Raw genomic sequence first — 48,484 nt, 5'->3', positions numbered from 1 at the left:
GGCTGAAAAAACTCAGCCCCTCCGGCGTTTGAGGAGCGGGGGTCCAGGGGGCAGAGCCCCCTGGCGGGGTCGAAGGGGCGGAGCCCCTTCAAGGACGGGACGGGGAGGGGCGGCGGGGGCGAGGGAATCGGGGCTCACCCCGGCGCCGGGCGCCCTCGTAGAATCGCCGGGTGAACGCCCCCGTATCCCCGGCAGACGCCCTACGCAGCAGTCTCGCCACCCTCCTCGACGGCCTCCCACCCCGCCAGGCCGCCCAGGCCGTAGACCGGCTGATCGCCAACTACCGGGGCGCCACCCCCACCGACTCCCCGATCCTCCGCGACCGCGCCGACGTGGCCGCCTACGCCGCCTACCGAATGCCCGCCACCTTCGAGGCGGTCCACTCCGCGCTGGAGGCGTTCGCGGCGGCCGTACCGACATGGACCCCCACCAGCCACACCGACGTCGGCGGCGGCACCGGCGCCGCGACCTGGGCCGTCACCGCGACCTGGCCCGGCGAGCGCAGCGTCACCGTGCTGGACTGGGCCGAGCCCGCCCTGGCGACCGGCAAGGAGATCGCCGCCGCCAACCCGGCGTTGAAGGACGCCCGTTGGCAGCGCGCCCGGATCGGCAGCACCCTCACCCTCGACCCCACCGACCTCGTCACCGTCTCCTACGTCCTCAACGAACTCACCGCCCCCGACCGCACCGCCCTCCTCGACACCGTCGCGTCCGCCGCCCAGGCCGTCGTGATCGTCGAACCCGGCACCCCCGACGGCTACACCCGCGTCATCGAGGCCCGCGACCGTCTGATCGCCGCCGGCTTCCACGTCGCCGCCCCCTGCCCGCACAGCGCCGCCTGCCCCATCGTCCCCGGCACGGACTGGTGCCACTTCTCGGCCCGGGTCAGCCGTTCCTCCCTGCACCGCCAGATCAAGGGCGGCTCCCTCGCCTACGAGGACGAGAAGTTCAGCTACGTCGCCGCAACCCGCCTCCCGGTCACCCCGGCCCCCGCCCGCGTCGTACGCAAACCCCAGATCCGCAAGGGCCAGGTACTCCTCGACCTGTGCGAAACCGAGCCCTCCCTGCACCGCACCACGGTCACCAAACGACACGGTGACCTCTACAAGGCGGCCCGCGACGCAGCCTGGGGCGACCCCTGGCCGCCGGAGCTCGACTAGGACGGACCCTCGTCCTCCACTCCTTCATCGGCTTCCCCGAATTCCTCGGCCCCTTCGGCCCCCTCGGCCTGCTTCTGCTGGAACCTGCGCAGCAGCTCCCGTTTCTGGGTCGTGGGGTCCGTTCCTCCGCCGATCGGGCCGGTTCGACCGCCGCCGCGCAGGGCCTTGCGGCTGAGATTCCGGCGCGCTCCGCCGACTCCCAGCATGTTTCCGGCACCACTTCGAGCCATGGTCGGGCTCCTTTCCAGTCGGTCGTGAAACGATACGTATCGTCTCGACATCGTCAACCCGCTCAGGATCCGGCGAGACGTTGCGTCTTGTCAACCTGATAAATTCGAACCATGGCAGCCCAGAAGTCCGCCCAGCCCGCCCAGCCCGCACCCAACTCCACCCGCCGCAGCGAGCGCTCCCGTCGAGCCATCTACGACGCCGCCCTCGCTCTCGTCGCGGAGGTCGGCTACCCCAGGACCACCATCGAGGGCATCGCCGCCCGTGCAGGCGTCGGCAAGCAGACGATCTACCGGTGGTGGCCGTCGAAGGCCGAGGTGCTGATGGAAGCGTTCCTCGACCTCGGGGAACAGGCCGCGCAGGCCGCGGGGCAGGAGCCGTACGCCATCCCGGACACCGGAGACCTCGCCGCCGACCTCAAGGCCGTACTGCGCGCCACCGTCGACGAGTTGACGGACCCCCGCTTCGACGCCCCGTCCCGCGCCCTCGCCGCCGAGGGCCTGGTCAACGAGCAGCTCGGCCGGGAGTACGTGGCCAAGCTCCTCCTGCCCTCGCTCCAGCTCTACGTCGACCGGCTGCGCTCGGCACAGGAGGCCGGCCAGGTGCGCCCCGACCTCGACCCGCGCATCGCGCTCGAACTCTTCGTCTCGCCGCTGGCCCAGCGCTGGCTCCAGCACACGGGCCCGATCTCGTACGAGTACACCGACACCCTCGTCGACTACGCCCTGCACGGCCTCGCCCCGCGCTGAGCTCCCTGCGCCGGGCATGCTCCGCGAGGCGCGTAAATACCGCTAAAGCACCCCATGACCCTTGATCCAGGTGCCGTGTACGCCTCGCCCCACCTACCCCGGTTGTCCGCTACGGCCCCCCGGAGCGCAGGATGGTGGGACCATAGGGCATGCTGTTCCGCACGACAGCGAGGCGAGGGGATAGATGAGCGCGGAGTTGGGCGGCCGGACCGGCCTGCAGGGCAAACTCTCCCAGTGGCTGCGGGGACGCCGTCCGAAGGAGGCCGCCGACGACGGTGGCCGGGAGGCCCTGCTGCTCGCCGCCGCCGCGACAGGACTGCCTCTCTCGCCCGCCGCGCACCCGGCCGGCTACCGATGTTCCTGTGACCGGGTCGGATGTCCCACCCCCGCCCGGCACCCCGTGTCCTTCGCCTGGCAGACGCAGTCCACCACCGACCGCGCCCAGATCGAGCGCTGGGCCCGCCACCAGCCCGAGGCCAACTTCATCACCGCGACCGGCATGGTGCACGACGTCCTCGACGTACCGGTCGAGGCCGGGCGCGAGGCGCTGGAGCGGCTGCTCGCCGCCGGTGTCGAGGTCGGCCCCGTCGCCGAGAGCGACGACGGCCGCCTGCTGTTCTTCACCCTCACCCGCGGCACCCCCGAGGACGAGGACGAGTGGTGGCCCTGCGAGCTGGACTGCCACCCCGAGACCATGGACGAACATCCCGGACTGCGCTGGCACTGCCGCGGGTCCTATGTCCTCGTACCGCCCGCGAGGCTGCCCGGCGACGGCCAGAGCGTGCACTGGGTGCGCGGGCTCGAACACCCGCTGCCCGACCCGCTGACCCTGCTGGAAACCCTCACCGACGCCTGCGCCCGCCACGCCGGCCAGGAGCCCGACCACGTCTCCGCGGCCTGGCCCCTGCGCCGCTGAGGCACCGCAGCGCGGCGCGCTACTCGCCCTTCGCCGACGTCAGGCCCTGGGTCCGGCCGATGACCTGCACCTTGCCCGAGCCCTTCGGGTCCAGGGCGAGTTCGTTGGAGATGATCTCCATCGTCAGCGACTGCTTTATCTCGCCCTTCGTCAGCGCCTCCACCGCCTTGCCCGGCGAGGGGACGTTGGTGCCCGCATACGCCGTCCGCTTCTCGTAGTAGCGCGTGGTGAAGAACACCAGCGCGCTGCCGTCCACGGTGCGCAGCGCCAGCGGGGCGTAGTCGCCGCTCGTCAGCGGCTCGTCGATGAACTGGCTGACCAGGCCCGGCCGCTTGGCGGCCTTCTCCCGGTCGGCACGCCACGCGCTGGTGTGGCGGCCGGGCGCGAAGACGCCCTTGCCGTCCTTGAGATAGGCGGCGTACGACTTGCTCAAGTCCCCGGGCGGCACGGCCAGTTCGGTCGAGTTCGCGGGGACGGCCTCGGCCCAGCCGTCCTTGTCGGTCTTGAACTTCGGCAGGTCGCCGGGCGCCACCAGCGTCAGATACGTCCCCTCCCACGGCTCGTCCAGGCCGCCGCGGGTGAACACGAAGATCCAGCGCGCGTTGCCGAACTTGTTGCCGGCCGCGTCGGCCAGGAACCAGCGTGGCCAGCCTGCCTTCTTCGGGATCGTGTAGTTGACGTCCGACAACTCCAGCGGGGTGTGCGCCGCGTTGCCGCCGGGACTGACCGCCTTGCCCGCCTTCAGCCGGGCACTGTCGATGTCGCTCAGGGCGCCGGTGACGTAATCGGCGTCGAGCGAACTGTCGTACGCCTTGTCCGCCTTGTTGTACGCGGCTGTGAACTGCTGGAGGGCCTTGGCGGCCTCCGCCTTGGTGGCCGAGGGGAGTACTTCCTTCTCCCCGTGGACGACCACGCATCCGCTCGCCGTCAACGACAAAGCGGTCACGGAAGCCGCTATCAGTGCGCTCCGGTCAAGCCTGCGGAGCCTTCGAGGGCCGCGATCCCTGCTCATCAGGTGCCTTCACCTTCCCCTTCCCGGAGGCGAACCCTACCGGGGCCAGGAACAGCGCGAGCGTCGGGATCAGGTACAGCAGCCACACTGTGACCTGGAGGACGGTCGGGTCCGGCTGGAAGTTGAAGATGCCCTTCAGCAGGGTGCCGTACCAACTGGACGGATCGATGGTGTCGCTGATGTCGAAGGCGCGGTTTGTCAGGCCGGGCAGCCAGCGCGCCTCCTGCAGGTCGTGGAAGCCGTACGCCAGCACACCCGCCGCCACGACGACCAGCATGCCGCCGGTCCAGGTGAAGAACTTGGCGAGGTTGATGCGCAGCGCGCCGCGGTAGAACAGCCAGCCCAGCACGATGGCCGTGGCGATGCCGAGGGCGACGCCGATCAGCGGGCGCGGCGTGCCGTCGCCGGCCGCGCGCACCGACGCCCACACGAACAGGGCCGTCTCCAGGCCCTCCCGGCCGACCGCCAGGAACGCGGTCGCGACCAGCGCGCCCGTGCCCATCTGGAGCGCTGTGTCCAGCTTGCCGTGCAGCTCCGCCTTGAGGTGCCGGGCGGTGCGGCGCATCCAGAACACCATCCACGTCACCAGGCCGACCGCCAGCAGCGACAGGGAGCCGCCGAGCGCCTCCTGTGCCTCGAACGTCAGCTCCTGGGAGCCGAATTCGAGCGCGCAGCCGAAGCCGAGCGCGAGGGCGACCGCGACGCCGATGCCGATCCAGATGGGCTTCAGCGCGTCCCGGCGGTCCGTCTTGACCAGGTAGGCGATGAGGATGCAGACGACGAGGCTGGCTTCCAGCCCTTCGCGCAGGCCGATCAGATAGTTGGAGAACACGTGCTCACGCCTCCTTGGAGAACAGCGTCCGGCCCCACCAGTCGTCCTTGTCGCGGACGCCGGGCGGGACCGCGTAGATCGCCGAACCCACATGTTGGATGTACTCGTTGAGCACGTCGATGGCCAGGCTGCGCTGGATCGGGATGAAGCCCTTGCGGACGTCCTTCTGGTACGCCAGGAAGAACAGGCCCGCGTCCAGGCGGCCCAGGCCGTCGGTGCCGTCGGTGAAGGAGTAGCCGCGGCGCAGGATCGTCGCCCCGTCGTTGGAGTCGGGGTGCGCGAGCCGCACGTGCGCCTCGGGCTTCATCGCCTTCAGGAACGGCTCGTCGCGCTCCTTGGCCTTGCCGACCGGGGCGCCCTCGCCCTTGTCGCGGCCGATGATGTCCTCCTGCTCCTGCAGGGAGGTGCGATCCCAGGTCTCGATGTGCATACGGATGCGGCGGGCGACCAGATAGGAGCCGCCGACCATCCAGTCCGGGCCGGCCTTCTCGTCCACCCACACGAACTTCTTCAGCCGGTCCGTCTCCGTCCCGGCGATGTTGCGGGTGCCGTCCTTGAAGCCCATGAGGTTGCGCGGGGTCTGCTCCTCGGGCGTCGTGGACGAGGTCTTCCCGAAGCCGAGTTGGGACCACTTGATGACGACCTTGCCGAAGCCGATCCGGGCCAGGTTGCGGATCGCGTGCACGGCGACCTGCGGGTCGTCGGCGCACGCCTGGACGCACAGGTCGCCGCCGCTGCGGTTCTTGTCGAGGTTGTCGCCGGCGAACTGAGGCAGGTCGACGAGCGCCTCCGGCCGCTGGTCCGCCAGCCCGAACTTCTCGAACAGCGACGGACCGAATCCGATGGTGAGCGTCAGCCGCGACGGCTTCAGCCCCAGCGCCTCACCGGTGTCGTCCGGTGGTGCCTCGGGCAGACCGCCGAACCCGCCCTCGCCGACGGCCTGCCCCGCGGTCATCCGGCGCGCGGCCGCCGTCCAGTCCTTCAGCATCTGCACGAACTCGGCGCGGTCGTCGGTCTTCACGTCGAACGCGGCGAAGTGCAGCCGGTCCTGCACCGGGGTGGCGATGCCGGCCTGCTGTGCGCCATGGAAGGGAATCGCGGCGCCCGTCTCGGAGGCGGCCGGATCCAGGTCGTCGCCCGTGCGGGTCATCGCCACGGCACCGCCGGCCGCGACGGCACCGAGCGCGAGCCCGGCACCGCCCCAGCCGATCAGCGAACGGCGCGAGGGCGCGGGCGTGGTGGCCTCCGGCGTAGGGGCCGCCTCCGGTGTGGTGGCCTCGGAGGAGTTCGTGTCCGTCATGGTTGCGTCCCCTACTTCACGACGGCGGCAGCAAGCTTGGAGAGCGGCTCGGCGAGCGAGTTCACCGCGTCCGAGAGCTCCTTGCGGTCGGCCTCGCCGACCTTGTCGTACGAGGTGAAGTCATACGACGACTTGTCGGCGCGGTACTTGTCGAGCAGCGTGTTCAGTGCGGCGAACTGCTTGTCCAGCTCGGTGGTCAGCGCCTTGTCGTTCTCCTGCGCCACCGGCTTGAGCAGTTCGTACGACTTCTGCGCGCCCTCGACGTTGGCCTTGAAGTCGACCAGGTCGGTGTGCGAGTAGCGCTCCTCCTCGCCGGTGACCTTGCCGGTGGCGACCTCGTCGAGGAGTTCCTTGGCGCCGTTGCCCATGGAGGTCGGGGTGATCTCGGCCTTGCCGACCCGCTTCTGCCAGTCCTTCAGGTCGGTGATGAGCTGGTCGGCGAGGGTCTTGTCCTCAGCGGTGATCTTCTTGTCCTGCCAGAGGGACTTCTCCAGCCGGTGCCAGCCGGTCCACTTCTGGCCGCCCTTCAGACCGTCCGCGCGCAGGTCGACCTTCGGGTCGATGTCGCCGAAGGACTCGGCGACCGGCTCGGTGCGCTCCCAGCCGATGCGGGAGGGGGCGTAGGCCTTCTTGGCGGCCTCGATGTCGCCGTCCTTCACCGCCTTGGCGAACGCCTCGGCGAGCGGCAGGGTCTCGTCGGCCTGCTGCTGCGCGTAGGCACGGTACGCGGCAACGGCCTTGTCCAGCCGCGGATCGCGCTTGGCGGTCGTGCCCTTGCCGGTGGCCTTGACGGCCTGCCGGATGCCGTCGCCCTTCATGCCGGGCTTGCAGGCGATGGTGTAGTCGCCCGCCTTCACCTCGGCGGTGACGGTCTGCTTGGTGCCGGGGCCTATGTTCTCCCGCTCGGTGACGATGCGGTCGTCCGGGAAGAGGACGTAGACCTCGGTGACCTTGGAGCCCTTGTTCTCGATGGCGAGCTCGATGTGCCCAGCCGGGAACTCCTTCTTCGACACCTCACACTTGTCGTCGGTCGCGGTCACGTTGATGACCCCGTCACCGCCGTCCGAACTGCCTTTCTCGGTGCAGCCGGTGACGGCGGTCAGAGCCGCCGCGGTGGCTATGGCGGTGATGACGGACAGTCTGACGGCTCGCATGAAGGCTCCAGGAGATGGCCGAAAAGGTGCGTGACAGACCTCACATTGAACCAAGGTGAGGCTTGCCTAACGCAGATAAGGATCGCCTAAGTGGCCAAAAACAATCCCATAGAAGAGTCAAAGGAACGTCAAAGATTCCGTAGTGGCGTCACCAGTAGCCCTCCCGTTCGAGGGTGCGAAAGCACTTCGACGGGCTGGTCGTACACCTCCGACAGCAGCCGCTCGGAGAAGACCTCGGCGGGCGGCCCCTCCGCCGCGACCCGCCCGCCGCGCAGGACGGCGACCCGATGCGCGTAGGCCGCCGCGAGCCCCAGATCGTGGAGTACGACCACCACCGCGTCCCCGGCCCGCGCCCGCTCCCGGCACACCCGCAGCACCAACTCCTGGTGCTTGAGGTCGAGGGCCGCGGTCGGCTCGTCGAGCAGCAGCAGCGGCGCCCGCTGGGCCAGCACCCGGGCGAGCGCGACCCGGGCCCGCTCGCCACCGCTGAGCGCGGAGAACGGCCGCAGCGCGAAGTCGGTCACCTCGGTGGCGGCCATGGCTTCGGCGACGGCCGCGTCGTCGTCCTCCATGCCGAGGGAGGCCCAGGGCGCACGGCCCATCCGGACGACCTCCTCGACCGTGAAGGGAAAAGAGAGGGCCGCCGACTGCGGCAGCACCGCACGGCGAAGGGCGAGTTCGGGGGCGGACCAGTCGCTCGCCGGGCGGCCGTGGATCCGTACGGCCCCCTCGGCGGCCGGTAGGTCGGCGGCCAGCGCGCTCAACAGGGTGGACTTTCCAGCACCGTTGGGCCCGACGAGAGCGAGTACTTCACCGGCCCGGACGGTGACGGAGACGCCGGTCAGCACCTCGCGCACACCGAGACGAACGTGCAGCGACTCGGCGGCGGCGAGGATGTCGCCGGGTTCGGAGGGGGCTGGGGCAGTGGGGCGAGGGCGGAGCAGTCTCACGGAGGGTCCTTGTCGAGAAGGGGACTGGAGAACCAAAGGGGCGCGGGGCTGTGGTCGATTTGCGGCTCCGCCGCGTGGGCGCTACCAGCCCCCACTCACCCGCACCCGGCATACGACCCTCAGGCCCACCCCCCTTGCCGCCGCCGAGTCCGACGCAGCAGCCAGAAAAAGAACGGGCTGCCCAGCAGAGCCGTAAGCACACCGAGCGGCAACTCCGCGGGCGCCGCCACGGTCCGCGCAGCGAGATCCGCCGCGAGCAACACCACCGCCCCACCCAGTGCGCTGCCGGGAATGAGGAACCGGTGCCCGGGCCCCGCGGCCATCCGCAGCAGGTGCGGCACGACGAGGCCGATGAACCCGATGACGCCGGAGACGCTGACCGCGGCCGCCGTCAGCAGGGCGACGACCAGGATCAGCGCGATCCGCATCCGCTCCACGTCCACCCCCAGATGCCGGGCGGGCCGGTCGCCGAGCGCGAGCAGGTCCAGGCGGCGCGCGTACAGAGGGGCCACCACCAGGCCCAGGGCCGCGCAGGGCAGGACCGCCGTCACCTTGGGCCAGGTGGACTGGGCGAGGGAGCCGAGCTGCCAGAAGGTGATCTGGTTCACCGCGGCGGTGTCGGCGAGGAAGATGAACAGGCCGATGAGCGCCCCGGCGAAGGCGTTGACCGCGATGCCCATGAGGATCAGGGTCACGACCTCCGTACGGCCGCCCGAGCGGGACATCACGTACACCAGCAGCACCGTGCCGAGACCGGCGACGAAGGCCATCGCGGGGAGGGTCCAGTTGCCGAGGAAGGTCAGCCCGAGCGAGATGGCGGCCACCGCTCCGACCGCCGCGCCCAGGGAGACGCCGATGGTGCTCGGTTCGGCCAGCGGATTGCCGAACACGCCCTGCATCAGCGCGCCGGCACAGCCCAGCGAGGCCCCGATGAGCAGCGCGAGCACGATCCGAGGGAGGCGGACGTTCCACAACACGGACTCGGCGACCCGGTCCAACTCCCCGCCGCCGAGCCCGACTCGGTGCTGCACGGAGGCGAGGACGTCCCCGACCGGGGTCGGGTAGGCGCCGATGCCGGCGGCGACCGGGACGAGGGCGAGGAGGGCGACGCTCATGCCGACGGTCAGCAGCCAGGCGGCGGTGTGCCGTCTGCGGGGCGGCGGCGCCGCGGCCACGGCTTCGGGCGCGGCCTTCTCCAGCACGGTCATGCCGTATCCCCCTCTTACGCTTTCCGGTGGGCAAAGCTTAGGTTAGCCTTACCTTCACTCGCCACCGTCCGCTGGTGACCGTCAGGCACCGGCGGGGTGCGCAGGCGTAAGACTGTCCCCATGGACAGGGGGCACAGGGAACTGCTGGGGCCGACAAGGCTCGTGCTGAACGTAGAGGGCCGTACCGGCCCGCCGGTGTTGCGCTTCGAGACGGTGGGCGACGGCCGGATGCTGCTGCGGCAGGGAGAGCGGCCTCTCTTGCTGGGCCGGTCGGTGGGCGAGGGCTGTTGCCCGGAGCTGTATCTGCACCGCCTCGACGGCTACCGCTCGCCTTTGCCGCCGGTGCGTTCGGCGGCCATGCGCTCGTCCGTCAACTGGCCGCATCAGTACGCCCGTTGGCTGGAGGGGGCGGACGGGACCCCCTTGGCGGACGGCCGCTGGGAGCTGGCCCGGCGGACCGTCTTCGAACCGGGCGTCTGGAGCGAGGACTTCGTACGGGACTGGCCGACCGGTCGGCTGGAGCTGTACTGCGGTGGCGGCTGGCACGGAGTCCTCCCGCTGCGCCCGCTCTCCCCACCGGATGCCGGGCGGGTGAAGGCGTACCGCAAGCACGCCCGCGAGGGCACCCTCGCGCCCGTCCTGCTGTGGCGGGTGGCCTTCCTGGACGGCTGGCTGATCCTCGACGGCCACGACCGGGCGGTGGCGGCGCTGGCGGAGGAGCGGACGCCGGAGTGCGTGGAGTTGAGCCGGGTGGCCGACGAGGACAGCTGGCGGCGGGTGGCCGAAGAGGTGACCGAAGGACACCAGCACCGCATGCGACAGCTGGCGGCACGCCCCGATGATCCGGCTACGCAACGCCAACGGGCCACCCTGGAACGGGCGTACGCCGACACGATCGCCTCGTTGCCCTACGACGGACTCCGCACCCCCTTCCTCCCCCTCCCCGGCGGAGCCGCCACCTGGGACGACCTCGCCGCCCGCGTGATGTTTCAATTCCCCCGTGACTGACTACGACGTCCTCCGCGTCTTCTGCGGGCCGAGGGGCGGATACGGCAACGAACTCGGCGTCGTCCGCGAAGGCTCGGTGATCCCCGAGCGGGGCGAGCGGCAGGCGTTCGCCGCGAAGCTAGGCTTCAGTGAGACCGTGTTCGTGGACGACCCCGAGCGCGGGGGCATCGACATCTACACGCCGACCCTGCGCCTGCCCTTCGCCGGTCACCCCTGCGTCGGTACGGCCTGGCTGCTCGACGTGCCCGAACTGGTCACACCCGCGGGCGTGGTGGGCGCGCGGCTGGACGGGGAGTTCAGCTGGATCGAGGCGCGGGCGCAGTGGGCCCCGCCGCGCACCCTGCGGCAGTACGCGACGCCGGCCGAAGTGGATGACCTGGACGTACCGCCACCGGGTGAGTGGATCTACGCCTGGGCGTGGGAGGACGAGGCGGCCGGACGCATCCGGGCCCGCGGCTTCCCCGGCCGGGACGACGGCATCGAGGAGGACGAGGCGACCGGCGCGGCGGCGCTGCTGCTCACCGACCGCCTGGGGCGCGCCCTCAACATCACACAGGGAGCCGGGTCCCAGATCCTCACGGCACCGCAGCCGGGAGGGTGGGTCGAGGTCGGCGGGCGCGTGGTGCTGGAGCGCTGACACCTGGTGCGGACCGCCGGATGCCGCCACACTGGGCCCGTTGTCGGGGCGGGCGCTGGGGGGAACCGGTGGACGGCTGGGTCGCGCTGCTGTTGGTCGTCGTCGTGGGCGGATTCCTCGCGTGGTACGCCCACTATCCGTTTCTCCCGAGCAAGTGGCGGTACGCCTGGCCCGACTCCAAGCACCGCCCGCAGCGGCAGGCGCTGGCCAAGGCGCGCCGAGCTCGGCGGACGGGGAGGGACACGGCCGACCGCATCGTCGCGGATGCCGAACGCGGCTTCGCGGACGGCATCGAACCCCTCCAACGGCGTGTTCAGGAGCTGGGCAGGGCGCGGGAGGAGCTGCACCGGCAGGGCCCGGACCAAGAGGTGAAGCCGGAGCTGTGGCTGTGGCCGCTGGGACTCCTCGAGCACGAGCTGCTGTTTCTGAAGGAGGAGGCCGCCGAGGGGCAGGCCGAGCCCCGGAAAGTGGTCGGTGAGCGGTTGCCGCTGGACGGCCTCACCGTAAAACTCGAGCACTCCCAGGACTACGTCTACATCCGGGTGACCGTGCCGGACGGCACCAGGCGGAGTCAGCCGTACCCACGGCACCAGGAGGTCGCCGCGGACGCCCTGGTCGAGGCGATCCACAACCAGGTGGTGCGGCACGAGGAGTCCCGCCGGGACCTGCAGCGCCGCGACGCCGACCTCGTCGCCGAGATCGGGCGGGCCGAGGCCGCCCTGGCGAAGGCCGAGGAGGCGGGCCGTCCCGAGCTCGACGAGGCCAAGGAGCGCGCTCGTACCGAACGAGCGCGCGCCGATGCCGTCCTGCGTGCCGCGCGGGACACCTGGAAGACGGACGCCGGTGGCCTTCGGCCCTGGCGGTGAGAGAGGCGTCGCCGGGCTTCACGCCGACAGCGGGAACTCCTCGCCCAACGCCCGGAACACCGCCGTGTTCAGTGCGAACGCCCTCTTGCACTCCGCCACGATCCGCTGCTTCTCCAGGTCGTCCGCGTGCACCGCGTCCAGCAGTTCGCGGTAACTCCGCTTGAACGCCGCCGGGTTGGAGATCTCCTCGAAGACGTAGAAGCGGACCCCGTCGCCCTTGCGTGCGAAACCCCAGGTCTTCTCCGCCTTGGCGCGGATGATCTGGCCGCCGGAGAGGTCGCCGAGGTAGCGGGTGTAGTGGTGGGCGACATAGCCGGCCGGCCAGCCCTGGGCGCACTCCCGTACCCGGTCCGCGTAGGCCCGCGTCGCCGGCAGCGCCGACACTCCCGCCCGCCAGTTCGGGCCCCGCAGATGCGCCAGGTCCCGCTCCAGTGACGCCAGCCGGAACAGCTCCGGCTGGATGAACGGACCGGTCACCGGATCCGACGCCAGCCGCTCGGTGCCGGTCTCCAGCGCCTCGTACACGAACCACAGCTGCTCGGTGTAGCGGGCGTACGCGTCGACGCCGAGCCGTCCGCCGAGCAGGTCGCTCATGAACGTCGAGGTCTCGGCCTCGACGTGCTGCTCATGGGACGCGGTGCGGATGAGTGTCGAGAAGGACTCCATGGGGCACATCCTCTAAGGTAAGGCTTACCTAAGTCAATGGGTTGCCGACACCCTGTCGGTAAAAGCGTACAAGAGAAAGCCCGCCCTGGCAGGGCGGGCTCGGTGATCGGCGAGCGGTGATCGGCGACCAGTGATCAGGGCAACGTCAGGATCTCCGCCCCCGTCTCCGTCACCACCAGCGTGTGCTCGAACTGTGCGGTGCGCTTGCGGTCCTTCGTGACGACCGTCCAGCCGTCGTCCCACATGTCGTACTCGTGCGTGCCCAGCGTCAGCATCGGCTCGATGGTGAAGGTCATGCCGGGCTGGATGACCGTCGTCGCGTGCGGGCTGTCGTAGTGCGGGATGATCAGGCCCGAGTGGAAGGACGAGTTGATGCCGTGGCCCGTGAAGTCGCGGACCACGCCGTAGCCGAAGCGCTTGGCGTACGACTCGATCACCCGGCCGATGATGTTGATCTGCCGGCCCGGCTTGACCGCCTTGATCGCGCGGTTCAGGGATTCACGGGTGCGCTCGACGAGCAGGCGGCTCTCCTCGTCCACGTCGCCGACCAGGTACGTGGCGTTGTTGTCGCCGTGCACCCCGCCGATGTACGCCGTCACGTCGAGGTTGATGATGTCGCCGTCGCGCAGGACCGTGGAGTCGGGGATCCCGTGGCAGATCACCTCGTTGACGCTCGTGCACAGGGACTTGGGGAAGTTGCGGTAGCCGAGCGTGGAGGGGTAGGCCCCGTGGTCGCACATGTACTCGTGCGCCACCTTGTCCAGCTCGTCCGTCGTGACGCCGGGCGCGATCAGCTTCGCCGCCTCGGCCATCGCCCGCGCGGCGATACGGCCGGCGACGCGCATCGCCTCGACGGTCTCCGGGGTCTGCACCTCCGGACCCGTGTACGGCGTCGGCGCGGGCTTGCCGACGTACTCGGGGCGACGGATGTTTCCGGGCACGGAACGGGTGGGAGAGAGCTCCCCTGGTACGAGCAGCGACTGGCCAGACATGCCAGCGAGTCTAAGACAGCCGCCATGGGGGACCATGTCCGTGGCGATCCCAGGCGAGAGGAGCCGGTCATGGCCCTGTTCAAGAAGCGCACGGTCGGGAAGCCCGGCGAGTGGTACTACTGCCTCGTGCACAAGAAGGTCGAGGAGGGGCCGGAGTGCCCGGCCAAGGACCGCTTCGGGCCGTACACCAGCCGGCAGGAGGCCCAGCAGGCCATGGACCTCGCGCGCGAACGCAACCTCGAGTGGGAGAACGACCCCCGGTGGCACGACGCCCCGACGGGTCCGGCGGACGACGACTGATCAGGCCTGCGTCGCCCGCGCCGGTGCGGCTGCTGCCGCCGCCCGCTGCTCCCGCAGCCGTACCGCGTGCTCGTTCGTCCGCGCGTCGTACGTCATCAGCTTCGGCAGGCACAGCGCCAGCAGCCCCACCGCGCCCACGCACAGCAGCCCGCCCGACCAGATGGACGCCCGCACGCCCTTCCAGGCCGCGACACCGCCCCCGTAGGTCTGGCCGAGTTGCGGGCCGACCGAGTACGACAGCAGCTCGATCCCGGCGAGCCGGCCGCGCAGCTCGTCCGGGATCGTCTGGTTCCACATCACCCCGCGGAAGATGCCGCTGACCATGTCGGCAGCGCCGCCGACGGTCAGGAACAGCAGCACCAGCCATACGTTCCCCGAGACACCGGCGGCCGCGATGGCCAGGCCCCACAGCGCGGCCGACAGGACCACGACCCGCCCGTGCCGGTGCACCCGCGAGGTCCAGCCGCTGGTCAGGCTCACCAGCATCGCGCCGGCGGGGACGGCGGCATACATCAGGCCGAGCGCCCAGGGGGCGTGCAACTCGTCCGCGAGGAACGGCAGTACGGCGAGCGGCATCGCGAAGAGCATCGCCGCGATGTCGATGACGTACGTGCCGAGGAGCTCCTTGCGGCTCCAGGCGTACCGGGCGCCCTCGACGATCGCCTTGAGGGACGGCTGCGCGGCCTCGTGGGAGGCGGGGGAGGCGGCGATGCCGAGCGTGAGCAGGACGGAGACGACGAAGGTCAGCAGATCCGCGCCGTACGCCCAGCCGAGCCCCGCGTACGCGACGACCACGCCGGCCAGGGCCGGGCCCGCGACACCGCCGACCTGCCAGCGCAGCGCGTTCAGCGAGGCCGCGGCCGGGAGGTGGTCGTGGGCCACGATCCGGGGCAACAGGGCGTCCAGAGCCGGGCGTTGCACCGAGACGAGGGCGGAGGAGAGAGCGGCGACGACGTACAGCGGCCAGACGGTGGGGCTCGGCAGCAGCGCGTTGACCAGCAGTGCCGCGCTGAGCACCGCCTGCCCGGCCTCCGTCCACACGATCAGCTTCCGCTTGTCGAGCGCGTCGGCGAGCGCACCGCCGTACAGCCCGAACACGATCAACGGCACCAGCTCGACGGCCCCGATCGCCCCGACCGCCGCTGCGGACCCGGTCAGCTCCTTGATCTGCACCGGCAGCGCGACGAACGTCAGGAAGCTGCCGAAGGAGGAGATCAGGCCCGCCAGCCACAACCTCCGGAAGTCGGCGGAGGCCCGCCAGGGGGCGAGGTCGGGGAGTACGGCACGGAGGCGGGAGGGTGGGGGAGGGGAAGGGGGAGCTGGGGAAGCGGTGGGGGAGTCGTCCGTCACGAGGGGTCATGCTCGGGTGGCGTGGGGGCGGGGGCAAGCGGTTTTGCGAGCGGCCCGCCGGGGCGGGAGGGTCCGGGTCCCGGCCAGGTCACCAGCGAGCAGGGGGCGGTGCCGTCAGTGACTCCGCCAGCCGTGCCAGTCGGTCCCGGAACCGTCCGCGTCCCCTCGCGGAGGGCACCGCGTTCTCGCCGGCCGCCGCGCTCACCAGGTGCTGCACGGTGTCCAGGTCCAGCTCCGCACCCTCCGGCACGGCCAGCGTCTCGTGGGACATGGCCGTCAGCTCTCCCTCGTCGGCGCCGAGCGCCAGCACCGTCGTACCGGCCCGCCGGGCGTCGTGCACCCGTTCCAGGAGCGGCGCGCCGGGCTCGTGCGGCGACACCACCAGCAGCGTCTCTCCGCGCCGCGCCGCCGCCAATCGCCCCAGGCCGACCGCCAGATGCGCCGGATCCGAGGCGCGCGCGTCATGCCGTACGAGGGTCGGGGCGAGCTCCGGCGTCCCCGACCACGCGGCCTCGTCCACCAGATGGGCCGCCAGATGCCACGGCTCGTACTCCGGTGTGCCGACCAGCAGCAGCCCGCCCCCGTGCGAGACCGCCGACGACCGCAGCGCCCCCGCGAACCGCCGTGTGGCACCCAACCACTCGGTTCCGGCGAGCACTTCGCGCAACAAGGCGACACGTACGGCGTCCATGCGACCGCATCCTGCCGCAATCGGCCACTCGTGACCCGGAGTTCACCACGAATTCGCCCAACCTGGGCATAGGGATCCGTCATCCCACGGGTCACCGGCCATTCGAGGAGCCGCCATGACAGAGACCAGCGTCCCCTTCCGCGCCGGCCGCGAGGGCTACGCGAGTTTCCGCATCCCGGCCGTCGTCGCCACCGCCACCGGCACGCTCCTCGCGTTCTGCGAGGGTCGGGTCGAGTCCGCCGCCGACCACGGGCAGATCGACATCGTGCTGAAGCGGTCCACGGACGGCGGCCGCACCTGGGGCCCCCTCCAGGTGGCCGCCGACAACAACTGGCACCTCGCCGGCAACCCCGCCCCCGTCGTCCTCGACACCGGCCGCATCCTGCTCGTCTACATCCGCAACCACGCCACCGCCACCGAGGCCGCCATCCTGCGCGGCGAGATCAGCGACGCCGACGGCCGCCGGATCTGGGTGCGCCACAGCGACGACGACGGCGCCACCTGGTCCAGCTCGAAGGAGATCACCGCGCAGGTGAAGCGGCCGGGCTGGCGCTGGTACGCCACCACGCCCGGCCACGCGATCCAGCTCAGCACCGGCCGGGTCGTCGTCCCCGCCAACCACACGATCCCGCCCACCGGCGACGACATCGGCACGGAGGCCAGGTACAACAGCGGCCACTGTCTGCTCAGCGACGACCGGGGCGCCACCTGGCGCATCGGCTACGTCGACGAGAACACCGACGGCTACGTCAACGTCAACGAGACCACCGCCGCCGAACTCCCCGACGGCCGTGTCTACTTCAACACCCGCAACGACTCCCCGTCCCCCGGCAATCGCGCCGACGCCTACTCCGAGGACGGCGGCACGACCCTGGTGAAGCCCTTCCGCCCGCAGGCCGGCCTGCCCGCCCCCATCTGCGAGGGCAGCGTCCTGCAGCTCCGCGACCCCGACGTGCTCCTCTTCTCGGGCCCCGCCGACCCCGCCGCCCGCGCCCTGATGACCATCCGCGCCTCCACCGACGGCGGCCTCACCTGGCGGTCCGCGCACACGGTGGACGGTCTGCCCGCCGCGTACTCGGACCTCGTACGCATCGACGACGCGACGGTCGGACTCCTCTACGAGACCGGAGACTTCGGCCCGTACGAGAGCATCACCTTCCGGCGGGTGCCCGTGACGCACCTCACCTGAGCCGTGGGGGCGGGCGGGGGAGCCGTCAAGTCGGCCGACGTAAAGTCGGCCCATGACCTCTACCGACAGTGCACAGCAGCCCACCGACGCTCCCGCGAAGGCCCCGGCCAAGGACCCCTGGGACCTGCCCGACGTCTCCGGGCTCGTCGTCGGCGTGCTCGGCGGGACCGGGCCGCAGGGCAAGGGCCTCGCCTACCGGCTCGCCAAGGCCGGGCAGAAGGTGATCATCGGTTCGAGGGCGGCCGACCGCGCCCAGTCCGCCGCCGACGAGCTCGGGCACGGTGTCGAGGGCGCCGACAACGCCGAGTGCGCGCGGCGCAGCGACATCGTGATCGTCGCCGTGCCGTGGGAGGGCCACGGCAAGACGTTGGAGTCCCTGCGCGAGGAGCTGGCCGGCAAGCTGGTCGTCGACTGCGTCAACCCGCTCGGCTTCGACAAGAAGGGCGCCTACGCCCTGAAGCCGGAGGAGGGCAGCGCCGCCGAGCAGGCCGCCGCCCTGCTGCCGGAGTCCCGGGTGACGGCCGCCTTCCACCATCTGTCGGCGGTGCTGCTCCAGGACCCGGAGATCGACGAGATCGACACCGATGTGATGGTGCTCGGGGAGGTGCGGGCGGACGTGGAGATCGTCCAGGCGCTGGCCGGCCGTATCCCCGGCATGCGCGGGATCTTCGCGGGGCGGCTGCGCAATGCCCACCAGGTGGAGTCGCTGGTCGCGAACCTGATCTCGGTGAACCGGCGCTACAAGGCACACGCGGGGCTCCGCGTCACGGACGTGTGAGGGATGGGGGACACTGGTCGCCGTAGCAGTGTCCCCCGAAGGAGCCGACCGAAATGCCCCGCCTTGGTGTCTATACCCTGATCGTCTGTCTGCTGGCCGTGGCCGCGGCCGTGGTCTCCTTCGCGCAGGGCAGCTGGCTGGGGATCGTGTGGGTGCTGCTGGCCGGGCTGTCGTCGAACATGACCTGGTACTACATCAAGCGCGCCAAGGACGAGCGGCGGGGCTCCGTCACGAGCTGATCGAGCAGTACTCGCTCGTGCCCTGCCAGAAGCGGTAGAGGTCCTGGCCGCAGTAGCGCTCCAGGCCATGGACGCCCAGGCTGTCCAGCAGCGTGTTGATCAGCTGGAAGAACTCTTGGTTCACGGCGGGGAGCATGAGCAGCGCGAACACGAGCAGCAGGCCGAAGGGGGCCAACGGCTCCACCTGGCGCTTGATGTTGTGCGACAGCCAGGGCTCGATCACGCCGTAGCCGTCCAGGCCCGGGACCGGCATGAAGTTCAGGATCGCGGCCGTGACCTGGAGCAGCGCGAGGAAGGCGAGCGCGAACCGGAAGTCCCGGGGGACGCCGTCGAGCGCGTCCAGCCAGAACGGGGCGGTGCACACGACGGCGAAGAGGACGTTCGTCAGCGGGCCTGCCGCGGAGATCAGGCTGTGCCGCCAGCGCCCCCGGATCCGGCCGCGCTCGATGAAGACGGCACCGCCGGGGAGCCCGATGCCGCCCATGATCACGAAGATGACCGGGAGCACGATGCTGAGCAGCGCGTGCGTGTACTTCAGCGGGTTGAGGGTGAGATAGCCCTTCGCGCCGACCGAGGTGTCGCCGCTGTGCAGGGCGGTACGCGCGTGTGCGTACTCGTGCAGACACAGGGACACGATCCAGGCGGCGGTCACGAACAGGAACACGGCGAGGCCGGGCTGCTCGGCGAAGCCGGTCCAGGTGGCCCAGCCCGTCACCGCCGTGACGGCCAGGATCCCGACGAAGACGGGGCTGATCCGCCGGTCGCCGGAGCGGGTGATCGCGGTGGTCATGAGGGCGGGCTCCTGTGGGACGACGGGAGTACGGGGCGTCGGGCCTGCCCGACCGTACCGGGCGTACGGGGAAAACGTCTCGCGGTGGGGTGGTGGTTCCGGGGAGGGTGGGGGCATGGGGCTTTGGCATGTGTTCTACGCGGACTGGCAGATGGGGTGTTGCGGTACGCCGTTCGAGGTGGGGGACGAGGTGAGCTGGCCGCTGCTCCTCAATGACGCCGACGGCGTGCTGGGCGGCGGCTGGCACGACCAGCTCACCAAGATCGCCGGACCGGTGGCGGACCTGCCGGGGGACGACGCGGACCCGGTGCGGATCCTGCGGGAGGAGAGCGGGCTCGTGGTGGCTCTGTACGAGCATCCGGTCGACATCCTCGCGGAGGAGGAGCTGGGCGACGAGCGGCCGGGGGACTGGCTCCGCCTGGTCGGCCTCCTCACGGCCGAGTTCCACGGCGACCCGTGCCTGCCCGAGACGCGCGGCCGGATCCGGGCGATCCAGATCCTGACGCAGGGTTTCGCCGAGATGGCGCCGGGTTTGCTCACGCGGGAGCCGGTCCCCGGGGACCGGTCGCTGCGGGCGGTGTGGAAGTGCCCGAAGTGGTTCGCGGACGCCGACGCGGGCGTGATCGTGACCCTGGAGGTACCGGGCACCGACTCCTGGCTGTCACACGCGGTGCGCGAGGCCCGCGGCCTTCCGCACGAGGGCACGGCACCGGGCGCGGAGGTGACGGGCCTGGCGCCGGCCGCGCTGGCGGAGTTGCTTCAGACCCTGAGCACCGTCCCGGAACGGGGCTGAAGCCCCCGTCCGCTGCTCGCGCGCCGCGCCACGCAACCCTGTGACCGTCCCGACCCGACCAGAGACAATGGACCCCGTGCGCTATCGCATCCTCGGCACCACCCAGGTACTGCGCCCCGACGGCACCCCTGTTCCGGTGGGCGGGGCGCGACTGCGTGCCCTGCTGACCGTGCTGGCGCTGCGGGGCGGGCGGACCGTGCCCGCGAGCCTGCTGGTCGACGAGGTGTGGGACGGGGATCCGCCCGCCGATGCCACGGGCGCGCTCCAGGCGCTGGTCGGACGCTTGCGGCGAGCCCTCGGGGCGGGCGCGATCGTCTCGGCGCAGGGCGGGTACCGGCTCGCCGCCGCGCCCGACGACATCGACCTGCACCGGTTCGAGCGGCTGGCCGGCGAGGGCACGCGCGCGTTGGCCGACGGCGACCCCGCCAAGGCCGCCGTCGTCCTCGACGACGCCCTCGCCCTGTGGCACGGCCCCGCCCTCGCCGACCTCCCCGACCGCACCGCCGAGGCGTCCCGTCAGGAGACCCGGCGCCTGGACGCGCTGCGCGCCCGCCACACCGCCGCCCTCGCCCTCGGCCACGCCGAACAGGCCCTGCCCGAACTGACCGCCCTGTGCGACACCCACCCTCTGGACGAACCCCTCCAGGCGCTGCGCCTGCGCGCCCTGCGCGACGCGGGCCGCACGGCGGAGGCACTGGCCGCCTACGAGGACGTACGACAACTGCTGGCGGACCGGCTCGGGTCGGACCCGGGTCCCGAACTGCGGTCGCTGCACACGCGGTTGCTCCGGCCGACGGAGGACGCGGACGGGGCCGACACCGCTGGGCGAACGCACGACGACGGCTCTGCACCCGCCCGGTCCGCGACGCCCGCCGCCCGCGACGCGACCGACACCCAGGATTGCGGCGGGCCCGACCAGGGCGGGCCTGGCACTCGGGCTCGCGGGGAGGCTGTCGGTGGCGGGGCTGGTGCCTGGGCTCCTGGTGGTCCTGCCCGTGAGGGGGCTGATACCTGGGTCCCTGGTGGTCCCGCCGGCGACGGGCACGACACCCGGGCTCCCGGGGGCGCTGTCAGCGGTGGGGCCGACGCCTGGGCTCCTGGTGGTCCCGCCCGCGAGGCGGCTGACGCCTGGGCTCCCCGTGGTCCCGCCCGGGACGGGCAGGGCACCCGGGCTCCCGCCGGTGCCGACGACGTCGGTCCGGAGGTGGGGCGATCGGTGTCCGGCACCGGTGGTACGGGCGCGTTCCGCGCGGTGGCCGGACCCGGCGTTCCCGTCGACGCCGCCGCTCGTGCCACGGCCGCGCCCGACTCCGGCGCCCTTCACGCCCCCGCGGTCCCCGGCGAGACCCGCACCACCGACCCCACCGCCCACCCGGACGCCGCCCTCCCGACCCCCGGCAACCTCCGCGCCCGCCTCACCTCCTTCGTCGGCCGGGCGACCGATATCGAAGCCATCCGCGTCGACCTCTCCACCGCCCGACTCGTCACCCTGCTCGGCCCCGGCGGTGCCGGGAAGACGCGGCTGTCGCAGGAGGCCGCCGAGAGTGTGCGCGACGATGCCCCGGACGGGGTGTGGCTGGCCGAACTCGCGCCGGTCGACGACCCCGAGGCCGTACCGGAGGCCGTGCTCACCGCTCTCGGTGCCCGTGAGACCGTGCTGTACGGCGCCGGTGCCGAGGCCATGCGGGCCGCGTCCGACCGGTACGGCGACCCCGTCGAGCGGCTCGCCGAGCACTGCGGCAAGCGGCGCATGCTGCTGATCCTCGACAACTGCGAGCACGTCGTCGAGGCCGCCGCCCGGCTCGTGGCGGAGCTGCTGGAGCGCTGCCCGCAGCTGACCGTGCTCGCCACCAGTCGTGAACCCCTCGGCGTACCGGGGGAGTTGCTGCGGCCCGTGGACCCGCTGCCCGAGCCGTTCGCGCTGCGGCTGCTCGCCGACCGGGGCGCCGCGGCCAGGCCGGGCTTCCGGGTCGCGGACGATCCGGAGGCGTGCGCGGAGATCTGCCGGCGGCTCGACGGGCTGCCCCTCGCCATCGAGCTCGCCGCCGCACGCCTGCGCATGTTGACGCCACGTCAGATAGCCGACCGGCTCGACGACCGCTTCCGGCTGCTCACCTCGGGCAGCCGCACCGTGCTGCCCCGCCAGCAGACCCTCAGGGCGGTCGTGGACTGGTCCTGGGAGTTGCTGGACGAGGGTGAACGGGACGTGCTGCGGCGGCTGTCCGTGTTCGCCGGCGGATGCGATCTCGCCGCCGCCGAGGCCGTGTGCGGGCCCGTCGCACTGGAGGCGCTCGGCTCGCTCGTGGACAAGTCCCTGGTGGTGGCCGCCCCTGCGGGGGACGGGGGCATGCGCTACCGGCTGCTGGAGACCGTCGCCGAGTACGCCGGCGAGCGGCTCGACGAGACCGGTCGGCGTGCCGAGGCGGCGCGCGCCCATCTGACGTACTACCGCGAACTCGCCCGCACCACCGAACCGTTGCTGCGCGGTTCCGGCCAGCTCGCCGCCATCCAGCGGCTCGAGCGCGAGAGCGAGAACATCCGCGCCGCCCTGCACCACGCCATCGCCGTACGCGACGAGCAGGAGGCGATGTGCCTGGTGCTGTCGATGGCCTGGTACTGGCAGATGCGCGACCAGCGCATCGTCGCCCGCAACTGGTCCCGCGAGGTCCATGACCTCGGCCCCGACCCCTTCGCCGAGCCCGTCCGGCCCGCCGCCCCGCTGTGGGAGCGCTGCACGGCCACGCCGCCGCCCTGGACCGGCGAGGTCCTGGCGGAGGCCCGGCGCGGCGTCCATCTGGTCCATCTGGCCTGCATGGACACGGAGTTGGACCGCTGGCAGGCGCCCGAGGGGCAGCGGAAACTGCGCGCCGTCGGCGAGGCGTACCGGCCCGGACTCCCGCAGGGATGCCGGTTCCCCGGCTCCCTCTGGTTCTACGCCGTCCTGCTCACCGGGGACATGGCACGGGTGCGGACGATCGTCGACGCCGCTGTGGACACCTGTCGCGGCGTGCCCGGATACGAGTGGGACCTCGCCGCCGCCCTCCATATGCGGGCCAATCTGCTCGCCAACCGCACCGAGTGGGCGGGCGACGCCACCCGAGACGCCGACGAGGCGCTTGCCATCTACGGCCGCCTCGGCGATCGGTGGGGCACCGCGGAGGCGTTCGCCGCGCGCGCCGAAGGGCGTGAGCGCAGGGGCGACTACCGTGCGGCCGCCGCCGACTACGAGGCGGCGATGGAGCACGCCGAAGGTCTCGGCGCCCGCGCCCAGATGGGCGTGCTCAGCGCCCGGCTCGGCAGCGTCCTGATCGAGGCGGGCGAGGCCGAGCGCGGAGAGCGCCTGCTGCGCGAGGTCATCGACCAGGCGGCCGGCCCGAACGACCAGTCGATGCCCTTCGCCCGGCTGATCCTGGCCGGCCGGCTCGGCATGAGCGAACGGATCCCCGAGGCGCGTGAGCAACTCCGGCTGCTGCGCGAGCAGTTCAAGATCGCCCACTTCGTCATCTTCGACGCCTTCATCCTCGGCGCGGAGGCCTGGCTGGACGCGGCCGACGGCCGCTACCCGCAGTCCCTGGACCGGATCAGGCGGGCGCTGGAACGCGCCGAGGACCCGCTGTCCGAGGCCATCGCCCCGCAGATGCGCTCGGCGTATCTGACCACCGCCGCGTATGCCCTCGCCGGCATCGACGGCGGCGGCCGGGCCCACGACGCCGCCCGCTGCCTCGGCGCCGCAGACGCGCTGCTGCCACCGCGGCACGTCGCGACGTCCCAGGAGCGCGAGGTGTATGAACGGGCCGTGCAGCGCACGCGCGCCGCGCTCGGCGACGCGGCGTACGAGGCGGCGTACGCGGAGGGCGGCGGCCTCTCCGCCCGGGAGGCCGCCGCCCTGGTCTGACGACACCGACTCCGACGACACCGACTCCGACGCACACCGAGGCGGAGCCGGATGCGTCAGCTCTTCGTCCGGAACTTGTGGATCGCGATCGGCGCCATCACCGCCGTGATCGCCACCGACCAGCCCAGCGTCACCCACAGGTCGTGCGCGACCGGCCCGCCCACCATCAGTCCGCGCGCGGCGTCGGCGAGCGTGGACAGCGGGTTGTAGTCGGTGAACGCCTGCAGCCAGCCCGGCATCGACGTCGTCGGCGCGAAGATCGACGAGCCGAACTGCAGCGGGAACAACACCAGGAAGCCCATCGCCTGCACGGACTGCGCGTTCTTCATGATCACGCCCAGGGTGAGGAACACCCACATGATCGACGAGGCGAACGCCGTGGACAGGGCCACGGTGGCGAACAGCCCGGGCCAGTTGGTGATGTCGAACCCGACCGCCACGGAGACGATCATCAGCACGGTGGTCGCGAACAGCATCCGCAGCAGCTCCACCGAGATCTTCGCGAAGAGCACCGAGCCGCGCCCGATCGGCAGGGACCGGAAGCGGTCCATGCCACCGGAGTTGAAGTCCTGGCTGAAGCCGGTGCCGACGCCCTGGGACAGCGTCATGCTCATCATCGCGATCATGCCGGGGATCACGTACTGCACGTACTGGTCCTGCCCGCCGCCCAGCGCCTGCCCGATCGAGCCGCCGAAGACGAACACGAACAGCAGGGTGAAGATGACCGGCATCAGCAGCGCGTCGGCCATCGACTCCGGGTCCTGGCGGATCCACAGCAGGTTGCGGCGGACGAGGGCGCCGGTGTGCCGCAGATGCCCGCGCAGCGAGATGCGGGCGTCGTCGGTGGTAGCGGCGGTGGGGAGAGTGGTGGCGGCGCTCATACGGCGACCTCCTCGCGGTCGTCGGTGGGCACGGTGTCCTGCGGGGCACTGGCGCGATGGCCGGTGAGGGAGAGGAACACCTCGTCCAGGCTGGGCAGTTCGGTGCTGATGGAGCCGAGCGTGATGCCGCGGGCGGTGACGGCGCCGACGACGGCGGTCAGCTGCTCGTCGCTCAGGATCGGCACCAGGAGGGTGCCGGTGGCGGTGTCCACGGTCGTGGTCGCGAGGCCGGTGATGCCGAGGTCGTCGAGATACCCGGCGAGGGGCCGCAGCTGCAAGGCGTCCACCGGCCGGACCCGCAGCGTCCGCCCGCCGACCTTGGCCTTCAGCTCCTCGATGCCCCCGCCCGCGATGACCTTGCCCCGGTCGACGACGGTCAGTTCGGAGGCGAGCTGCTCGGCCTCCTCCATGTACTGGGTGGTCAGCAGCACGGTCACGCCGTCCCCGACCATGGCCTTGACCTCGTCCCACACCTCGTTGCGGGTCCGGGGGTCGAGCCCCGTGGTCGGCTCGTCGAGGAACAGCACGGCCGGCCGTCCGATCATGGAGGCCGCCAGGTCGAGCCGCCGCCGCATACCGCCGGAGTAGGTGCTGGCGGGCCGCTTGGCCGCCTCGGTCAGCGAGAACCGCTCCAGCAACGCGTCGGCACGCGTGCGTGCCTCCTTGCGGGGCAGGTCCAGGAGCCGCCCGATGAGATACAGGTTCTCCCACCCCGGGAGCTTCTCGTCGACGGAGGCGTACTGCCCGGTCAGCCCGATCACCCGGCGCAACTGCCGAGGCTGCCGTACGGCGTCGTATCCGGCGACCGTGGCCTGCCCGGAGTCCGGTGCCAGCAGCGTGGACAGGATCCGCACGAGGGTCGTCTTCCCGGCCCCGTTCGGCCCGAGCACCCCCATGACGGTGCCCTCGCGCACGTCCAGGTCCACACCGTCCAGAGCCTTGGTCTCGCCGTAGTGCTTGACCAACCCCCGCACAGAGACGGCGGTGCTCACGCCGCTCGGGTTCTTGTCGATTCGCGTCATGGGGATGACGGTGTCAGGGCACACCGACAAACGACCGACAGATCACCGACAGGCCCGACAGATCACCGACAGGGCGTACAGGTTCAGCGGAAGGGGGCGTCCGGTGATCACCGGACGCCCCCTTCGACGCAGGACTCGCAGGACTCGCAGGACCCGTAGGACTCGCGGACCTCAGTACCGAACCGTCTCGGCCTGCTGCGGAACATGCCCCGCGACCACGCGCTCCCGACCGGCCCGCGGAGCGACCCGGCGCCGGTCCACCGCGTACGCGGCCCCCGCGACCCCGAGCCCGAGCACGGCCAGCGCCGCGCCGGCCAGGGCCGGGGACGTCACGCCGAAGCCGGCGGCGAGGGCGAGGCCGCCGATCCAGGCGCCGCCCGCGTTCGCGAGGTTGAAGGCCGCCTGGTTGGCGGAGGAGGCGAGGGACGGGGCCGACGACGCCTTCTCCATCACCATCAGGTTGAGCGGGGAACCGGTCACGAACGCCGCCATGCCGAGCAACGTCACCGCCAGGGCCGCGCTCCATGCCGTCGACATCAGCAGCGGGAACAGGGCCAGTACCGCGGCCAGCGAGATCAGGCCGCCGAACAGGGTCCTGCGCATCGAGTGGTCCGCCAGGCGTCCGCCCAGCAGGTTGCCGATGGTCGCGCCCACGCCGAACAGCGCCAGCAGCAGCGTCACGCTGGCGTCGGCGTACCCGGCGGAGTCGGTCAGCATCGGCGTGATGTAGCTGTACGCGGCGAACAGCGCGCCGAAGCCCGCGACCGTCGTGCCGAGGGCGAGCCACACCGGCAGGGAGCGCAACGCCGCCAGCTCACCGCGCAGACCGACGGGCTGAGCGGCGTCCGCCTCGGCGCGCGGGATCAGCAGCGCCAGCGACGCCATGGCCGCCAGACCGATCGTGCTCACACCGAGGAAGGTCGCCCGCCAGCCCAGGTGCTGTCCCATCAGGGTGGCCACCGGCACGCCGGCGACATTGGCCACCGTCAGACCCAGGAACATCAGCGACACGGAGCGGGCCTTGCGCTCCGGCGCGACCATGTTCGTCGCCACGACCGCGCCGACGCCGAAGAAGGCGCCGTGCGGCAGTCCGCTCAGGAAGCGGGCGGCCACCAGCCAGTGGTAGTCGGGGGCGAAGGCGGACAGCGCGTTGCCCGCGACGAACAGGGCCATCAGGCCGATCAGGACGGTGCGGCGCGGCATGCGCGCCGTGACCGCCGCCAGCAGCGGGGCGCCGATCACGACGCCGAGCGCGTACGCCGAGACCAGATGCCCGGCGGTGGGGATGGATATGTGCAGGTCGTTCGCGACTTCGGGCAGGAGGCCCATCATCACGAACTCGGTGGTACCGATGCCGAAGGCGCCGACGGCGAGGGCGAGCAGGGCCAGGGGCATGAAAGCAGCCGTGCCTTTCGAGGGAGAGCGGAGTTCCGGATTTCCGGACGAAGCTTATGTTCATCGTCGGAACAAAGGCTCTCAGCCCCAGTATTCCCTCTGGTTACGAGGACGTGTCGACCTTCACACGAGCGGCCACCGGGAGGTGGTCACTCCCCGTCTCCGGCAGCGTCCACGAGCTCTCCGGCTCCAGGCCCTTCACCATGATCTGGTCGATCCGTGCCATCGGGAACGACGCCGGCCAGCTGAACCCGAACCCGCTGCCCGCCGCGCCCTGCGTGGAGCGCATCTGGGCGGTGACGGCGTTGAGCGCGCGGTCGTTCATCGTGCCGTTCAGGTCGCCGAGCAGGACCACCTGCTGCAGCTGCTCGTCGGCGATGGCCTCGCCCAGCGCGTTGGCACTCTTGTCGCGCTGCCGGGCGGTGAACCCGGCCTCCACCTTCACCCGCACCGACGGCAGGTGGGCGACGTACACCGCGACCTGCCCGGACGGCGTCGTCACCGTAGCTCGCATGGCACGGACCCAGCCCAGCTTGATGTCGACCGGCTTGACGCCGCTCAGCGGGTACTTGCTCCACAGCCCGACGGTGCCCTGCACCGAGTGGTACCTGTACGTCGAGGCCAGTGCCTTCTCGTACGTCGGGACCGCGCCGGCCGTCAGCTCCTCCAGGGCCACCACGTCCGCGCCGGACGCGGCGACGTCGCGGGCGGTGCCGGACGGATCGGCGTTGTCCGCGTTGACGTTGTGCGTGGCCACCGTGAGGTCGCCGCCGGCGCCGGTCCGGTCGACGAGGAGGCCGCCGAAGAGGTTCAGCCACACGATCGCCGGGAGCAGCACGGCGATGAGCGCGGTCGCGGACCTGCGGACCAGGGCCAGCAGGAGCAGCACCGGGATGAACAGACCCAGCCAGGGCAGGAACGTCTCGGTCAGGCTGCCGAGGTTGCCCACCGCGTTCGGGATCTGCGCGTGCAGCAGCATCACCAGGGCCAGGATCACCGCGAGGGCGGCCGCCACGATGCCGCGCCGCCAGATGCGTGGGTCGCCGCGCAAGCCCGCCACCAGGCCCTTCAGGCGGTCCATCAGGCGCCGAAGCCCAGATTCCCGGCGCTCGGGCCCCGAGCCGCCGTTGTCCGTCTCCGTCACGTACGCCTGCTGCGCCATACCGTCGCCTCACTACCTGCCGTGCACACCGTCGTCCCCCCGCGCCCAAAGAAACCCTAGGGGATGATCGGCCTCGTTCCTGCCGTACTCATGACGGCCGTACGGGGGCGAGGACGTACAAGTCGGCTTCACGAGTTCCGACTACGGCGAGGGAAAGCGCGCTCTGTGACGAAAGGCGCACATGCGATCTACGGAGTGCGCGAACTGACGGGCCGTAGACCTTCGAGCACGGCGTCGACCATCTGCTCCGCCAGCCCCTGCGGCAGCTCGGCGTCCGGGCGCATGACGGCACGCACCAGCATCGGGCCGAAGATCATGTCGTTCATCACGTCGACGTCGATGTCCGTGCGCAGTTCGCCGTTCTCCTGCCCGCGGCGCAGGATCGCGTGCTGTTTCCTGCGCCGCGGCTCGACGACGATCGCGTGATAGGCGGTCCAGATCTTCGGACTGCTCTTCATCTGGGCGATGACGTTGTGCAGGAGCACCGACGAACGGGTCATCAGACCGCGCCTGCGCAACTGCTCCATGAGCGCCACGAGATCGTCGCGCACCGACGTGCCGGGCAGTTCGGGGTCCGGAGGTTCGGCGGCCCGCACGACGTCGACGAACAGCTCCTCCTTGCCGCTCCAGCGGCGGTAGATGGTGGCCTTGCCGACGCCGACGGTGCGGGCGATGCGCTCGATGGACAGCTCCGCGAGCGGCACGCCCTCCTCCAGCAGCTTGATGACGCCCTCGATGATGGACCGCTCCACGGACTCGCTGCGGGGGCGGCCCCGGGCGGGTCCGTCCTGCCGGGGATGGCTGTCGGCGAGGCTCACTTGGGTCGGTCCTTTCGATGGGCTGTGCTGATTCTCCCTGGTGTACGGCGGTGTACGGCGACGGCGGGTGCGAAGCGTGTCGGCGTGTGCCCGCTCCGCTCCTACTCCGCGGCCGCCAACTCCCGCTCCGTCTCATCCTCCTGAGGTGCCGTCGGCCGCCCCGGCAGGAACAGCGCAACGACCACCGCGCCGAGCACCGCGACGCCCGCACCCCACAGCGCGGTGACGTGCATGGCGTGCAGGAAGGCGTCGTGGGCCGGTCCGACGAGGGCCTCGCCCCGCGTGCCGAGCCGGTCGGCGACGCCGAGCGTGGCCTCGATGGACTCACCCGCCGTGTGCCGTACGCCCTCCGGAAGCACCGTGAGCTTGTCCTCGATGCCGCCGCGGTACGCCGTCGACAGGACCGAACCCAGTACGGCGATGCCGAGCGCGCCGCCGACCTGGCGGAAGGTGTTGCTGAGGGCGGAGGCGGAGCCGGCCTTCTCGCGGGGCATGGCCTGCATGATGACGACGCTGATCGGCGTCATGATGTGCGCCATGGCGGCGCCCATCAGGAAGAACACGACCTCCAGGAGCCAGATCGGCGTGTCCGCCTCGAACGTGGCGAACGCGGCCAGGGTGGCGGCGATGAGCAGCATGGCCCCCGTGGTCGTGGCCCGGTTCCCGAACCGGTCGACGACGAGCCGGGCGCGCGGCGCGAAGATCATCTGGGCGGCGGCGAGCGGCAGCATCAGCAGGCCGGTCTGCAGGGGCGAGTAGCCGCGCACGCTCTGGGTGTAGAAGACCGAGAAGAAGGTCACGCCCATGAGGGCGAAGAAGACCAGCGCGATGACGCCGATCGCGGCCGAGAAGACCTTGTTCTTGAAGTACGTGACGTCGATGGACGGATGGTCGCTGCGCTTCTCGAACACGACGAAGGCGACGAGGACGGCGAGTCCGGCGGCGATCGTCGCGAGGACCGTCACGTCCGTGAAGTCGGCGAGCTGGCCGCCCTTGATGATGCCGTAGACGAGCAGGACGAGCCCGACGACGGAGAGCACGACGCCGATCGGGTCGATCCGCCCCGGCTTCGGATCACGCGAGTCCGGCACCAGCCACAGCATCAGCGCGAGCGCGAGCAGCACGATCGGCACGTTGATGAGGAAGACGGACCCCCACCAGAAGTGGTCGAGCAGCACACCGCCCGTGATGGGCCCGATGGCGATGGCGAGTCCGACGCCGCCGGCCCAGATGCCGATGGCCTTGGGCTGCTCGTCGCGCTCGAAGACGTTCATGAGGACGGCGAGGGTGGCCGGCATGACGAAGGCGGCACCGAGACCCATCACCGCGCGGAAGGCGATGAGCTCGCCGGGTGAGCCGGAGAACGCGGCGAGGGCGGAGCCGATGCCGAAGACCGCGAGACCGCCGAGCAGGACCTTCTTGCGGCCGAGCCGGTCGCCGAGGATGCCCGCGCTGAACAGCAGGCCGGCGAAGACGAGGGTGTAGGCGTTGATCGCCCACTCCAGCTCGCTCTGGGTGGCGCCCAGGCCGGTCGGCGCGGGCGTCGAGATGGTCTTGATGGCGACGTTCAGGATCGAGTTGTCGAGGACGACGATCAGCAGGCTCAGCATCAGCACGCCGAGGATCGCCCAGCGGCGCCGGTGCACGGCTTCCGGTATGCGGGGGCCGGTGTCAGGGGCGGGAGAAGTCATGCCGTCGAGCCTAGGGGATTTACGATACGACACCGTCTCGTATCGTAAATTTTTGCCGAGACCTTACGCGGAAAGAACGCGCACGGCTGCACGGGCGGAACGCACATGGACTGCACGGGGCAGAACTCACACGGGGTGGCCTAGCCCTCCCTGGCACGAAGTGCCACCATGGAGGGGATCCGGGGACGCCGTCAGGGCGCCTCGAGATGACAGAAGGAGCCGTTGCAATGACGCAGCTTTCGGCTGCCCAGACGCCTCAGGCGAAGCCCTCCGACGGTAGCAAGGCGCTGTACGGGGGGAAGGGCACCCGCCGCATCACTGTTCGGGACATCGCCCTCGCCAAGGAGCGGGGCGAGAAGTGGCCCATGCTTACCGCCTACGACGCGATGACCGCGTCCGTCTTCGACGAGGCCGGCATCCCGGTCATGCTCGTCGGCGACTCGGCGGGCAACTGCCACCTCGGCTACGACACGACCGTCCCCGTCACGCTCGACGAGATGACCATGCTGTCCGCCGCCGTCGTACGGGGCACCTCGCGCGCCCTGATCGTCGGCGACCTGCCCTTCGGCTCGTACCAGGAGGGCCCGGTGCAGGCGCTGCGCTCGGCGACCCGGCTGGTGAAGGAGGCGGGCGTCGGCGCCGTGAAGCTGGAGGGCGGCGAGCGCTCGCACGACCAGATCCGGCTGCTGGTCGAGTCCGGCATCCCGGTCATGGCCCACATCGGCCTGACCCCCCAGTCCGTCAACGCCATGGGCTACCGCGTCCAGGGCCGTGGCGAGGAGGCGGCCCAGCAACTGCTGCGCGACGCGAAGTCCGTCCAGGACGCGGGCGCGTTCGCGGTCGTCCTGGAACTGGTACCGGCGGAGCTCGCGGCCGAGGTCACCCGTGTCCTGCACATCCCGACGGTCGGCATCGGCGCCGGAGCCGAGACGGACGCGCAGGTCCTGGTCTGGACGGACATGCTGGGCCTGACCGGCGGCCGCGTCCCCAAGTTCGTGAAGCAGTACGCCAACCTCCGCGAGGTCATGGGCAACGCGGCGAAGGCGTTCGCGGACGACGTGGTCGGCGGAACGTTCCCCCTGGAGGAGCACTCCGTCCACTGAGCCCTTCCTGGGCTCGGAACCGCTCCGGGCTCGGACCGTTCCGGGTTCGGAACCCCCTGAACCACTGCGGCACCAAAGCGCCCCGCCGATCTTCCCCCGTCGGCGGGGCGCCCCTTTGTGCGGCCGAGCCGCCGGTCAGCGGCGGCGGTACGACTCCACGTAACCGCTCGCCGGCGTGCCCACGCCCGTCACGTCGTCGTAGCCCTTCACGGCCTGCAGTGAGCTGTCCTTGCCGAGGGATCGTACGGACGTGGTCAGGCCGCCCGTCGCGTCATAGCCGTTGACGTAGTCGACGCGTGCCACCGCGAGCCCGGAGCCCGTCGGGTTGTCCGTGACGTCGTGGTAGGCCTTCGAGCCGTACCTCGCGTAGAGCGCGGGGTTGGCGAAGCCGAGCGGCTTGCCGCCGCGCGCCTCCTGCGCCAGGGCCTGGACGGCCGCGATCACCGGCGAGGCGAGCGAGGTGCCGCCGAGGCGGTACTCGTCGTAGGCCTGCGTCTTGCCGTCCGGCATGGTCTGCGTCTGGCCCACCAGGAACCCGGTGTTCGGGTCGGCGATCGCCGCGATGTCCGGGACGACGCGGTTGCCGGCGGAGTTGTACGCCTTTGCCAGCGCGTCCGGCACGACGCCCTTCTGCCAGTACGGCTGGGCGACCGTCCTGCTGGTGCCGCCGCCCGCGCCGGAGTTGAAGGCGCCGGGGAAGTCGACCCAGCTCTTGCCGTCGCCCGACAGAACCGCCTTTTCCGTGCCCCAGCCGGTCTCCCACAGGTACTTGTCACCCTTGCCGACCGCCAGCGACGTGCCGCCGACCGCCGTCACCCACGCCGAACTCGCCGGGATGTCGACCTGCTTGGTGCCGCTGCTCGCGACCTCGTCGCCGTCGTCGCCGGAGGAGTAGTAGAAGCCGATGCCCTCGACCGCGCCGAACTGGAAGACCTGGTCGTAGGCGGCCGCGAGGTCCGGCGTCTGGGCGGCCTCGACCTCGCCCCAGGAGTTGGAGACGATGTCGGCGAGATGGTTGTCGACGATCTTGCTGAGCGAGTCCAGCAGGTCCTCGTCGTAGCAGGAGGCGGCGCCCACGTACGTGATCTGCGCGCCGGGCGCGACCGCGTGCACGGCCTCGACGTCGAGGGTCTCCTCGCCGTACCAGCCGGCGGCGCCGCACTCGTCGGTCCGCGTGTACTTCGCGGGCAGGACCTGGCGCAACTGGCCGCTGGTGTAGGCCGCGTCGCCGTTCCTCTTCGCGTAGGTGGCCGCGTCGAAGGCGATGGTCGGGGAGGCGTACGCGTCGGTGATGGCGATGCGCACGCCCTTGCCGGTGCGTGTGCCGGCGCCGTACGCCGCGCGCAGCTGCTTGCCGGTGTAGCCCTTGACGGCGTACGGGATCTTCGTGCCGTACGCGTCCGGCAGCGTGCTCGCCACGTTCGAGCCGTGGTACGTCGAGAACGGCCCGGCGTTGCGGAACACGGTCTCCGGCGGCGGGAGCTGGTCCTGGTGGCTCGCCAGGTGCGGCGCGTTGTCCAGGCCCGTGACGGTCAGCACGGCGTCCCTCACGCTGTCCGGCACCGAGGCGGTCGTCGTGGGCGCGCGGTAAGTCCTCGCGCCCTTGGTGTAGTTGTGCAGCTGCGTGCCGAACGCCTTCTCCGCGGCGGCCACCTCGCCGGTGACGGCGACATAGTGCTGCGTGACGTCCGTGACCTTCAGGCCCGCCGACGTCAACCAGCCCTTGACTGCGGCCACTTGGGCCCTGGTCGCGCCGAAGCGGGCCTGGGCCTGGTCGGCGCTCAGGTACTTGCCGTACGACGCCGAGCTCGGGTCCGACACGGCCTTCGCCCATGCGGCGAGGCCGGCCGCGTCCCGGCCCCGGAGGTAGACCCGTACGGAGACCTTGGCGCTGTCCGAGGCCGAGCCCCGGTCGGCCTTGGCCGTGGCCCAGGCGGGCTTGGTGCCGGAGAGCGTGCCCCGGCCCTGCTGGTCCGCGGCGTGCGCCGCCGGTATGCCGAGCGTCAGCGCGCCGGTGAGCAGAGGCAGTGTCGCCGCCATGCTCACCGAGGCGCGCAGCGCGGCGCGTCGATATCTCATGGAACCCCCTGTGCGGTTCGTGTGTGCGAGTGGATCACCCGACGGTGGCCACTTAAGCGACGAACCGTTCAGGCCAGGTCAATGCCCGGCCCAAGAAGGTCCCAACTAACCTAATGACAAAGCCATTTCACGAGCAGCCCAGGCGCTACGACCGCGGCTTCGCGCCCCGCTCCTTCAGCATGTCCGACATCAGGTCGATCTCCGACTGCTGCCCGTCGACCATGCCCTGCGCGAGCCGCTTCTCCACGTCGACCGCGCACTTGTCGACACAGCCCTCGGCCATGTGGATGCCGCCCTTGTGATGGTCCGTCATCAACTGGAGATAGAAGATCTCGGCCTGCTTGCCGCTGAGAGTGCCGAGCTTCTTCATCTCCGTGTTGGTCGCCATGCCCGGCATCAGCGCGCCGTCCTTGCCGGAGGCCATGTCGCCCATGCCCATCCAGGTCATCGGCGCGTCCGACGACACCTTCGGCGCCCCCCACAGGTCCAGCCAGCCCAACAGCATGCCGCGCTGGTTGGCCTGCGTCTGGGCGATGTCGTACGCGAGCCGCCGTACCTCTTCGTCCTTCGTGCGGTCGCGCACGATGTACGACATCTCCACGGCCTGCTGGTGGTGCACCGCCATGTCGCGTGCGAACCCGGCGTCCGCCGAGTCGGCGCTCGGCGTACTGCTCGAACCACCGTCCTCGGCGACCGCGTAGGTGATCGCGCCGGCCGCGACGAGCACTGCCGCCGCGGTTCCCGCTGTCCAGCCGACGTGCTGCTTCACTCCGACAGACCGCCCGTGCACGCCGCGCCGGGCTCGGGCGTCTGCTTGCCCTGGACGTACGTCTCGAAGAACTTGTTCACGTTCGGGTCGCTCGCGCTCGTCACCGTGCGCTGATGGCCCCACGCGGTGAGCATGATCGGGTCCTTCTGGTTGTCGTCCGGGCTCATCAGCGTGTACGGCGTCTTCTTCACCTTCGCCGCCAGCGCCTCGACATCGGCCTTGGACGCCTTGGAGGTGTACGTCACCCACACCGCGCCGTGCTCCAGCGAGTGCACGGCGTGCTCGTTCTTGAGCTCCTTGGTGTAGACGTCGCCGTTGCAGTTCATCCACACCTGGTTGTGGTCGCCGCCGACCGGGGGCTCCGAGGGGTACTTCACGCTCTTGGCGACGTGGGTGCGGCCCAGCGTCCCTTCCCAGGTCTTCACGCCGTCCTTGCCGGTCACGAACTTGCCGGTGGTCTTGGCGTCGGCCGCGGTGTCGCTCTTGTCGGACTGCGACCGGACCAGCACGACACCACCGACGACGAGACCGGCGACGATCACCACGCTGGCCGTGATCGTGAGGATGCGGTTGCGGCGCTCACGGGCCTGCTCGGCACGCCGCATCTCCTCTATTCGCGCCTTGCGCGAAGCGTTGCCCTTGTTCTTGGCGGAGCCCATGAGGTGTGGTCCTTCTGGGGAAAGGGACGGTCGGGTCCGCTGATCGTAATGGGGAAGGTGTGCCCTCTCGTAGAGAGGGCCCAGGAAAGTCCGGATCGGGACTACCCGTCCGACCGGCCGACAGTCGGCGGGGAAGGTGCGCCGGATATTTTGAACGGCGGATGCGCATTATCTACGCTGCCTCACATGCGGCTGTTGCGCTCCACCGACCTGGCACTGCGCCTCCTCATGCGGCTCGCCGTCCTCGGGGAGGCCACGCCGACGACCCGCGAGGTCGCGGCGGACATGGAGGTGCCGTACACGCACGCCGCCAAGGTCGTCGCCGAGTTGCAGCACATGGGCCTGGTGGACGCCCGCCGGGGCCGCGGCGGCGGGCTCACGCTCAGCGAGAAGGGCCGTACCGCGTCGGTCGGCGCGGTCGTGCGCGCCTTCGAAGGGGACGGCGACGTCGTCGAGTGCGAGGGCGACAACCCCTGCCCGCTGCACTCCGGGTGCCGGCTGCGGGGCGCCCTGCGGCGGGCCCAGGAGGCCTTCTTCGCCTCGCTGGACCCGCTGACGGTGACCGACGTGACCGCGGACCCGACCGGGCCGCTGCTGTTGCAGATCGGCCGGATGCCCTGAGGCCGGCCCGGCTCAGCCGTCCTGCTCAGCTCTCCCGCGCCAGCCAGAGGTCCGGCCCGAACACCTCGTAGTGGATGTCGGCCGGTGCCACGCCCTTCTCGATCAGCTGCGTCCGCACCGCCCGCATGAAGGGCAGCGGACCGCACAGATACGCGCGCGTGCCCTTCGGTACGGCGATGTCGCTCAGGTCGACCAGGCCGGTGCGGTGGGAGGCATGGGTGTCGTAGGCGTCCGCCACGTGCCCGGACTCGTACCAGAAGTGGACCGATGCGCCCGGCAGCTTCCCGGCGTACGCCTCGTGGTCGGCGCGCAGGGCGTGCTCGACGGGGGAGCGGTCGCCGTGCACGACGACCACCCGGCCCTCGTGCCCGGCGTCCGCGAGCTGACCCAGCATGGCGACCATCGGGGTCACGCCGATGCCGGCGGAGGCGAGGAGCAGCGGGGCGTCGGTACCCGCGAGCACGAGGTCGCCGTACGGCTCCGACAGACGCAGCCGGTCGCCGACGTCCACGCGCGCGTGGAGGTGGTTCGAGACCTCGCCGTCGGGAGACGTGCCGCCGCGAGCCGTATCGCCCTGCACCCGCTTCACGCTGATCTGGCGCAGGGGTGAGCCGGGCGCGGCGGACAGGCTGTACTGGCGTACCTGGCGGGCCCCGTCCGGCAGCTCGACCTGGACGGAGACGTACTGCCCGGCCCGGAAGTCCGGCACCGGACCGCCGTCGACCGGGCGCAGCCGGAAGGTGGCCACGTCGGCGGTCTCCTCGACGCGCGCGACGACCTCCCACTCCCGCCACCCGCCCCCACCGCGCTCCTCGTACAGCCGCTTCTCGATCGCGGTCAGCGCGTTCGTCATCAGCCAGTAGACCTCGTCCCAGGCGGCCGCGACCTCGGGTGTGACGGCCTCGCCGAGTACGTCGGCGATGGCGGCGAAGAGGTGCTCGTGGACGAGGGCGTACTGCTCGGCGGTGACGCCCAGGGAGGCGTGCTTGTGGGCGATGCGGCCCAGCATGGCGTCGGGCCGCTCGTGGGGGTGGTCCACGAGGTACGTCGCGAACGCGGCGATCGACCCGGCCAGGGCCTGCCGCTGGGTGCCGGCGGCCTGGTTGCCGCGGTTGAAGAGGTCGCGCAGCAGCTCGGGGCGGGCGGCGAACAGCCCGGCGTAGAAATGCTCGGTGATCTCACCGATGGCCCCGCCGACGACGGGGAGGGTGGCGCGCACGGTGGCGGCGGACTGCTCGGACAGCATCGGGTCTCCTCGGGCTCGACCGGGCGGCGCGAGGGCGGCCGCCCGCCCTCATTAAAACTTGCATCCAAGATGCAAATTAAAGTGGGGTGGGTCCTGAGGGACCGGGCATTACGGATGTCGGTCCGAGCAGGCAAGATGGGCGGCAGAGCAGTTCACCGGGCACTATGGCGGGACACCCGCCGTTTGCCGGGCGTTCGACCCGAGGTCGCTTCGGCGATCAAGGTGCGCAACGCGCCTGAAATGGTGTTGTGGTGTGATGCTCAGGTGCCCGACCGCCTCCCGCTGTACCGGAGACAGGCGGCCTGACCAGCAAGGATGGGGAAGCGGAAGATGGACAAGCAGCAGGAGTTCGTGCTCCGGACGTTGGAGGAGCGCGACATCCGGTTCGTACGGCTGTGGTTCACGGACGTGCTGGGCTTCCTCAAGTCCGTGGCCGTGGCGCCCGCAGAGCTGGAGCAGGCCTTCGACGAGGGCATCGGCTTCGACGGCTCGGCGATCGAGGGCTTCGCCCGCGTATACGAATCCGACATGATCGCCAAGCCGGATCCGTCGACCTTCCAGGTCCTGCCCTGGCGCGCGGAGGCCCCCGGCACGGCCCGCATGTTCTGCGACATCCTCATGCCGGACGGCTCCCCGTCCTTCGCGGACCCGCGCTACGTCCTCAAGCGTGCCCTGGCCCGCACCTCCGACCTGGGCTTCACCTTCTACACGCACCCCGAGATCGAGTTCTTCCTGCTGAAGGACCGCCCCCTCGACGGCTCGCGCCCCACCCCTGCCGACAACTCCGGCTACTTCGACCACACCCCGCAGAACATCGGCATGGACTTCCGCCGCCAGGCGATCACCATGCTGGAGTCGATGGGCATCTCGGTCGAGTTCTCCCACCACGAGGGCGCGCCGGGTCAGCAGGAAATTGATCTCAGGTATGCGGACGCGCTGTCCACCGCGGACAACATCATGACGTTCCGCCTGGTCATGAAGCAGGTGGCGCTGGAGCAGGGTGTCCAGGCGACGTTCATGCCGAAGCCGTTCTCCGAGCACCCCGGCAGCGGCATGCACACGCACCTCTCCCTCTTCGAGGGCGACCGCAACGCGTTCTACGAGTCCGGCTCCGAGTACCAGCTCTCCAAGGTCGGCCGCTCCTTCATCGCGGGCCTGCTCCGCCACGCCGCGGAGATCTCCGCGGTCACCAACCAGTGGGTGAACTCCTACAAGCGCATCTGGGGCGGCTCGGAGCGCACCGCGGGCGCCGGCGGCGAGGCCCCCTCGTACATCTGCTGGGGCCACAACAACCGCTCGGCCCTGGTCCGCGTCCCGATGTACAAGCCCGGCAAGACGGGCTCGGCACGGGTCGAGGTCCGCTCCCTGGACTCCGGCGCGAACCCCTACCTGGCGTACGCCGTGCTGCTGGCCGCCGGCCTCAAGGGCATCGAGCAGGGCTACGAGCTCCCGCCCGGCGCCGAGGACGACGTCTGGGCCCTCTCCAACGCCGAGCGCCGCGCGATGGGCATCGAGCCCCTCCCGCAGAACCTCGGCGAGGCGCTGACCCTCATGGAGAACAGCGACCTGGTCGCCGAGACGCTGGGCGAACACGTCTTCGACTTCTTCCTGCGCAACAAGCGCCAGGAGTGGGAGGAGTACCGCTCCGAGGTCACCGCGTTCGAGCTGCGGAAGAACCTGCCGGTGCTGTAAGGCTTCGCCGTGGGGCGCGGGGTCGTCCCGGCGGGATACCCCCCCGCGCCCCGGTGCGGCGTTACCGCCCGTGCTGGTTCGCCAGTTCCGTCAGGAACTGGTGCAGCGGCTCCGTCGCCCTGCGCCGGTACTCCTGGATCGACCAGCCGTTGCCGTCCGGGTCCGTGAAGTACATGAACGTCGCGCCGTCGTCGGGGGAGTACTGGACCGGCTCCGACACCTCGAGGCCGCGCTCCACCAGTTCCGCGTGGGCCGCCTTGATGTCGGCGACGCAGAGCTGGAGGCCTTGGTAGGAGCCGGGGGCGGGCTTGGTCTCGCCCTTGGTCAGGTCCCAGATGCTGTCGCCGAGCGCGATCGAACAGCCCGAGCCCGGAGGCGTGAGCTGGACGATGCGCATGCCGGGCATCACTTCCTGGTCGATGTCGACATGGAAGCCGACCTTGTCCCGGTAGAAGTCGCGGGCCCGGTCGATGTCGCTCACGGGCAGCGGGATCACTTCGAGCGTGAAGTCCATCGCTAGTCCTCCAAGGAGAATCGCCAACGGGTCTGGCTGAACGGTTCACCCTTACCGAAGCCGAAAACCGTGCGGGGCGCCACCGAGTAGACGTATGCGTGTCCCGCACCGTGCCGGAAAGCGCCGTCGGCGACGTCGAAGTGCCAGAAGCTGCCGTACTTCTCCTCCCAGGCGGCGGCCAGTTCGCGCAGCCGGGCGTCGTCGGTGACCCGCACCGCCTCGCCCTCGACCACCAGGTCGTAGCCGCGGTCCCAGGTGTTCGTGCCCGTCGTCAGGACGAGGTTCGGGTTCTCCGCCAGGTTCCGCGCCTTGCGCTCCTCCGGTCCCGTGCAGAAGTGCAGCGCGCCCCGCGACCACACCGCCGGCAGCGGGGTCACGTGCGGGCGCCCGTCCGGCCGTACCGTCGAGATCCAGAACAGCTCGGCCTCGGCCAGCAGCTTCTCGGCCTCGGCCCAGGGGACCGCCGTCGCCGCCTCGTCGCTGTAGCGCGCGTCCAGCCGGGTCTGGGGTTGCTTGTCGGTCATCGGGCGCCCTCCGGACATGTCGCTCGAATGTCGCTCCACCATGTTGACCGCGCACGCCGTCCAAACTCATCGGCGCCACTCGCAGGTACTCCGGTTAGGCTCGACCGCGTACGACCTTGATCGGGCGCGCACGACCCCGATCGGACGGGAGGCCGAGCATGACGGCGCCGGGGCGCAGGAGCAGTACCTTCAGTCGGCTGCTGCGGCACGGATTCACGGACCCCTCGGCCGCCGAGCGGCTCCTGGACAGCGCCGAGGTCGCGCCGATCAGGAACGACCCGGTGCTGCTCGAGGCCCTGGGCGCCACCGCCGACCCGGACCTGGCCCTGCACGGTCTCGTCCGGCTGCTCGAAGCGCAGCCCGACCACGTCGCCCAGCAGGAACTGCTGGACACCGTGATAGCGGCCAAGCCCCTGCGCGACCGCCTGCTCGGCGTGCTCGGCGCCTCCGCCGCGCTCGCCGACCACCTCGCCCGGCACCCGAGCGACTGGCAGGCGCTGGTCATGTACGAGCCGCGGGATCTGCACCCCGAGGTGGAGGAGTTCGAGCGCGGGCTGGCGGAGGCCGACGACCCGGTGTCGCTGCGCGTCGCCTACCGGCGCTGTCTGCTGTCCATCGCCGCACGGGACGTATGCGGCACGACCGACGTGGCCCAGACGGCCGCCGAGCTCGCCGACCTCGCCACCGCGACCCTGCGCGCGGCGCTGGCCATCGCCCGCGCGGCCGCCCCGGAGGACGCCGCGCTGTGCCGGCTCGCGGTGATCGCGATGGGCAAGTGCGGGGGCCATGAGCTGAACTACGTCTCCGACGTGGATGTGATCTTCGTGGGCGAGGCCGCCGACGGTGCCGACGAAGGCAAGGCACTGCGGTCCGCCACCAAGCTCGCCTCGCACATGATGCGGATCTGCTCCGAGACCACGGTCGAGGGCTCCATCTGGCCCGTGGACGCCAACCTGCGCCCCGAGGGCAGAAACGGCCCCCTCGTGCGCACGCTCAGCAGCCACCTCGCCTACTACCAGCGCTGGGCCAAGACCTGGGAGTTCCAGGCGCTGCTCAAGGCCCACCCGGTGGCGGGCGACATCGAACTGGGCGAGGAGTACGTCGCCGCGCTGGAACCCCTGGTCTGGAAGGCCGCCGAGCGGGAGAACTTCGTCGCCGACGTGCAGAAGATGCGCCGCCGGGTCGTCGAGAACATCCCCGTGGCCGAGCTGGACCGCCAGCTCAAGCTCGGCCCCGGAGGTCTGCGCGACGTCGAATTCGCCGTACAGCTGCTGCAGTTGGTGCACGGCCGGGACGACGCCTCCCTGCGCAGCGGCACCACCCTGGACGCCCTGCGCGCGCTCGCCGCCGGCGGCTACGTCGGCCGCGCGGACGCCGCACAGCTCGACGCCGCGTACCGCTTCCTGCGCTCCATGGAGCACCGCATCCAGCTCTACCGGCTGCGCCGCACGCACCTGGTGCCCGAGGACGAGGCCGACCTGCGCCGCATCGGCCGCTCCCTCGGCCTGCGCGCCGACCCGGTCGCCGAGCTGAACCGCGAATGGAAACGGCACGCGAGCGCCGTACGGCGACTGCACGAGAAGCTCTTCTACCGTCCGCTGCTCGACGCGGTCGCCCAACTCGCCCCGGGCGAGGCACGGTTGAGCGCCGAGGCGGCGCAGGAACGGATGACCGCGCTCGGATACGCCGATCCCGCCTCCGCGTTGCGCCACCTGGAGGCCCTGGCCTCCGGCGTCACCCGCAAGGCCGCGATCCAACGCACCCTGCTGCCGGTCCTGTTGGGCTGGTTCGCGGACTCGGCGGACCCGGACGCGGGTCTGCTGAACTTCCGCAAGGTGTCCGACGCGCTCGGCAAGACGCCTTGGTATCTGCGGCTGTTGCGGGACGAGGGCGCCGCCGCCGAGAACCTTGCCCGCGTCCTGTCGGCGGGCCGCCTCGCCCCCGACCTGCTGATGCGGGCACCGGAGGCGGTGGCGCTGCTCGGCGACGGCGACGGCGGCACCGGTCATCTGGAGCCGCGCTCGCGCAGCCACCTGGAGCAGGAGATCCTCGCCGGGGTGGGCCGCGCCGAGGGTGCCGCACAGGGGGTGACGGCGGCGCGCGGCGTGCGGCGCCGCGAGCTGTTCCGTACGGCCGCCGCCGACATCGTCGACTCCTACGGCACCGAGACGAAGCCGGCCGAGGCCGATCAGGGCGCCCTCGTCGACCGTGTCGGCGCGGCGGTGTCGGACCTGACGGCGGCGACGCTCGCGGGCACGCTCCGGGCCGTCGTCCGCGAGGGCTGGGGCGACACTCTGCCCACCCGTTTCGCGATCATCGGCATGGGCCGCTTCGGTGGGCACGAACTGGGCTACGGCAGTGACGCGGACGTCCTGTTCGTGCACGAGCCGCGGGAAGGCGTGGAGGAGCAGGAGGCCGCGCAGGCCGCGAACCGGGTGGTCGCGGAGATGCGCCGGCTGCTCCAGATCCCCAGCTCGGATCCGCCCCTGCTGATCGACGCCGACCTGCGGCCGGAGGGCAAGTCGGGCCCGCTGGTGCGCACGCTGAACTCGTACGAGGCGTACTACCGCCGCTGGTCCCTGGTCTGGGAGTCGCAGGCGCTGCTGAGGGCCGAGGCGGTGGCCGGGGACGAGGATCTGGGGCGCCGCTTCATCGACCTGATCGACCCCCTGCGCTACCCCGCGGAGGGGCTCGGCGAGGACGCCGTGCGCGAGATCCGCCGGCTGAAGGCCCGCATGGAGTCCGAGCGCATGCCGCGCGGCGCCGACCCCAAGCTGCACACCAAGCTCGGTCCCGGCGGGCTCTCCGACGTCGAGTGGACCGTCCAGCTCCTCCAGCTCCAGCACGGCTGGGCCGAGCCGGGCCTGCGGACGACGCGCACGCGGGAGGCCCTCGCCGCGGCGTGTGCGGCCGGGCTCATCCCGGCCGAGGAGGCGGCGATCCTGGACGAGGCGTGGGTGCTGGCGACGCGGGTCCGCAACGCCGTGATGCTGGTGCGCGGGCGGGCCGGCGACACCTTCCCGTCGGACCCGCGCGAGCTGGCGGCGGTGGGGCGCTACCTGGGGTCCGAGCCCGGTCACGTCGGCGACATGCTCGACGCCTACCGGCGCACGGCGCGTCGGGCGCGGAGCGTGGTGGAGGAGCTGTTCTACGGGGCGTGATGCCTGCGGCGGCCGGTAGCGGTCCGGTGGGTGGGGTGCGCGTAGCGCCTACGGTTTTGTGGCGCGGCGCTGTGTGGTGATGGCCGCCGCTGCGGGCGGACACTCCCCGGCACGTCCCGTTTCCGCTGTACGCGTTTCCGCCGTACGCGTTTTCGCTGTACGCGGCTGTGGCACCAGTTTCGGCAGTGCGTGCGGCAGCGCTCCGTACCAGAGCCACGCCACCGTGTAGCCGAACGCCAGGCAGAGGATGCCGCCCACCGCGTCCAGCCAGAAGTGGTTGGCCGTCGCGACGATCACCACCAGGGTCGCCGCGGGATAGAGGAGGCCCAGGAGTCGCACCCAGGGGATCCTCGCCAGGGCGAAGATCGTCAGGCCGGACCAGACGGACCAGCCGATGTGCATCGACGGCATCGCGGCGTACTGGTTCGACATGTTCTTCAGGTCGCCCGAGGCCATCGAACCCCAGGTGTCGTGGACCGTCACGGTGTCGATGAAGCCGCCGTTGGTCATCAGCCGTGGGGGAGCGAGCGGATACAGGTAGTAACCGACCAGGGCCACACCCGTGGTGGCGAAGAGGACCAGGCGGGTCGCCGCATAGCGGCCGGGGTGGCTGCGGTACAGCCAGACCAGGACGGCCAGGGTGACGATGAAGTGCAGCGTCGCGTAGTAGTAGTTCATGCCGACGATGAGCCAAGTCACCGAGTTCACGGCGTGATTGACCGACTCCTCGACGGCGATGCCGAGGTGGTGCTCCAGCTTCCAGAGCCAGTCGGCGTTGCTGAGCGCCTCGGCCTTCTGCTCCGGTACCGCGTTGCGGATCAGTGAGTACGTCCAGTAACTCACCGCGATCAGCAGGACCTCGAACCAGAGGCGGGGGCGGCGGGGGGTGCGCACTCGGCGCAGGGGGCCCCGCCCCGTTTCGTCCGCGTCGTCCGCGACGGGGTGCGGAACGGCCGCTTCCCGGCCTTCCAGTGTCGTCACGGTGGTGTCACCCATGGGCACAGAGTCTGCCAGAAAAGACTTCCCCGACCGATCATCCTCCGGTTGGGTTCAGGATGCACGTTCTACGGCGGGCGGACCGCGCCGGTCTCCTACCGATGCAGGGCGGGATGCGGGGATTCTCCGCCCTACGGACGACTTAGTGATGGTTTCTGTTCCCTGGGGCCGAAGCCGTCGAACCGCGCACCACCAGCTCCGGCATGAACACGAACTCGCTGTGGGGCGCCGGAGTCCCGCCGATCTCTTCGAGGAGCGTGCGCACCGCGGCCTGGCCCATCGCCGGGACCGGCTTGCGGACCGTGGTCAGGGGCGGGTCGGTGAAGGCGATCAGCGGGGAGTCGTCGAAGCCGACGACCGAGATGTCCTTCGGGACCTCCAGGCCGCGTTGCCGGGCCGCCCGTATCGCGCCGAGCGCCATCATGTCGCTGGCGCAGACGACCGCGGTGCAGTCGCGGTCGATGAGAGCGGTGGCGGCGGCCTGGCCACCCTCCAGGGTGTACAGGGAGTGCTGGATCAGTTCGGTCTCTATGACGTCCGCCGGCAGGTTGAGCTGCTCGTGCATCGTGCGGACGAAGCCCTCGATCTTGCGCTGGACCGGAACGAAGCGCTTGGGGCCGAGCGCGAGGCCGATGCGGGTGTGGCCCAGGGAGACCAGGTGCGTGACCGACAGGTTCATCGCGGCGCGGTCGTCGGGGGAGATGAAGGGCGCCTGGACCTTGGGGGAGAAGCCGTCGACCAGGACGAAGGGAACGCCCTGGGCGCGCAGACGCTCGTAGCGCTGCATGTCGGCGGTGGTGTCCGCGTGCAGCCCGGAGACGTAGATGATGCCGGCCACCCCGCGGTCGACGAGCATCTCCGTCAGCTCGTCCTCGGTCGAGCCGCCCGGCGTCTGCGTGGCCAGCACGGGGGTGTAGCCCTGCCTGGTCAGTGCCTGGCCGATGACCTGCGCCAGCGCCGGGAATATCGGGTTCTCCAGCTCCGGGGTGATCAGGCCCACCAGGCCCTCGCTGCGTTGCCGCAACCGCACCGGGCGCTCATAGCCGAGCACATCGAGTGCGGCCAGCACGGACTGGCGGGTGGTGGCGGCGACGCCCGGCTTGCCGTTGAGAACGCGGCTGACGGTCGCTTCGCTCACCCCCGCCTGAGCAGCGATGTCGGCAAGCCGTGTGGTCACGGAACTGGACTGTACCGGTCGCCTGTCGCCTTGCACACCAATCGGACGCCTTGGGCGACCTGTTGATCGGCCCGGTCCGGGTTGCTGCGTCATCGCGCTCCCTCGTGAAAGTGATGGCAAGAGCTTGCAGAGTCTTGCACAACCGGCCCCGCCCGTGCTCCACCCGCGTAAATAAGCGTCTCACCCCGGTCGCCAAGAGGTCACACGCGGATAACTTCGGAGACGTCTTGCACTTTTTTTCTGCAAGGTCTTTCGTAAGTCTTTCAGCGCTGTTACGTTCACGTCGCCCGGCGGCCGCAACGGCGCAGTCGGCAAGACAGCGAGGACAGGCAGACGGGGCCGTCCTCGCACCACACGGGCTTTCACCCTCAAGGAGATCTCATGCGGCGTGGCATAGCGGCCACCGCGCTGGTGGCGTCCCTCGCCCTCGCGGCGACGGCCTGCGGCGGCGGGGACGACAGCGGTAGCGACTCGAGCGGGCCGGTCACCATCACCTGGTGGGACACCTCCAACGCCACCAACGAAGCGCCGACGTACCAGGCCCTGGTCAAGGAGTTCGAGGCCGCCAACAAGGACATCAAGGTCAAGTACGTCAACGTCCCCTTCGACCAGGCGCAGAACAAGTTCGACACCGCCGCCGGCTCCAAGGGCGCCCCGGACGTGCTGCGCTCCGAGGTCGGCTGGACCCCCGCCTTCGCCAAGAAGGGCTTCTTCGCGCCGCTGGACGGCACCGAGGCCCTCGCCGACCAGGCCAAGTTCAAGTCCAACCTCGTCGAGCAGGCCAAGTACGAGGGCAAGACGTACGGCGTCCCGTTCACCACGGACACCCTCGCCTTCGTCTACAACAAGGACCTGTTCAAGAAGGCCGGCGTCGAGGCCCCCAAGACCTGGGACGACCTGAAGAAGGCCGCCGCCACGATCAAGGACAAGACCGGCGTCGACGGCTACTGGGGCTCCACCCAGGCCTACTACGCCCAGACGTTCCTCTACGGCGAGGGCACCGACACCGTCGACGCCGACGCCAAGAAGATCACCGTCAGCTCGGCCGCCGCCAAGAAGGGCTACGGCACCTGGCTGAGCCTCTTCGACGGCAAGGGCCTGCACAAGGCCGACACCACCGCCGACGCCTACGCCCACATCCAGGAGGCGTTCGTCAACGGCAAGGTCGCCGCGATCATGCAGGGCCCCTGGGAGATCACCAACTTCTACAAGGGCTCGGCGTTCAAGGACAAGGCCAACCTCGGCATCGCCACCGTCCCGGCCGGCTCCTCCGGCAAGGCGGGCGCCCCGACCGGCGGCCACAACCTCTCCGTGTACGCCGGCTCCGACGAGGCGCACCAGAAGGCCGCGCTGAAGTTCGTGAACTTCATGACCTCGGCGAAGGCCCAGGAGACCATCGCGCTGAAGAACAACACGCTGCCGACCCGCGACGACGCCTACACCGCCGAGGTCAAGGCCGACCCGGGCATCGCCGGCTACCAGACCGTGCTGTCCGCCGCCCAGCCGCGCCCGGCCCTGCCCGAGTACAGCTCCCTGTGGGGCCCGCTGGACACCGAGCTGCTGAAGGTCGCCGGGGGCAAGGAGTCCCTGGACAAGGGCCTGAGCAACGCCGAAGTCGCCATCGCCAAGCTGGTCCCGGACTTCAGCAAGTGAACCCGAGTGGCCGCCGGAACTCCCTGATCATGGGGGGAGAGTTCCGGCGGCCACCGGCCTGTGCGCCGTACACCATCGAGCCGTACACCCCTTGACCTGCCGAATTTCGAGAAGGTTGTCGAACCATGACAGTCGCCATCGACCGCGCGACCGGCAAGCGCCGCGGTGACCGCGCGCCGCGCCCCGGGCTGGGCCAGCGCCTCAAGCACGGCTACCAGAAGCACTGGTACGCCTACGCGATGATCGCCCCGGTGGTGATCGTCCTCGGCGTTCTCGTGATCTACCCCCTGGTGTACGGCTTCTACCTCACCCTCACCGACGCCAACAGCCTCAACAGCGCCCGCACGATCGGCGTCAACGAGATCGAGGCCACGTACAAGTTCATCGGCCTCGACAACTACGCCGACATCCTGTGGGGCGAGACGGCCTACGACCGCTTCTGGTCGCACTTCATCTGGACGATCTTCTGGACGGCGGCCTGCGTCACGCTCCACTACACGATCGGCCTCGGCCTCGCCCTGCTGCTCAACCAGAAGCTGCGCGGCCGCACCCTGTACCGGCTGATCCTGATCCTGCCGTGGGCCGTGCCGACCTTCGTCACCGTCTTCGGCTGGCGGTTCATGCTCGCCGACGGCGGCATCATCAACTCGTTCCTGGAGACGCTCCACCTGCCGACGCCACTGTGGCTGGAGGACACCTTCTGGCAGCGGTTCGCCGCGATCATGGTGAACACCTGGTGCGGTGTGCCGTTCATGATGCTCTCGCTGCTCGGCGGGCTGCAGTCCATCGACTCCTCGCTGTACGAGGCCTCGGAGATGGACGGCGCCAGCAAGTGGCAGCAGTTCCGGTACGTCACCCTGCCGGGCCTCAGGTCCGTCAGCTCCACCGTCGTACTCCTCGGCATCATCTGGACCTTCAACCAGTTCGCCATCATCTTCCTGCTGTTCGGCGACACCGCCCCGGACGCCCAGATCCTTGTCACCTGGGCCTACTACCTCGGCTTCGGACAGCAGCCGCGCGACTTCGCGCAGTCGGCCGCCTACGGCATCCTGCTGCTGGCCATCCTGATCGTCTTCACCTCCTTCTACCGCCGCTGGCTGAACCGCAACGACCAGCAGCTCGCGATCTGAGGCAGGAGTCCAGTCCCCATGAGTACGACCACTGTTGAGGCCCCGGTGACCAAGCAGGACTCCACGAGCACCGCACCGAAGAAGACGCGTCGGCGCGGCGAGAACAGCCGCGCCACGTCCCTCGTCTCCCACGGCATCCTGATCGTCGCGAGCCTGATCGCGCTCTTCCCGGTGGCCTGGCTGGTCTTCCTGTCCCTCGGCCCGGACAAGGACGACTACCTCCACCCGGGTGGCATCTGGAGCAAGATGTCGCTCTCCAACTACTCCTTCGTCCTGAAGGAGACAAAGTTCTTCGACTGGCTGCTGACCACGGCCGTCGTCACCCTCGGCACCACGCTCATCGGCGTGATCATCGCCGCCACCACCGGCTACGCGGTCTCGCGGATGCGCTTCCCCGGCTACAAGAAGTTCATGTGGGTCCTCCTGGTGACCCAGATGTTCCCGGTGGCCGTCCTCATGGTGCCGATGTACCAGATCCTGTCGGACCT

Annotated in this window: 45 protein-coding genes (1 of these 45 running past the window's edge); 19 read left to right on the top strand and 26 right to left on the bottom strand. The window is 70.8% G+C overall.

The genetic code is table 11. The annotated features are described in order from the left end of the window. The first annotated feature begins 170 nt into the window (after positions 1 to 170). A complete protein-coding gene (locus tag EHO50_RS42495) occupies positions 171 to 1,160 on the top strand; it encodes a small ribosomal subunit Rsm22 family protein (RefSeq protein ID WP_128437240.1) in 990 nt (329 codons plus the stop codon). Here EHO50_RS42495 and EHO50_RS42490 read toward each other — a convergent pair. Further along, positions 1,157 to 1,390, bottom strand: coding sequence for a DUF6243 family protein (locus EHO50_RS42490; RefSeq protein WP_220096500.1), 234 nt, complete (start codon positions 1,388 to 1,390; stop codon positions 1,157 to 1,159). The two genes, EHO50_RS42495 and EHO50_RS42490, sit on opposite strands and share 4 nt — an antisense overlap. 111 nt (positions 1,391 to 1,501) lie before the next feature. On the opposite strand from EHO50_RS42490, the gene EHO50_RS42485 reads away from it, so the two are divergent. Both EHO50_RS42485 and EHO50_RS42480 read left to right on the top strand, forming a co-directional pair. Beyond that, positions 1,502 to 2,137, top strand: a complete 636-nt coding sequence (locus tag EHO50_RS42485; protein WP_128437239.1) for a TetR/AcrR family transcriptional regulator — start codon at positions 1,502 to 1,504, stop codon at positions 2,135 to 2,137. A 184-nt stretch (positions 2,138 to 2,321) separates the two neighbouring features. Next, positions 2,322 to 3,053 carry a bifunctional DNA primase/polymerase gene (locus EHO50_RS42480; protein ID WP_128437238.1) on the top strand — a complete coding sequence of 244 codons (732 nt, stop codon included), beginning with the start codon at positions 2,322 to 2,324 and terminating at the stop codon, positions 3,051 to 3,053. Positions 3,054 to 3,072: 19 nt separating this feature from the next. Here the strand turns inward: EHO50_RS42480 and EHO50_RS42475 are convergent, their stop codons facing one another. From EHO50_RS42475 to EHO50_RS42450, 6 genes are all read right to left on the bottom strand, one after another. Next, positions 3,073 to 4,065: an SCO2278 family lipoprotein gene (locus EHO50_RS42475; protein WP_128437237.1), complete on the bottom strand. Its 993-nt coding sequence runs from the start codon at positions 4,063 to 4,065 to the stop codon at positions 3,073 to 3,075. Next, entirely contained in the window at positions 4,025 to 4,897 is an 873-nt protein-coding gene (efeU, locus tag EHO50_RS42470) for an iron uptake transporter permease EfeU (protein WP_128437236.1), read from the bottom strand. The genes EHO50_RS42475 and efeU overlap by 41 nt, the downstream gene beginning before the upstream one ends. Before the next feature lie 4 nt (positions 4,898 to 4,901). Further along, complete coding sequence (gene efeB, locus EHO50_RS42465; RefSeq protein WP_128437235.1) at positions 4,902 to 6,197, bottom strand: iron uptake transporter deferrochelatase/peroxidase subunit; 1,296 nt, start codon at positions 6,195 to 6,197, stop codon at positions 4,902 to 4,904. Between the two features lie 11 nt (positions 6,198 to 6,208). Then, positions 6,209 to 7,351: an iron uptake system protein EfeO gene (gene efeO, locus EHO50_RS42460; RefSeq protein WP_128437234.1), complete on the bottom strand. Its 1,143-nt coding sequence runs from the start codon at positions 7,349 to 7,351 to the stop codon at positions 6,209 to 6,211. Between the two features lie 128 nt (positions 7,352 to 7,479). Further along, a complete protein-coding gene (locus EHO50_RS42455; protein WP_128437233.1) occupies positions 7,480 to 8,301 on the bottom strand; it encodes a heme ABC transporter ATP-binding protein in 822 nt (273 codons plus the stop codon). Between the two features lie 119 nt (positions 8,302 to 8,420). After that, on the bottom strand, positions 8,421 to 9,509 hold the full coding sequence (locus EHO50_RS42450; RefSeq protein ID WP_128437232.1) for a FecCD family ABC transporter permease: 1,089 nt from the start codon (positions 9,507 to 9,509) through the stop codon (positions 8,421 to 8,423). 120 nt (positions 9,510 to 9,629) lie between these two features. Here EHO50_RS42450 and EHO50_RS42445 point away from each other — a divergent pair, with 120 nt between their 5' ends. From EHO50_RS42445 to EHO50_RS42435, 3 genes are all read left to right on the top strand, one after another. Next, entirely contained in the window at positions 9,630 to 10,517 is an 888-nt protein-coding gene (locus EHO50_RS42445) for a nitrogenase-stabilizing/protective NifW family protein (RefSeq protein WP_128437231.1), read from the top strand. Beyond that, positions 10,510 to 11,154: a PhzF family phenazine biosynthesis protein gene (locus EHO50_RS42440; RefSeq protein ID WP_128437230.1), complete on the top strand. Its 645-nt coding sequence runs from the start codon at positions 10,510 to 10,512 to the stop codon at positions 11,152 to 11,154. The genes EHO50_RS42445 and EHO50_RS42440 overlap by 8 nt, the downstream gene beginning before the upstream one ends. A gap of 68 nt (positions 11,155 to 11,222) precedes the next feature. Further along, positions 11,223 to 12,020, top strand: coding sequence for a hypothetical protein (locus EHO50_RS42435; RefSeq protein WP_128437229.1), 798 nt, complete (start codon positions 11,223 to 11,225; stop codon positions 12,018 to 12,020). A gap of 18 nt (positions 12,021 to 12,038) precedes the next feature. Here the strand turns inward: EHO50_RS42435 and EHO50_RS42430 are convergent, their stop codons facing one another. Further along, on the bottom strand, positions 12,039 to 12,686 hold the full coding sequence (locus EHO50_RS42430) for a biliverdin-producing heme oxygenase (protein ID WP_128437228.1): 648 nt from the start codon (positions 12,684 to 12,686) through the stop codon (positions 12,039 to 12,041). A gap of 134 nt (positions 12,687 to 12,820) precedes the next feature. After that, entirely contained in the window at positions 12,821 to 13,678 is an 858-nt protein-coding gene (gene map, locus EHO50_RS42425; protein ID WP_128437227.1) for a type I methionyl aminopeptidase, read from the bottom strand. A 69-nt stretch (positions 13,679 to 13,747) separates the two neighbouring features. On the opposite strand from map, the gene EHO50_RS42420 reads away from it, so the two are divergent. Then, positions 13,748 to 13,978, top strand: a complete 231-nt coding sequence (locus EHO50_RS42420; RefSeq protein ID WP_048587224.1) for a hypothetical protein — start codon at positions 13,748 to 13,750, stop codon at positions 13,976 to 13,978. On the opposite strand, the gene EHO50_RS42415 is transcribed toward EHO50_RS42420, so the two are convergent. Then, the gene (locus EHO50_RS42415; protein WP_128437225.1) at positions 13,979 to 15,328 is read right to left on the bottom strand and encodes an MFS transporter; all 1,350 of its coding nucleotides are present in this window, start codon (positions 15,326 to 15,328) and stop codon (positions 13,979 to 13,981) included. It lies immediately after the preceding gene. Between the two features lie 88 nt (positions 15,329 to 15,416). After that, positions 15,417 to 16,019, bottom strand: a complete 603-nt coding sequence (locus EHO50_RS42410) for a hypothetical protein (RefSeq protein ID WP_128437224.1) — start codon at positions 16,017 to 16,019, stop codon at positions 15,417 to 15,419. Between the two features lie 115 nt (positions 16,020 to 16,134). On the opposite strand from EHO50_RS42410, the gene EHO50_RS42405 reads away from it, so the two are divergent. The 3 genes from EHO50_RS42405 to EHO50_RS42395 are packed head-to-tail and all read left to right on the top strand — an operon-like array spanning position 16,135 to position 18,225. After that, a complete protein-coding gene (locus EHO50_RS42405; RefSeq protein ID WP_128437223.1) occupies positions 16,135 to 17,208 on the top strand; it encodes a sialidase family protein in 1,074 nt (357 codons plus the stop codon). A 52-nt stretch (positions 17,209 to 17,260) separates the two neighbouring features. Further along, positions 17,261 to 17,986 (top strand): NADPH-dependent F420 reductase, encoded by a 726-nt coding sequence (gene npdG, locus EHO50_RS42400; RefSeq protein WP_128437222.1) that lies wholly within the window; start codon positions 17,261 to 17,263, stop codon positions 17,984 to 17,986. Positions 17,987 to 18,039: 53 nt separating this feature from the next. Beyond that, on the top strand, positions 18,040 to 18,225 hold the full coding sequence (locus EHO50_RS42395) for a hypothetical protein (RefSeq protein WP_128437221.1): 186 nt from the start codon (positions 18,040 to 18,042) through the stop codon (positions 18,223 to 18,225). On the opposite strand, the gene EHO50_RS42390 is transcribed toward EHO50_RS42395, so the two are convergent. Next, positions 18,215 to 19,015: a site-2 protease family protein gene (locus tag EHO50_RS42390; protein ID WP_128437220.1), complete on the bottom strand. Its 801-nt coding sequence runs from the start codon at positions 19,013 to 19,015 to the stop codon at positions 18,215 to 18,217. The genes EHO50_RS42395 and EHO50_RS42390 overlap by 11 nt on opposite strands. Positions 19,016 to 19,130: 115 nt before the next feature. Between EHO50_RS42390 and EHO50_RS42385 the strand changes: the two genes are divergently transcribed. Together EHO50_RS42385 and EHO50_RS42380 are read left to right on the top strand one after the other, a co-directional pair. Continuing rightward, positions 19,131 to 19,808: a DUF6578 domain-containing protein gene (locus tag EHO50_RS42385; protein WP_128437219.1), complete on the top strand. Its 678-nt coding sequence runs from the start codon at positions 19,131 to 19,133 to the stop codon at positions 19,806 to 19,808. A 67-nt stretch (positions 19,809 to 19,875) separates the two neighbouring features. Continuing rightward, the gene (locus EHO50_RS42380) at positions 19,876 to 23,703 is read left to right on the top strand and encodes an AfsR/SARP family transcriptional regulator (protein WP_128437218.1); all 3,828 of its coding nucleotides are present in this window, start codon (positions 19,876 to 19,878) and stop codon (positions 23,701 to 23,703) included. 56 nt (positions 23,704 to 23,759) lie between these two features. On the opposite strand, the gene EHO50_RS42375 is transcribed toward EHO50_RS42380, so the two are convergent. The 6 genes from EHO50_RS42375 to EHO50_RS42350 form a co-directional block, all read right to left on the bottom strand. Then, a complete protein-coding gene (locus EHO50_RS42375; RefSeq protein ID WP_128437217.1) occupies positions 23,760 to 24,584 on the bottom strand; it encodes an ABC transporter permease in 825 nt (274 codons plus the stop codon). Beyond that, entirely contained in the window at positions 24,581 to 25,606 is a 1,026-nt protein-coding gene (locus EHO50_RS42370; RefSeq protein WP_164905112.1) for an ATP-binding cassette domain-containing protein, read from the bottom strand. Before EHO50_RS42370 ends, EHO50_RS42375 begins: the two co-directional genes overlap by 4 nt. Before the next feature lie 171 nt (positions 25,607 to 25,777). Continuing rightward, a complete protein-coding gene (locus EHO50_RS42365) occupies positions 25,778 to 27,001 on the bottom strand; it encodes an MFS transporter (protein WP_128437215.1) in 1,224 nt (407 codons plus the stop codon). A gap of 103 nt (positions 27,002 to 27,104) precedes the next feature. Continuing rightward, positions 27,105 to 28,082 carry an endonuclease/exonuclease/phosphatase family protein gene (locus tag EHO50_RS42360; RefSeq protein ID WP_425472375.1) on the bottom strand — a complete coding sequence of 326 codons (978 nt, stop codon included), beginning with the start codon at positions 28,080 to 28,082 and terminating at the stop codon, positions 27,105 to 27,107. A 269-nt stretch (positions 28,083 to 28,351) separates the two neighbouring features. Then, the gene (locus EHO50_RS42355; protein WP_128437213.1) at positions 28,352 to 28,981 is read right to left on the bottom strand and encodes a TetR/AcrR family transcriptional regulator; all 630 of its coding nucleotides are present in this window, start codon (positions 28,979 to 28,981) and stop codon (positions 28,352 to 28,354) included. A gap of 101 nt (positions 28,982 to 29,082) precedes the next feature. Then, on the bottom strand, positions 29,083 to 30,672 hold the full coding sequence (locus EHO50_RS42350) for an MFS transporter (protein ID WP_128437212.1): 1,590 nt from the start codon (positions 30,670 to 30,672) through the stop codon (positions 29,083 to 29,085). A 227-nt stretch (positions 30,673 to 30,899) separates the two neighbouring features. On the opposite strand from EHO50_RS42350, the gene panB reads away from it, so the two are divergent. Then, positions 30,900 to 31,775, top strand: coding sequence for a 3-methyl-2-oxobutanoate hydroxymethyltransferase (gene panB, locus EHO50_RS42345; protein WP_128437211.1), 876 nt, complete (start codon positions 30,900 to 30,902; stop codon positions 31,773 to 31,775). 135 nt (positions 31,776 to 31,910) lie between these two features. Here panB and EHO50_RS42340 read toward each other — a convergent pair whose 3' ends face one another. The 3 genes from EHO50_RS42340 to EHO50_RS42330 all read right to left on the bottom strand — a co-directional run bounded on the left by EHO50_RS42340 (position 31,911) and on the right by EHO50_RS42330 (position 35,282). Continuing rightward, positions 31,911 to 33,854: a S53 family peptidase gene (locus tag EHO50_RS42340; protein WP_128437210.1), complete on the bottom strand. Its 1,944-nt coding sequence runs from the start codon at positions 33,852 to 33,854 to the stop codon at positions 31,911 to 31,913. 145 nt (positions 33,855 to 33,999) lie between these two features. After that, positions 34,000 to 34,623 carry a DUF305 domain-containing protein gene (locus EHO50_RS42335; protein ID WP_128437209.1) on the bottom strand — a complete coding sequence of 208 codons (624 nt, stop codon included), beginning with the start codon at positions 34,621 to 34,623 and terminating at the stop codon, positions 34,000 to 34,002. Then, positions 34,620 to 35,282 carry a thioredoxin-like domain-containing protein gene (locus EHO50_RS42330; RefSeq protein WP_128437208.1) on the bottom strand — a complete coding sequence of 221 codons (663 nt, stop codon included), beginning with the start codon at positions 35,280 to 35,282 and terminating at the stop codon, positions 34,620 to 34,622. The genes EHO50_RS42335 and EHO50_RS42330 overlap by 4 nt, the downstream gene beginning before the upstream one ends. Positions 35,283 to 35,468: 186 nt before the next feature. Between EHO50_RS42330 and EHO50_RS42325 the strand changes: the two genes are divergently transcribed. Beyond that, the gene (locus tag EHO50_RS42325; protein WP_128437207.1) at positions 35,469 to 35,903 is read left to right on the top strand and encodes an Rrf2 family transcriptional regulator; all 435 of its coding nucleotides are present in this window, start codon (positions 35,469 to 35,471) and stop codon (positions 35,901 to 35,903) included. A gap of 25 nt (positions 35,904 to 35,928) precedes the next feature. On the opposite strand, the gene EHO50_RS42320 is transcribed toward EHO50_RS42325, so the two are convergent. Continuing rightward, positions 35,929 to 37,149, bottom strand: a complete 1,221-nt coding sequence (locus tag EHO50_RS42320; protein WP_128437206.1) for a globin domain-containing protein — start codon at positions 37,147 to 37,149, stop codon at positions 35,929 to 35,931. 330 nt (positions 37,150 to 37,479) lie between these two features. Here EHO50_RS42320 and glnA point away from each other — a divergent pair, with 330 nt between their 5' ends. Further along, on the top strand, positions 37,480 to 38,841 hold the full coding sequence (gene glnA, locus EHO50_RS42315; RefSeq protein ID WP_128437205.1) for a type I glutamate--ammonia ligase: 1,362 nt from the start codon (positions 37,480 to 37,482) through the stop codon (positions 38,839 to 38,841). A gap of 61 nt (positions 38,842 to 38,902) precedes the next feature. Here glnA and EHO50_RS42310 read toward each other — a convergent pair whose 3' ends face one another. Both EHO50_RS42310 and EHO50_RS42305 read right to left on the bottom strand, forming a co-directional pair. Continuing rightward, positions 38,903 to 39,355, bottom strand: coding sequence for a VOC family protein (locus tag EHO50_RS42310; RefSeq protein ID WP_128437204.1), 453 nt, complete (start codon positions 39,353 to 39,355; stop codon positions 38,903 to 38,905). A gap of 2 nt (positions 39,356 to 39,357) precedes the next feature. Beyond that, on the bottom strand, positions 39,358 to 39,879 hold the full coding sequence (locus tag EHO50_RS42305; RefSeq protein ID WP_128437203.1) for a pyridoxamine 5'-phosphate oxidase family protein: 522 nt from the start codon (positions 39,877 to 39,879) through the stop codon (positions 39,358 to 39,360). A 158-nt stretch (positions 39,880 to 40,037) separates the two neighbouring features. On the opposite strand from EHO50_RS42305, the gene EHO50_RS42300 reads away from it, so the two are divergent. After that, complete coding sequence (locus tag EHO50_RS42300) at positions 40,038 to 43,040, top strand: bifunctional [glutamine synthetase] adenylyltransferase/[glutamine synthetase]-adenylyl-L-tyrosine phosphorylase (protein WP_128437202.1); 3,003 nt, start codon at positions 40,038 to 40,040, stop codon at positions 43,038 to 43,040. A gap of 48 nt (positions 43,041 to 43,088) precedes the next feature. Here the strand turns inward: EHO50_RS42300 and EHO50_RS42295 are convergent, their stop codons facing one another. Both EHO50_RS42295 and EHO50_RS42290 read right to left on the bottom strand, forming a co-directional pair. Continuing rightward, complete coding sequence (locus EHO50_RS42295; RefSeq protein ID WP_128437201.1) at positions 43,089 to 44,036, bottom strand: phosphatase PAP2 family protein; 948 nt, start codon at positions 44,034 to 44,036, stop codon at positions 43,089 to 43,091. Positions 44,037 to 44,178: 142 nt separating this feature from the next. Then, positions 44,179 to 45,213 (bottom strand): LacI family DNA-binding transcriptional regulator, encoded by a 1,035-nt coding sequence (locus tag EHO50_RS42290; protein WP_281288323.1) that lies wholly within the window; start codon positions 45,211 to 45,213, stop codon positions 44,179 to 44,181. Positions 45,214 to 45,594: 381 nt separating this feature from the next. Between EHO50_RS42290 and EHO50_RS42285 the strand changes: the two genes are divergently transcribed. The 3 genes from EHO50_RS42285 to EHO50_RS42275 all read left to right on the top strand — a co-directional run. After that, entirely contained in the window at positions 45,595 to 46,866 is a 1,272-nt protein-coding gene (locus tag EHO50_RS42285; RefSeq protein WP_128437199.1) for an extracellular solute-binding protein, read from the top strand. Positions 46,867 to 46,991: 125 nt separating this feature from the next. Continuing rightward, the gene (locus tag EHO50_RS42280; RefSeq protein WP_128437198.1) at positions 46,992 to 47,996 is read left to right on the top strand and encodes a carbohydrate ABC transporter permease; all 1,005 of its coding nucleotides are present in this window, start codon (positions 46,992 to 46,994) and stop codon (positions 47,994 to 47,996) included. A gap of 18 nt (positions 47,997 to 48,014) precedes the next feature. Further along, positions 48,015 to 48,484 carry the 5' portion of a sugar ABC transporter permease gene (locus EHO50_RS42275; protein ID WP_128437197.1) on the top strand. 436 nt of this gene lie beyond the right edge of the window, so 470 of the gene's 906 nt are visible here — the first part of the coding sequence; the start codon lies at positions 48,015 to 48,017; the stop codon falls past the right edge of the window.

This window comes from Streptomyces cyaneus, from assembly GCF_004028635.1.
Taxonomy (GTDB): Bacteria; Actinomycetota; Actinomycetes; order Streptomycetales; family Streptomycetaceae; genus Streptomyces; species Streptomyces cyaneus.
The sequence above is the reverse complement of the archived record's forward strand: the minus strand, read 5'-3'. Positions and strand labels throughout refer to the sequence as shown.

Coding starts and splice junctions, on each gene's coding strand:
- EHO50_RS42405 (WP_128437223.1), top strand. CDS start 16,135: ATGACAGAGACCAGCGTCCCCTTCCGCGCCGGCCGCGAGGGCTACGCG.
- EHO50_RS42450 (WP_128437232.1), bottom strand. CDS start 9,509: ATGACCGTGCTGGAGAAGGCCGCGCCCGAAGCCGTGGCCGCGGCGCCG.
- EHO50_RS42320 (WP_128437206.1), bottom strand. CDS start 37,149: ATGCTGTCCGAGCAGTCCGCCGCCACCGTGCGCGCCACCCTCCCCGTC.
- EHO50_RS42295 (WP_128437201.1), bottom strand. CDS start 44,036: ATGGGTGACACCACCGTGACGACACTGGAAGGCCGGGAAGCGGCCGTT.
- EHO50_RS42430 (WP_128437228.1), bottom strand. CDS start 12,686: ATGGAGTCCTTCTCGACACTCATCCGCACCGCGTCCCATGAGCAGCAC.
- efeO (WP_128437234.1), bottom strand. CDS start 7,351: ATGCGAGCCGTCAGACTGTCCGTCATCACCGCCATAGCCACCGCGGCG.
- EHO50_RS42360 (WP_425472375.1), bottom strand. CDS start 28,082: ATGGACCGCCTGAAGGGCCTGGTGGCGGGCTTGCGCGGCGACCCACGC.
- EHO50_RS42410 (WP_128437224.1), bottom strand. CDS start 16,019: ATGGACGCCGTACGTGTCGCCTTGTTGCGCGAAGTGCTCGCCGGAACC.
- EHO50_RS42325 (WP_128437207.1), top strand. CDS start 35,469: ATGCGGCTGTTGCGCTCCACCGACCTGGCACTGCGCCTCCTCATGCGG.
- map (WP_128437227.1), bottom strand. CDS start 13,678: ATGTCTGGCCAGTCGCTGCTCGTACCAGGGGAGCTCTCTCCCACCCGT.
- EHO50_RS42310 (WP_128437204.1), bottom strand. CDS start 39,355: ATGGACTTCACGCTCGAAGTGATCCCGCTGCCCGTGAGCGACATCGAC.
- EHO50_RS42380 (WP_128437218.1), top strand. CDS start 19,876: ATGGACCCCGTGCGCTATCGCATCCTCGGCACCACCCAGGTACTGCGC.
- glnA (WP_128437205.1), top strand. CDS start 37,480: ATGGACAAGCAGCAGGAGTTCGTGCTCCGGACGTTGGAGGAGCGCGAC.
- EHO50_RS42365 (WP_128437215.1), bottom strand. CDS start 27,001: ATGCCCCTGGCCCTGCTCGCCCTCGCCGTCGGCGCCTTCGGCATCGGT.
- EHO50_RS42445 (WP_128437231.1), top strand. CDS start 9,630: ATGGACAGGGGGCACAGGGAACTGCTGGGGCCGACAAGGCTCGTGCTG.
- EHO50_RS42305 (WP_128437203.1), bottom strand. CDS start 39,879: ATGACCGACAAGCAACCCCAGACCCGGCTGGACGCGCGCTACAGCGAC.
- EHO50_RS42340 (WP_128437210.1), bottom strand. CDS start 33,854: ATGAGATATCGACGCGCCGCGCTGCGCGCCTCGGTGAGCATGGCGGCG.
- EHO50_RS42280 (WP_128437198.1), top strand. CDS start 46,992: ATGACAGTCGCCATCGACCGCGCGACCGGCAAGCGCCGCGGTGACCGC.
- panB (WP_128437211.1), top strand. CDS start 30,900: ATGACGCAGCTTTCGGCTGCCCAGACGCCTCAGGCGAAGCCCTCCGAC.
- efeB (WP_128437235.1), bottom strand. CDS start 6,197: ATGACGGACACGAACTCCTCCGAGGCCACCACACCGGAGGCGGCCCCT.
- EHO50_RS42285 (WP_128437199.1), top strand. CDS start 45,595: ATGCGGCGTGGCATAGCGGCCACCGCGCTGGTGGCGTCCCTCGCCCTC.
- EHO50_RS42350 (WP_128437212.1), bottom strand. CDS start 30,672: ATGACTTCTCCCGCCCCTGACACCGGCCCCCGCATACCGGAAGCCGTG.
- EHO50_RS42490 (WP_220096500.1), bottom strand. CDS start 1,390: ATGGCTCGAAGTGGTGCCGGAAACATGCTGGGAGTCGGCGGAGCGCGC.
- EHO50_RS42395 (WP_128437221.1), top strand. CDS start 18,040: ATGCCCCGCCTTGGTGTCTATACCCTGATCGTCTGTCTGCTGGCCGTG.
- EHO50_RS42475 (WP_128437237.1), bottom strand. CDS start 4,065: ATGAGCAGGGATCGCGGCCCTCGAAGGCTCCGCAGGCTTGACCGGAGC.
- EHO50_RS42370 (WP_164905112.1), bottom strand. CDS start 25,606: ATGACGCGAATCGACAAGAACCCGAGCGGCGTGAGCACCGCCGTCTCT.
- EHO50_RS42330 (WP_128437208.1), bottom strand. CDS start 35,282: ATGGGCTCCGCCAAGAACAAGGGCAACGCTTCGCGCAAGGCGCGAATA.
- EHO50_RS42300 (WP_128437202.1), top strand. CDS start 40,038: ATGACGGCGCCGGGGCGCAGGAGCAGTACCTTCAGTCGGCTGCTGCGG.
- EHO50_RS42375 (WP_128437217.1), bottom strand. CDS start 24,584: ATGAGCGCCGCCACCACTCTCCCCACCGCCGCTACCACCGACGACGCC.
- EHO50_RS42485 (WP_128437239.1), top strand. CDS start 1,502: ATGGCAGCCCAGAAGTCCGCCCAGCCCGCCCAGCCCGCACCCAACTCC.
- npdG (WP_128437222.1), top strand. CDS start 17,261: ATGACCTCTACCGACAGTGCACAGCAGCCCACCGACGCTCCCGCGAAG.
- EHO50_RS42420 (WP_048587224.1), top strand. CDS start 13,748: ATGGCCCTGTTCAAGAAGCGCACGGTCGGGAAGCCCGGCGAGTGGTAC.
- EHO50_RS42385 (WP_128437219.1), top strand. CDS start 19,131: ATGGGGCTTTGGCATGTGTTCTACGCGGACTGGCAGATGGGGTGTTGC.
- EHO50_RS42390 (WP_128437220.1), bottom strand. CDS start 19,015: ATGACCACCGCGATCACCCGCTCCGGCGACCGGCGGATCAGCCCCGTC.
- EHO50_RS42480 (WP_128437238.1), top strand. CDS start 2,322: ATGAGCGCGGAGTTGGGCGGCCGGACCGGCCTGCAGGGCAAACTCTCC.